53 protein-coding genes (1 of these 53 cut by a window edge) are annotated in these 57,347 nt (G+C 51.8%); 22 read left to right on the top strand and 31 right to left on the bottom strand.

The features are described 5' to 3' along the window. Positions 1–418: 418 nt before the first annotated feature. From ACT53G_RS02040 to ribA, 4 genes are all read right to left on the bottom strand, one after another. A complete protein-coding gene (locus tag ACT53G_RS02040) occupies positions 419–1,690 on the bottom strand; it encodes an O-acetylhomoserine aminocarboxypropyltransferase/cysteine synthase family protein (protein WP_476168560.1) in 1,272 nt (423 codons plus the stop codon). A gap of 94 nt (positions 1,691–1,784) precedes the next feature. Further along, positions 1,785–3,014 (bottom strand): SfnB family sulfur acquisition oxidoreductase, encoded by a 1,230-nt coding sequence (locus ACT53G_RS02045; RefSeq protein WP_476168561.1) that lies wholly within the window; start codon positions 3,012–3,014, stop codon positions 1,785–1,787. Between the two features lie 21 nt (positions 3,015–3,035). Continuing rightward, positions 3,036–3,668, bottom strand: a complete 633-nt coding sequence (locus ACT53G_RS02050; protein WP_476168562.1) for an OmpW/AlkL family protein — start codon at positions 3,666–3,668, stop codon at positions 3,036–3,038. Positions 3,669–3,980: 312 nt separating this feature from the next. Further along, positions 3,981–4,586, bottom strand: a complete 606-nt coding sequence (gene ribA / locus ACT53G_RS02055) for a GTP cyclohydrolase II (RefSeq protein WP_476146100.1) — start codon at positions 4,584–4,586, stop codon at positions 3,981–3,983. 240 nt (positions 4,587–4,826) lie between these two features. Between ribA and ACT53G_RS02060 the strand changes: the two genes are divergently transcribed. From ACT53G_RS02060 to ACT53G_RS02070, 3 genes are read left to right on the top strand one after another with little or no spacing between them, the layout of a single operon-like run. Beyond that, a complete protein-coding gene (locus ACT53G_RS02060; protein WP_476168563.1) occupies positions 4,827–5,102 on the top strand; it encodes a PepSY domain-containing protein in 276 nt (91 codons plus the stop codon). Then, complete coding sequence (locus ACT53G_RS02065) at positions 5,102–5,767, top strand: winged helix-turn-helix domain-containing protein (protein ID WP_476168564.1); 666 nt, start codon at positions 5,102–5,104, stop codon at positions 5,765–5,767. Before ACT53G_RS02060 ends, ACT53G_RS02065 begins: the two co-directional genes overlap by 1 nt. After that, positions 5,764–7,098: an ATP-binding protein gene (locus ACT53G_RS02070; RefSeq protein ID WP_476168565.1), complete on the top strand. Its 1,335-nt coding sequence runs from the start codon at positions 5,764–5,766 to the stop codon at positions 7,096–7,098. The genes ACT53G_RS02065 and ACT53G_RS02070 overlap by 4 nt, the downstream gene beginning before the upstream one ends. A 17-nt stretch (positions 7,099–7,115) precedes the next feature. Here the strand turns inward: ACT53G_RS02070 and ACT53G_RS02075 are convergent, their stop codons facing one another. Further along, a complete protein-coding gene (locus ACT53G_RS02075; RefSeq protein WP_275356836.1) occupies positions 7,116–7,445 on the bottom strand; it encodes a PepSY domain-containing protein in 330 nt (109 codons plus the stop codon). A 220-nt stretch (positions 7,446–7,665) separates the two neighbouring features. On the opposite strand from ACT53G_RS02075, the gene ACT53G_RS02080 reads away from it, so the two are divergent. After that, on the top strand, positions 7,666–7,923 hold the full coding sequence (locus tag ACT53G_RS02080; RefSeq protein WP_194747027.1) for a hypothetical protein: 258 nt from the start codon (positions 7,666–7,668) through the stop codon (positions 7,921–7,923). Between the two features lie 6 nt (positions 7,924–7,929). On the opposite strand, the gene ACT53G_RS02085 is transcribed toward ACT53G_RS02080, so the two are convergent. From ACT53G_RS02085 to ACT53G_RS02095, 3 genes are read right to left on the bottom strand one after another with little or no spacing between them, the layout of a single operon-like run. Continuing rightward, a complete protein-coding gene (locus ACT53G_RS02085) occupies positions 7,930–8,382 on the bottom strand; it encodes a response regulator (RefSeq protein ID WP_194747026.1) in 453 nt (150 codons plus the stop codon). After that, positions 8,379–10,361: a hybrid sensor histidine kinase/response regulator gene (locus tag ACT53G_RS02090; protein ID WP_476168566.1), complete on the bottom strand. Its 1,983-nt coding sequence runs from the start codon at positions 10,359–10,361 to the stop codon at positions 8,379–8,381. Before ACT53G_RS02090 ends, ACT53G_RS02085 begins: the two co-directional genes overlap by 4 nt. Positions 10,362–10,363: 2 nt before the next feature. Next, positions 10,364–11,164: a LuxR C-terminal-related transcriptional regulator gene (locus ACT53G_RS02095; protein WP_379077833.1), complete on the bottom strand. Its 801-nt coding sequence runs from the start codon at positions 11,162–11,164 to the stop codon at positions 10,364–10,366. Positions 11,165–11,318: 154 nt separating this feature from the next. Between ACT53G_RS02095 and ACT53G_RS02100 the strand changes: the two genes are divergently transcribed. The 3 genes from ACT53G_RS02100 (at position 11,319) to ACT53G_RS02110 (ending at position 14,033) form a co-directional block, all read left to right on the top strand. Then, a complete protein-coding gene (locus tag ACT53G_RS02100) occupies positions 11,319–11,600 on the top strand; it encodes a hypothetical protein (protein WP_313984150.1) in 282 nt (93 codons plus the stop codon). A 152-nt stretch (positions 11,601–11,752) separates the two neighbouring features. After that, positions 11,753–13,339 (top strand): SulP family inorganic anion transporter, encoded by a 1,587-nt coding sequence (locus ACT53G_RS02105; protein ID WP_476168567.1) that lies wholly within the window; start codon positions 11,753–11,755, stop codon positions 13,337–13,339. 49 nt (positions 13,340–13,388) lie between these two features. Further along, positions 13,389–14,033 (top strand): carbonic anhydrase, encoded by a 645-nt coding sequence (locus tag ACT53G_RS02110; RefSeq protein ID WP_194747021.1) that lies wholly within the window; start codon positions 13,389–13,391, stop codon positions 14,031–14,033. Between the two features lie 72 nt (positions 14,034–14,105). Here ACT53G_RS02110 and fdx read toward each other — a convergent pair whose 3' ends face one another. From fdx to cysE, 9 genes are all read right to left on the bottom strand, one after another. Further along, a complete protein-coding gene (fdx, locus tag ACT53G_RS02115; protein WP_194747020.1) occupies positions 14,106–14,447 on the bottom strand; it encodes an ISC system 2Fe-2S type ferredoxin in 342 nt (113 codons plus the stop codon). 1 nt (position 14,448) lies between these two features. Then, positions 14,449–16,338, bottom strand: a complete 1,890-nt coding sequence (gene hscA, locus ACT53G_RS02120) for a Fe-S protein assembly chaperone HscA (protein ID WP_476168568.1) — start codon at positions 16,336–16,338, stop codon at positions 14,449–14,451. 6 nt (positions 16,339–16,344) lie between these two features. Further along, on the bottom strand, positions 16,345–16,857 hold the full coding sequence (hscB, locus tag ACT53G_RS02125) for a Fe-S protein assembly co-chaperone HscB (protein WP_476168569.1): 513 nt from the start codon (positions 16,855–16,857) through the stop codon (positions 16,345–16,347). A 43-nt stretch (positions 16,858–16,900) separates the two neighbouring features. Continuing rightward, positions 16,901–17,224, bottom strand: a complete 324-nt coding sequence (iscA, locus tag ACT53G_RS02130; protein WP_194747017.1) for an iron-sulfur cluster assembly protein IscA — start codon at positions 17,222–17,224, stop codon at positions 16,901–16,903. 1 nt (position 17,225) lies between these two features. Further along, complete coding sequence (iscU, locus tag ACT53G_RS02135; protein WP_194747016.1) at positions 17,226–17,609, bottom strand: Fe-S cluster assembly scaffold IscU; 384 nt, start codon at positions 17,607–17,609, stop codon at positions 17,226–17,228. Positions 17,610–17,790: 181 nt separating this feature from the next. Further along, entirely contained in the window at positions 17,791–19,008 is a 1,218-nt protein-coding gene (locus ACT53G_RS02140; protein ID WP_476168570.1) for an IscS subfamily cysteine desulfurase, read from the bottom strand. A gap of 26 nt (positions 19,009–19,034) precedes the next feature. Further along, positions 19,035–20,180: a cysteine desulfurase family protein gene (locus ACT53G_RS02145; RefSeq protein ID WP_476168571.1), complete on the bottom strand. Its 1,146-nt coding sequence runs from the start codon at positions 20,178–20,180 to the stop codon at positions 19,035–19,037. A 27-nt stretch (positions 20,181–20,207) separates the two neighbouring features. Next, the gene (gene iscR, locus ACT53G_RS02150; protein ID WP_194747013.1) at positions 20,208–20,678 is read right to left on the bottom strand and encodes a Fe-S cluster assembly transcriptional regulator IscR; all 471 of its coding nucleotides are present in this window, start codon (positions 20,676–20,678) and stop codon (positions 20,208–20,210) included. Positions 20,679–20,830: 152 nt separating this feature from the next. Then, the gene (gene cysE, locus ACT53G_RS02155; RefSeq protein ID WP_476168572.1) at positions 20,831–21,565 is read right to left on the bottom strand and encodes a serine O-acetyltransferase; all 735 of its coding nucleotides are present in this window, start codon (positions 21,563–21,565) and stop codon (positions 20,831–20,833) included. A 200-nt stretch (positions 21,566–21,765) separates the two neighbouring features. Between cysE and ACT53G_RS02160 the strand changes: the two genes are divergently transcribed. Continuing rightward, entirely contained in the window at positions 21,766–22,074 is a 309-nt protein-coding gene (locus ACT53G_RS02160; protein WP_476155012.1) for a YkgJ family cysteine cluster protein, read from the top strand. Positions 22,075–22,172: 98 nt separating this feature from the next. Here ACT53G_RS02160 and ACT53G_RS02165 read toward each other — a convergent pair whose 3' ends face one another. Next, positions 22,173–22,925, bottom strand: a complete 753-nt coding sequence (locus ACT53G_RS02165; RefSeq protein ID WP_476155010.1) for an RNA methyltransferase — start codon at positions 22,923–22,925, stop codon at positions 22,173–22,175. An 84-nt stretch (positions 22,926–23,009) separates the two neighbouring features. Here ACT53G_RS02165 and ACT53G_RS02170 point away from each other — a divergent pair, with 84 nt between their 5' ends. From ACT53G_RS02170 to ACT53G_RS02190, 5 genes are all read left to right on the top strand, one after another. Further along, entirely contained in the window at positions 23,010–23,819 is an 810-nt protein-coding gene (locus ACT53G_RS02170; protein ID WP_194747009.1) for an inositol monophosphatase family protein, read from the top strand. Positions 23,820–24,066: 247 nt separating this feature from the next. After that, positions 24,067–26,613, top strand: coding sequence for a DNA mismatch repair protein MutS (gene mutS / locus ACT53G_RS02175; RefSeq protein ID WP_476168573.1), 2,547 nt, complete (start codon positions 24,067–24,069; stop codon positions 26,611–26,613). 10 nt (positions 26,614–26,623) lie between these two features. Then, on the top strand, positions 26,624–27,223 hold the full coding sequence (locus ACT53G_RS02180) for a nitroreductase family protein (RefSeq protein WP_476168574.1): 600 nt from the start codon (positions 26,624–26,626) through the stop codon (positions 27,221–27,223). Between the two features lie 94 nt (positions 27,224–27,317). After that, positions 27,318–27,686 (top strand): thioredoxin family protein, encoded by a 369-nt coding sequence (locus ACT53G_RS02185; RefSeq protein WP_476168575.1) that lies wholly within the window; start codon positions 27,318–27,320, stop codon positions 27,684–27,686. Between the two features lie 285 nt (positions 27,687–27,971). After that, positions 27,972–28,346, top strand: coding sequence for a hypothetical protein (locus tag ACT53G_RS02190; protein WP_476168576.1), 375 nt, complete (start codon positions 27,972–27,974; stop codon positions 28,344–28,346). 355 nt (positions 28,347–28,701) lie between these two features. Here the strand turns inward: ACT53G_RS02190 and ACT53G_RS02195 are convergent, their stop codons facing one another. Continuing rightward, positions 28,702–29,727, bottom strand: a complete 1,026-nt coding sequence (locus tag ACT53G_RS02195; protein WP_476168577.1) for an IS110 family RNA-guided transposase — start codon at positions 29,725–29,727, stop codon at positions 28,702–28,704. Between the two features lie 128 nt (positions 29,728–29,855). Between ACT53G_RS02195 and ACT53G_RS02200 the strand changes: the two genes are divergently transcribed. Next, positions 29,856–30,461, top strand: coding sequence for an immunity protein Imm33 domain-containing protein (locus ACT53G_RS02200; RefSeq protein ID WP_476168578.1), 606 nt, complete (start codon positions 29,856–29,858; stop codon positions 30,459–30,461). Positions 30,462–30,694: 233 nt separating this feature from the next. Here the strand turns inward: ACT53G_RS02200 and ACT53G_RS02205 are convergent, their stop codons facing one another. Continuing rightward, positions 30,695–31,159, bottom strand: a complete 465-nt coding sequence (locus ACT53G_RS02205; RefSeq protein WP_275356819.1) for an Lrp/AsnC family transcriptional regulator — start codon at positions 31,157–31,159, stop codon at positions 30,695–30,697. Between the two features lie 162 nt (positions 31,160–31,321). Between ACT53G_RS02205 and leuA the strand changes: the two genes are divergently transcribed. Beyond that, the gene (leuA, locus tag ACT53G_RS02210) at positions 31,322–33,016 is read left to right on the top strand and encodes a 2-isopropylmalate synthase (protein ID WP_476168579.1); all 1,695 of its coding nucleotides are present in this window, start codon (positions 31,322–31,324) and stop codon (positions 33,014–33,016) included. 61 nt (positions 33,017–33,077) lie between these two features. Here leuA and ACT53G_RS02215 read toward each other — a convergent pair whose 3' ends face one another. From ACT53G_RS02215 to purB, 11 genes are all read right to left on the bottom strand, one after another. Further along, the gene (locus ACT53G_RS02215) at positions 33,078–33,425 is read right to left on the bottom strand and encodes a hypothetical protein (RefSeq protein WP_379077909.1); all 348 of its coding nucleotides are present in this window, start codon (positions 33,423–33,425) and stop codon (positions 33,078–33,080) included. Between the two features lie 72 nt (positions 33,426–33,497). Continuing rightward, entirely contained in the window at positions 33,498–34,385 is an 888-nt protein-coding gene (locus ACT53G_RS02220) for a peptidoglycan DD-metalloendopeptidase family protein (RefSeq protein ID WP_476168580.1), read from the bottom strand. Next, positions 34,382–35,056 (bottom strand): protein-L-isoaspartate(D-aspartate) O-methyltransferase, encoded by a 675-nt coding sequence (locus tag ACT53G_RS02225; RefSeq protein ID WP_313984214.1) that lies wholly within the window; start codon positions 35,054–35,056, stop codon positions 34,382–34,384. Before ACT53G_RS02225 ends, ACT53G_RS02220 begins: the two co-directional genes overlap by 4 nt. Positions 35,057–35,076: 20 nt before the next feature. Beyond that, positions 35,077–35,826, bottom strand: coding sequence for a 5'/3'-nucleotidase SurE (gene surE, locus ACT53G_RS02230; RefSeq protein WP_476168581.1), 750 nt, complete (start codon positions 35,824–35,826; stop codon positions 35,077–35,079). 96 nt (positions 35,827–35,922) lie between these two features. Further along, positions 35,923–36,285, bottom strand: a complete 363-nt coding sequence (locus ACT53G_RS02235) for a DUF2069 domain-containing protein (RefSeq protein WP_194746995.1) — start codon at positions 36,283–36,285, stop codon at positions 35,923–35,925. After that, the gene (locus ACT53G_RS02240; RefSeq protein ID WP_228518645.1) at positions 36,282–37,022 is read right to left on the bottom strand and encodes a HugZ family pyridoxamine 5'-phosphate oxidase; all 741 of its coding nucleotides are present in this window, start codon (positions 37,020–37,022) and stop codon (positions 36,282–36,284) included. Before ACT53G_RS02240 ends, ACT53G_RS02235 begins: the two co-directional genes overlap by 4 nt. Positions 37,023–37,047: 25 nt before the next feature. Next, positions 37,048–37,638, bottom strand: a complete 591-nt coding sequence (wrbA, locus tag ACT53G_RS02245) for an NAD(P)H:quinone oxidoreductase (RefSeq protein ID WP_476168582.1) — start codon at positions 37,636–37,638, stop codon at positions 37,048–37,050. Next, a complete protein-coding gene (locus tag ACT53G_RS02250) occupies positions 37,635–38,456 on the bottom strand; it encodes an NYN domain-containing protein (protein ID WP_275356811.1) in 822 nt (273 codons plus the stop codon). Before ACT53G_RS02250 ends, wrbA begins: the two co-directional genes overlap by 4 nt. A gap of 15 nt (positions 38,457–38,471) precedes the next feature. Then, the gene (locus ACT53G_RS02255) at positions 38,472–41,861 is read right to left on the bottom strand and encodes a translocation/assembly module TamB domain-containing protein (RefSeq protein ID WP_476168583.1); all 3,390 of its coding nucleotides are present in this window, start codon (positions 41,859–41,861) and stop codon (positions 38,472–38,474) included. After that, positions 41,861–43,705: an autotransporter assembly complex protein TamA gene (locus ACT53G_RS02260; protein WP_476168584.1), complete on the bottom strand. Its 1,845-nt coding sequence runs from the start codon at positions 43,703–43,705 to the stop codon at positions 41,861–41,863. The genes ACT53G_RS02255 and ACT53G_RS02260 overlap by 1 nt, the downstream gene beginning before the upstream one ends. A gap of 102 nt (positions 43,706–43,807) precedes the next feature. Then, a complete protein-coding gene (gene purB / locus ACT53G_RS02265) occupies positions 43,808–45,181 on the bottom strand; it encodes an adenylosuccinate lyase (RefSeq protein ID WP_275356807.1) in 1,374 nt (457 codons plus the stop codon). Positions 45,182–45,375: 194 nt separating this feature from the next. Here purB and ACT53G_RS02270 point away from each other — a divergent pair, with 194 nt between their 5' ends. From ACT53G_RS02270 to ACT53G_RS02300, 7 genes are all read left to right on the top strand, one after another. Continuing rightward, positions 45,376–46,047 (top strand): transglutaminase-like cysteine peptidase, encoded by a 672-nt coding sequence (locus tag ACT53G_RS02270; RefSeq protein WP_194746990.1) that lies wholly within the window; start codon positions 45,376–45,378, stop codon positions 46,045–46,047. A 118-nt stretch (positions 46,048–46,165) separates the two neighbouring features. Continuing rightward, entirely contained in the window at positions 46,166–48,094 is a 1,929-nt protein-coding gene (locus ACT53G_RS02275) for a bifunctional diguanylate cyclase/phosphodiesterase (RefSeq protein ID WP_194746989.1), read from the top strand. 135 nt (positions 48,095–48,229) lie between these two features. Continuing rightward, the gene (locus ACT53G_RS02280; RefSeq protein WP_476168585.1) at positions 48,230–50,374 is read left to right on the top strand and encodes a type I secretion system permease/ATPase; all 2,145 of its coding nucleotides are present in this window, start codon (positions 48,230–48,232) and stop codon (positions 50,372–50,374) included. 2 nt (positions 50,375–50,376) lie between these two features. After that, the gene (locus ACT53G_RS02285; protein WP_476168586.1) at positions 50,377–51,789 is read left to right on the top strand and encodes an HlyD family type I secretion periplasmic adaptor subunit; all 1,413 of its coding nucleotides are present in this window, start codon (positions 50,377–50,379) and stop codon (positions 51,787–51,789) included. Between the two features lie 5 nt (positions 51,790–51,794). Continuing rightward, positions 51,795–52,469 (top strand): response regulator transcription factor, encoded by a 675-nt coding sequence (locus ACT53G_RS02290; RefSeq protein WP_313984242.1) that lies wholly within the window; start codon positions 51,795–51,797, stop codon positions 52,467–52,469. A 220-nt stretch (positions 52,470–52,689) separates the two neighbouring features. Next, positions 52,690–54,498, top strand: a complete 1,809-nt coding sequence (locus ACT53G_RS02295; protein ID WP_194746985.1) for a TolC family outer membrane protein — start codon at positions 52,690–52,692, stop codon at positions 54,496–54,498. Positions 54,499–54,703: 205 nt separating this feature from the next. Continuing rightward, positions 54,704–57,347 carry part of the coding region annotated (locus tag ACT53G_RS02300) for a retention module-containing protein (protein WP_476168587.1) on the top strand (this coding region is incomplete at its 3' end). The annotated region continues 771 nt past the right edge of the window, so 2,644 of the 3,415 annotated nt are shown.

The raw sequence follows: 57,347 nt of genomic DNA on the forward strand, positions 1-57,347 counted from the left end.
TCATTTCCTCATGGGACAAATTGTGCTGACGCCCAACGTAATACATACACCGAAATCGGTGTATAACTTATTTTTTGTATGTGATTGTTTATATGAGTGTCTAGCATATCTTTGTGTTTTTATTGATGATTTTTATTTAAATATAATGCATGGAACACACCTGCTGGTTGCACTATTTAAAGCTTTTAATTATTAGTAAACTCAATCTGATTATCATCAAGCTTTTACAAAAATGCAATATTAAATCTTAGCTTGTAAAAGCAGTGGCGACTGTTCAGCCACGATTGGATTGCTGTTCATAACCGATCGTTGGAAAGCAGCTATGTGCTGATAATTTAAGAAAAAAGCGCAGCATTGCTGCTGCGCTCGCATAGTTGCCTTTAAAGCCAAAAAACGACATTGCCAGTTTTGATCAGTATTAGACCTTCGCCAACGCCTGCTCCAAATCCGCAATCAAATCATCAATATGCTCAATCCCTACTGATAACCTGACCATATCTTCACTCACTCCAGCGCGTGCCAGTTCCTCAACATTAAGCTGACGGTGGGTGGTAGTGGCAGGGTGGCAAGCCAGGCTTTTGGCATCGCCTATGTTGACCAGACGCGTGAACAGTTGCAGCGAGTCAATAAAGCGGGTGCCGCCTTCGCGACCATCTTGCACGCCAAAAGACAAGATGCCAGAGGCGTGGCCGTTGAGGTATTTTTTCACCAGTGCATGGTCTGGGTGGTCTTCAAGCCCGGCGTATCTGACCCATTTCACTTTGGGGTGTTGTTTCAGGTAATTTGCGACTGCCAGTGCGTTGGTGCTATGTCTTTCAATCCTGAGCGCCAGCGTTTCCAGGCCTTGCAGAATCAGAAAGCTGTTAAATGGGCTGATGGCGGCACCGGTATTGCGCAAAGGCACGACGCGGGCGCGGGCGATGTAGGCAGCCGCGCCTAATGCCTCTACATAGTTGACACCGTGGTAGCTGGGGTCCGGGGTGTTGAGGCTGGGGAAGCGGGCGGCATGTTCTGCCCATGGAAACTTGCCGCTATCGACAATGACGCCACCAATCGAGTTGCCGTGGCCACCGATGTATTTGGTCAGCGAGTGCACCACAATATCCACGCCGTGCTCAAATGGTCGCGACAGAATCGGTGTGGCGACCGTGTTATCGACGATCACCGGCACGCCGTGTTTATGGGCTGCCGCGCTGATGGCTGCGAGGTCCACTACATTGCCTAACGGGTTGCCTATGGTTTCGGCAAACACGAGCTTGGTGCGGCTGTCGATGAGTTTTTCCAGTGACGCCGGATCGCGGTAATCAAAAAAACGGACTTCTATGCCTTGCTTGGGCAAGGTGTGCGCAAAAAAGTTATAGGTGCCGCCATACAGCGTTGAGACGGACACAATATTATCGCCTGCCTCGGCAATGGTTTGAATCGCGTAGGTAATCGCGGCCATGCCAGACGCTAATGCCAGCGCGCCTATGCCGCCTTCCAGTTGTGCCAGGCGCTCTTCTAGCACGGCGGTAGTCGGGTTCATGATGCGCGTATAAATATTGCCTTGTACCTTGAGGTCAAACAGGTCAGCGCCGTGTTGGGTATTGTCAAAGGCGTAAGAGGTGGTTTGGTAAATGGGCACCGCAACCGCCTTGGTGGTGGGGTCCGGGTCATAGCCGCCGTGAATGGAAAGGGTTTCTTGTTTCATCGCTCAACTCCTTTATTAATTATTTGAATTTATTATATTGGTATTAAAGTATAACCCCGGTGCGCGGCCGGGGTTATATCATTTGCTTACATGCTTATAACCACGGGTGACGCGGCGGATTCACTTTGTTGAGGTAGTAGTTGCCAATGGCGTGAAACTTCCAGCGGACCGGATCATGCAGGGTATGCGTGCGTGCATTGCGCCAGTGACGGTCGAGATTGAGTTCTTCGAGCGTAGAACGCGTACCGCTGAGCTCGAACAGTTTGTTGCCGGCTAATAGCGCGATTTCGGTGGTCAATACTTTGGCTTCTGCCACGGCAATTGAGGCTGCCGCTACGGTGGTTTCATTGGCTTCAGCCGCACCTCGCGTCAAGGCTTCGGCGGCGCGGTCTAGCAAGGCTTCTGCTGCATGCAGGCGCAATTCGAGGTCGCCAATTTGCTGGATGGTGTAAGGGTCATCACTGGCATTCTGGATATCCTTGGCATCTATCCATGGCCGCGCAGACTGTTTCACATATTCCAATGTCGCGGCTATCGTACCGACAGCGATGCCTGCATCGACGGCAGCCTGAATAAACTGCGAGCTGGGCCCGGCGATAGTGGGCCGGGCAAAAGCTTGGTAAATCGGCACCACATGTTCTGCAGGCACTTGTACGGCTTCAATCACCACGGTTCCGCTGGCGGTGGTGCGTTGACCAAAGCTGGACCAGTCATTGATCACTGTCAGCCCAGGGGTACCTTGTTTGACTAGCGCCAAGTACGGCAGACCTTCTTCTGTGGCCGCCACAATCGGAATCCAGTGGGCAAGCAAGGCGCCAGTGGCAAAAAACTTGGTGCCATTGACGACAAAACCTTCGCCATGCGGGGTGATGCGGGTGGCAAACTCGACCACCGTGCGGCTGCCTTTTTCTGAGAAGGCATTGCCAAAGCGAGCGCCTTTGAGCACCAGCTCAAAAAAGAACTGTTTCTGGCTCTCGCTGGCATCCAGGATCAGATGCTCGATAATGACAAAATGGTTTTGCGGTAATTGGCCCAGTGAAGGGTCCGCCGCAGAAATAATTTTTATCACTTCGCCCAAGGTGCGATAAGAGACGCCCGCGCCGCCGTAGGCTTTGGGGATGGTGATAGCCCACAGGCCGCTTTGCGAATATGCGTCCAGTTCGGCCACTGGTAAACGGCGCTCTCGGTCGCGCGCAGAGGCTTCCCTGGCAAAGGTCTCTGCTAACTGTTTTGCAACGGCAATCGCCTCTTCGTCACTGCGAATGCGGTGTGCCGCCGGGAGAGTGTCTAATGCTGGTATGGCAAATGTATTGGATTGACTCATGAGGGTTCCTTTCACGGGAGATTAAAAGCGATAGCCGACAGTAAGGCTGTAAACCGTGGGGTTGATCTCCACTTTGCCAACATTGGCGCCATTGATTTCTGTGCGCGTATCAATGCGTGCATAGCGGATATCACCGCCCACAGACCAATGCTCGTCAATGGCAACATCTACCCCCGCTTGCACTGCAGGCCCCCAGGAGCTGCCGAGTGACAGTTTGGCGCCGTTATCGAGTTTTTCATCAAGAAAACGTGTGTAGTTGATGCCGAGCCCAACAAATGGCCGTATGGTCGCTTCTGGCCGGAAGTGATATTGCAGGCTGAGGATGGGCGGCAAATGTTTGGTGGAGCCTGCACGCTCGCCATTGACGTTGATCTGGTGCTTGAAGGCGAGGCCGCCCAAGAGGTCGATCGCCCAGTTCGGTGTCAAGTAATAGCCGATATTAAAAGTCGGGCCGGTTTGGCTATCCACTGTCACCGCAGCGGTATCTTGGATAATCCGGCCATTGTGAGATTGAGGGTCAATCAATGAAATCCCCGCACGTAATTGCCATGGCGACAGGTCTGTGTCCGCGTGCACGGTGGCAGTAATCATTGACAGAAAGAGGCCGATGGCGATCAAAGGGGAATGGGTAAAGAATGGAAATGCATGTTTCAAGATAAAACTCCTTTTGGTTTTCAAGTCGGCTGTCATGCAGGTACTGCACCACTCGTACGTCAAGAAGGTGACCTAGCTTAACGATCCTTTGCAGAAAGTGTGCCAGGGTAATATTTTATTAAAAACAAAGACTTATAATTTTTTTGCGTATGGATGACATGCTTTTTGAAAAGCAGCTTGCTGTCAGCGTGCCCTGACAAAGGCAGGCCGCATGCGGATTGAATAATCGGTTAAGACTGAAACAGGCGTTGCCGAAGGCGGCAAATGCTGGGAAGAAGGGCGGTAGATAGGGGGCAATTAAGCGGGTTGCCTTTAAGCAGGTAAATCTGGCAGTAAATGCCCCAACTTGTTGACCTTGGTTTGCAGGTACTTCAGATTGTCAGGCGTAGGCGGCGTGAGCAATGGCACTTGCTGCGCAACGCTGATGCCTAGCGATTGCAAGGCCGTGCGTTTTTCCAGATTGTTGGAAAGTAGCTGGATCGTGTTGATCTCAAAGTATTGCAGCATCTCTGCGGCCGCTTCGTAGGTGCGGGCATCCACCGGTAGCCCGAGGGCGATATTGGCCTCTACGGTATCCAGGCCTTGGTCTTGCAGCGCATAGGCGCGCATTTTGTTATTGAGACCAATGCCGCGGCCTTCGTGGTTTTTTAAATATAGGATCAGGCCCAAGCCGGTTTGCTGGATCAGGCGTTGCGCGTGGTGCAACTGTTCACCACAATCACAGCGTGTTGAGCCAAACACATCGCCGGTTAAACATTCGGAATGCACCCTGACCAGCGGCGACTGCGCGCCTTGCAGGTTGCCGCAGGCCAGCGCAACATGTTCGAGGCCATTGCGGCTATCGGTAAATACATGGATATCAAACTCGCCAAACTGGGTAGGTAAGCGGGCGGTGGAGCTGTGAGATAAAAATTGCATGATGCGTTGGGCGTTGGAGATGTGTGCCAAATCAATATTGTAGCTGCAACCGGCTTTTTAAAGGGCGGGTTTTGAAATAATCCGTCGTCTGTGGCCATGCAGCCAGGTCATGGCCCAATTTAAGCTTGGTTTAAGATGAATGCTGTTAAACTTTTGGGCATAGTCTTTGTTTGCAGGAGTTGAATACGCATGGTTGGGATGCCCTGTCGCGACAGGAGAGTACTTCTCGCGCTTTTGATCATGTGCGCTACATTAGCCTGCTTGCCGCAGGCCGATTCAGGGGAAAGCCCTGCCAATGCCGGCCGATTGTCTGCCAAAGGTGAAATTCTGAGTCTGGAAAAAATTTCTCAAAAAGCCAGAGCTTACAAACCAGGTGAAATTCTCGAGGTTGAGCTGGAGAAGAAACATGGTCGCTACGTGTATGAGATCGACATACTGGATGCGGGTAGCCAGGTGTGGGAGCTGAAACTGGACGCCAAGACCGGGCAGCTGCTCAAAATGGAGCAGGACGACTGATGCGGTTGCTATTAGTAGAGGATGATGCCTTATTGGGCGCGCAGCTACAGCAGTCTCTTGCGCAGGCGGGCTACGCTTGCGATTGGTTGCAAGCGGGTGTTGAAGCCGCGATACAGGGCAGCCTGGAACCTTATGATCTGGCGATTCTGGATTTGGGTTTGCCGGACCGTCCGGGCCTGGACATTCTGGCCGAGTGGCGGCGCAAGGGGCTGGCGTTGCCGGTGATTGTCCTGACCGCGCGTAGCAGCTGGCAGGAAAAAGTCGAAGCCTTTCATGTGGGCGCCGATGACTATGTGACCAAGCCCTTTCACTTGCAGGAGCTAATTGCCAGATTGGCGGCCGTGCATAAACGCACGGTGGGGGTGGTCAGTGGTGAGTTGGTGGTAGACGATCTGCGTTTGGATGAGCAAACGCAAACGGTGTGGCAAGCGCAGCGCGCGCACGTGTTGACGGGCACCGAGTTCAGGCTGTTACGGTATCTGATGCTGCATCCCGGGCGTATTTTTTCTAAAACCGAGCTCACCGAACACGTGTACGCCTATGATGCAGACAAGGACAGTAATGTGATCGAAGTCTATGTGAACCGCTTGCGGCACAAGATCGGCGCTGAGCGTATCCAGACCCGGCGTGGACAGGGCTATGTGTTGATCGTGCAGGCAGCATGAAGTCTTTACGCACGCAATTGTCGCTAGGGTTGACGCTCAGCCTGGTGGGGCTGCTGACGCTGCAATGGGCGGTGGTGACGTTTACCATAGATCACCTGATTCAGTCGCAGATGACGGCGCGCATGCAGCAGGAAGCAGAAGGGGTGCTCGCCGGTGTTACAGTCAATGCGCGCGGGCAATTGGCGTTGGCACCGCATGTGATGACGGCGGCATACCAGCGTCCTTTTTCCGGGCGTTATTTTATTGTGATGCTGGACCAGTCTAAAACCCAATCCCGCTCGTGGTGGGATGTGAACTTGCCGGTGAGCGCGCTCAAGGTGGGTGAAGAGCGGGTCATGCACGTCACCGGCCCCGAGTCGCAGCCACTGTTGTTATTGGGCCATGGCTACCGCAAGCAGCAGCGAACCATCACGATTTATATCGCCGAGAGTCTTGTCGAGTTGCAGCAAAGTTTACGCATGTTTCATTGGTTGTATGGCGTGTTTTCCTTGCTGGGGTTACTGGCACTGCTCGCCTTGCAGCGCTGGATTGTCGTGAATACGCTCTATCCCTTACAGCAGATCAAGGAAAGCCTGGCAAAAGTGGCCAGCGGCGAGTTGCAGCAGATGAATGCCAGCGGTCCGGCTGAAGTCATGCCGCTCATCAATGAGTTTAACCGTATCCTCAAAAGTGCCAGCCAGAAAACCCGGCGCTCGCGGCTGGCTATCGGCAATCTGGCCCATGGGCTTAAAACTCGTCTCGCCCAGCTGCAATTGTTGTCAGGGGACGCCTCACTAGAGAGTGATGCTCAGTTGCGGCAAAGGGTACAGAGCTGTGCCGATGAAATTTATCAGGATGTGGAGCGCGAATTAAAACGGGCGCGCTTGATGGGCGATGCCTATACCAGCCAAACCACGGACCTGGAACTGGTGCTACCCACGCTGGTGGCGACCCTGCAAAAAATCTATAGCGAAAAGACCGTAGGATTTGCCTGGCAGCACGACGGTCAGCCGCGCGTGATGATAGATCGCGAAGATATGCTGGAACTCCTTGGGAATGTACTCGATAACGCGTTTAAATGGTGCCGCAGCCAGGTTCAGTTAAATATCTCGGTGCAGGCGGAGATACACATCATTGTTGAAGACGATGGGCCCGGTAGCCAGGCTTCAGAACTGGCGGCCTTGCTGCAACGTGGCATGCGTATGGACGAATCCAAGCCGGGCAGCGGATTGGGTCTGGCCATCGTGCAGGATATTGTGCAGCATTATCAGGGCAGCATCGTACTCGACCATTCGCCATGGCTGGGCGGACTGCGGGTGACATTCACGCTCAGGCCCGGCGTGCAGGCCTAAGCGCTTGAGTCGACCCGTTAAAACCAGTCGCGGTTGAGGCTATTCACTTTGCCGGTCTTGGCATCCAGCGTGACTTCCCACTCTTTGCCCTTGGCATCGACGATTTCCACTTCGTAGTCCCAGCCATCTCTAAATTTGCGGCGTTCCAGCTCTATCTCCTTTACCACGCCAGGCTTGGCTGCCAGGGCTTTGGTCTGTGCCTCCTGCTGAGAAATCAGGCCGAACGCTTTTACCATTTGTTCCATTTTCTGCATATCGTCTTCATCGTCGTCGTCAGCCCAAGCTGGCTGCAACAAGCTGCTGGCAATTAGCAGGCTACTCAATACATAAGGCAGTATTTTGTTCATTTTGGGGCTCCTTGTTTCACAATGAACCGTCAAGATACCTGCGCAGCCTTAACTCAAGCTGAAAAGCCCTTTATTCAAGAAGTCTTTTTTAATTCATATTTTTTTAATATTTGCAAGGCTGTTGTAAGGGATTGTGTGCAGAATGACACTTACAGAATCCGTTAAGCCTCATTTGTTAAGCAAGACGGCCCTCGTAACCACTTAAAGACAGGAGTTTCAAATGAATATTTCTAAATCATTGGTTGTTGTGGGTATGGCATTATTCACTGTTGCAGGAACTGCATTAGCGGATCAGAGCATCCCTGTTCAGCAACAAAACTTTGGTAAACGCCCATTAACAGTAAATGCGACTGCTGAAAAATCAGAACAGGCTTGGGAAGGCACCGGCTTGAAGGTAACTGATCCGGCACAAAGCGTTGCACAGCATCAGCGTCAATTATTAAATCTGCGCTTTGCCAGCAAACGCGCTTATCAATAAGGTTGTTTACTGATAGCCCGGCAATTGCAAATCAGGTTGATGTTGCTTGAGCTGGGTGAATAACCAGCGCGTCTCCAGCAGAATCCAGACGCGCAACATGGCCTCCATGGGGTCAAAAGGTTTGGTTAAAAAATCTTTTGCCCCCAGGGCCAGCGCCCGTCTACGGGTAGCGATGGTCGCATCCGCAGTCAGTACCAGCACCGGCAAGTATTCATTATGGCCGACATGGTGCGAGAGCTGGTCGAGCACGGCAAACCCGTCCAGTACCGGCATCATCAAATCCAGCAAGATTAAATCAGGTTGAAAGGCGTTGACCAGATCCATGGTCTTGGTTGGGTCTGTGGTGCTGATCACCTGCTCAAACCCTTCTTTGGTCAGCAGTTCTTCGAGTAAGCGCAAGTTGGCTTCAGCATCATCAATAATCAGAATTTTGGACGCACGCAGTTGTTCTATGTTCATGAGGCAGACTCTGGTAATAATTTAAGCAATAGCTGGTTGAAACTGGCTACATTTAATGGCTTGGTAAAATAATGTGTAATGCCCAGCTGACTCAGGCGCTCCCTGGTTTCCGGCAAGGCATCCGCACTTAACACGACGATGGGCATGGACTGCAAGGACTGCCGTTCAGCCTGTATGTGCTGAATCAGTCTCTCCCCCGAACCGTCTGGCAAATTGAGATCCAGCAATAGCAAATCTGGCTGCATATCCCTTAACCAAACCATGCTTTCCTGCAGGTTGGCAGCCAGATGCAGCTTGAGGTGACGATGCTTGCTCACAATCGCTTCAATCAGGGCCTGGTTACTCGGGTTGTCTTCCACGTACAAAATAGGCCGTTTGCCGGTGGAAGGGGTGGTGACCGGCTGCACAGGCGCGCCTGGCTCCACCGGCGCAGACACATGCATGGGCTGGGGGTGTGCATTGGGCTGTGCCGGCAGGCTGATCCAGAATAGGCTTTTATCTTCAGCGACCCCGATTTGTCCGCCCATGGCGTCCATCAGTTGTTTACTGAGCACTAACCCCAAGCCGGTGCCTTCCGTCACGGTACGTTCGGCGCCAAGGCGGTCAAATGGCGTAAACAGCCGGGAGCGCATGGCCAGCGGAATGCCTTTGCCTGCATCCTCGACCTCCACCCGTACCTGACCATGCTGGGGGTAGGCCCTGAGCTTGACCACACTGTTTTCGGGGCCATATTTCAAGGCATTTGACAGCAGGTTAAGTATCACTTGCAGCAGCCGCTGACGGTCTGCCTGTACGGCCAGGTCTGCTGCAAACTCGGTTTGGATCGAAATATCACGCACCTTTTCCAAGGGCTTGAGGTAGTGGTAAGCCTCTTCTAGCAGTCCATTCACCGAGACGTGTTCCAGCGCCATGTCAATATCGCCACTTTCAATCCGCGAGATGTCCAGCACCTCGTTAATCAGCTTTAACAGATGCTGGCCAGCATTATGAATCAAGGTTGCGCTGTCTTTTTGTCGCCCCTCGGGCAAGTCATTTTCCAGGATCTGGGCAAAGCCTAAAATGGCATTGAGTGGTGTACGCAACTCATGACTGGTGCGCGACAAAAAATTACTTTTTGCGGCACTGGCTTCTTCGGCATCTACTCGTGCCAGATGCGCCTCCTGTGCACTTTTAGTCAGCAATTGTGAGGCATGCTCCAGCTCACTGGTCAGCTCACCGAGCTCGTCGCGGCTAATGCTGGGCAAGGCCAGTGGTTCACCTTTGACCAGATGGGTGGCACTGTCACGGATGGTCCTCACCCTGGCGACGATGGTCTGGCTGAATAGCCAGACACCAATCAGGGAACCCGCTACCCCGGCGATGACCGCCATCAGCGTAATGCGCAAATTGCGTTTGCGCTCAAAAATCACTTCTTTCTTGTCTTGCTCCACGATGGCTGATTCGCGCGCGCTCATCTGATTCAAATGGTTGCGCAATTGATTCAAGGCTTTGCCTTGTGAGGAAAACTTTGTAATCAACGCTTGGTCGGCTTCCTGTGCTCGGTGACTGGCCATCACGGCCAAGTCTTCCAGGTTTTGGGCGACCAGCGGGTGAATGACATCGAGCAGGTGTTGTTGCGAGGCATCGTCCAGGTTGGTTTCGAGTGAGTGCAGCAAATGCGGCATACTTTGCTTGGCACTTTCGTAGCCAGTCAGGAATTGCCGGTTACCCGTCAGTAAAAAGTCTCTTACGCCAGTGGAGGCTTCCAGCAACAAGGTTTGCAGGGTCTGGATATCCTGCTGGATTTGCAAGGCATTCTGCACCCGTCTTTCGAGCAGGGCTGCTTGCTGTTCACTCTCGAAAATCAGCGCCAGTGACGCCAGTAAGACTGTGAGCGGCAAGGCATTGAGCACGATCCCCTTGGTGGTGAGCGATAAATCCTGCCACAGCCGGTTCATGCGGTTGCTGAATTGGTGTAAGCCTGCCACGATCCACTGCATGTTTATAGCCCGTCGCTGCTAAAACCGGCTTCAACTGCCTTGACTGCCGCTTGTGTGCGGTCCCGCAAGTCCAGTTTGCTTAAAATACGTTCTACATGAATCTTGATCGTGCCCGGTGAAATGCCCAGCTTTTGCGCCAGGATGGCATTGCTGGCGCCGGAGGGTAACAAGGCAAAGACCTCGCGTTCGCGCGGGGTCAGTTTTTGCAGGACGCTGTCATCAATGCTAGTGGCAGTGCGGGTGGATTGTTGCAGGGCAAATCCAATCAATCCGCACAGGCTATGCAATAGCTGCAGATTGGCGGGGCTAAGTGGATTGCTGGTCATGAGTGCCAGCAGGCCAACCGCCCGCTGCTGGACGGCAATCGGCAGATGATAGCAATGCAAGGTGGGTGCTGTGCCTGCGGGCGGTTGTAGCGTCCATAAGCTGGCGACATATTGAGTATGCACTTCAAACGTGATTGGTTCCTTGAGCCATAGCGCCAGCGCACCCAGCATGGGGATACGCGCGCCCACCGGATAGGTATTGCCTCTTTGTGCCAGAATTTTGAGCGCCCCGGCATGCTGCTGGCTGATCAGGGCATGCGGCGCACCAAATTGTCCGCTTAACTCATCCAGTACCCATTGCAGCAGGCTCTCTGACCAGCCATGACTAAATAATTGCTGCCCGAGCTTTTCAAACAGGCGCTCATGCGCGATTTGCACCTGATTTTGTTTGAGGGCGTTGCGCAGGGCAAATGCACTTTCCGTAGCAGGCGCATTTGCAGTATGGGGTATGGGTGAGTGAGCACTGTCGTTAGACATATGCCATTTAGTATATACCGAACTCCGTATATTGGTTGATTTTTTATTGTCAGGACCCGTGCACAATCCTCGATCTGGTTATCAGGCAACGCATTGTGGTGCAGGAGATACCCGGCGTCATTGAGATGAATCAGTGACACGAAAAGGATAAACAATGAAAAAATTATGGTTGGCAGTCATCGCTGCATTTGGTTTAATGGGTTCAGTCCATGCGGATGATGTTGATCAGGCGCAAGCGGTGAAGCAACAGCATCATCACAACTTTTTGAGCAAACGGCCTTATGCAAAAGTGCCGGTTGCCAAACAGGATGCCGATGGCAAATGGATTGGCGCAGGCATCGTGACTGACAAGCCCGAGAAGGGCTTTGACAAGCACCAGCAAATGCAACTGCATTTTATCGGCAGGCGTCCTTACACTGCGCCCATGGCTGACTAAGGCGGCACTGAACAAGATCGGGTGGGAACAGGTCAGCGATGGCCGTATTCCCTCCGTTGCACACTGGTGATCGCACATCCCGCATACAGGCGGGGCTAGTATTTGAAAAAATGATGATAAAAACGAATAAATTAAAAGAGGACTGATACACCATGTCAACCGATACTCAACGGTCAGGGCCGTTGTCATTGTTAGCGCATTTGAACCGCGACCTACCGGCTTCGATTGTCGTCTTTTTTGTCGCCTTGCCCCTGTGCCTGGGTATTGCACTGGCTTCTGGCGCTCCTTTGTTTTCCGGCGTGATTGCCGGCATTATCGGTGGCATTGTGGTTGGCCTCGCCAGTGGTTCGCAACTGGGGGTGAGTGGACCCGCGGCCGGCCTGGCGGTGATTGTGCTGGCCGCCATCAGCAACCTGGGTTCTTATGAGGCATTTCTCGCTGCGGTCGTACTGGCCGGGGTGTTCCAGTTTTTGCTGGGCCAGTTTAAAGCCGGCTTCATTGCTTATTTTGTGCCATCTTCGGTGATTAAAGGCATGCTGACCGGCATCGGCCTGTTGATTATCCTCAAGCAGATTCCGCATGCCTTTGGCTATGATGCGGATTTTGAAGGTGACGAAGCCTTTGAGGAGGCAGGGGGTCACAACACATTTAGTGATATTTTGCAGGCCTGGGATTTATTGACGCCAGGCGCCATCCTGATTGCCGCTGTTTCCTTTGCCATCCTGATTTTTTGGGATGTCTATTTGAGTAAAAAGCATCGTGTGTTTCAAGTGCTGCAAGGGCCGATTGTGGTGGTGTTCACCGGTATCGCGCTCAACTGGGCGTTTATGCATGAATGGCTGGACTTCAAACTGGCGGCTGACCAGATTGTGAGCTTGCCCGTTGCCAGCAGTCTCGGCGACTTCGCCAGTTTTTTCACCCACCCGGATTTTAGTCAGATGACTCAGCCTTTGGTGATCAAAACCGCATTGGTGATGGCGATTGTGGCCAGCCTGGAAACCCTGCTGTGTGTGGAGGCGACGGATAAACTAGACCCGCATAAGCGTGTGACACCGACCAACCGTGAGCTCAAGGCGCAGGGGTTAGGCAATGTTCTGTCTGGCATGATTGGCGGTTTACCCATCACACAGGTGATCGTACGTAGCAGTGCAAACATTACCTTTGGTGCACACACAAAAATGTCAGCGATACTGCATGGTTTTTGGTTACTGTTGAGTGCCATCACCATCGCCAGCCTGTTGAATATGATTCCGCTGGCCAGCCTGGCAACCATTCTGATTATGGTCGGCTATAAGCTGGCCAAACCCAGCCTGTTCAAGCAGATGTATGCCTTGGGTTGGGAACAGTTTGTGCCTTTTGTGGTAACGATTGCCGCGATTGTGTTGACTGACTTGCTGACCGGTATCGGCTTGGGCCTGGTGGTGGCTATTTTCTTCACCTTGCACCATAGCTATCGTAATTCGCATTACATCAAGCAAACGCGCTCGAACGAAGAGGGCCGCGAAGTGTATCATCTCGTTTTGGCCGAAGAAGTATCGTTTTTTAATAAAGCGAGCATCCTCGAAGTCCTGGCATCCATCCCGCGCAATAGCAAGGTGGTGATTGATTGCACCAATAGCAAATCAATCGCCTATGATGTGGTGGAGTTTATCCAAGACTACCAACAACAGGCCAAACTGAAAAATATTGAGGTTGAAACCATCCAGTTTAACCCGCCCAAATTTATGCTTGGCCATTAAGATTTTGGCTGATCAATAATAAAAAACTGATTATTAAGGATAGATTGATATGTACAAACATCCCTTGCTCGACCGTGACAAAATGACCCCGCGTGAAGCGTTGGAGATTCTGGTCGAAGGCAACCACCGTTTTACCAGTGATCTGGAGCAGGACAAGGACTTCAAAAGCCTGATTCAAATCACCAAAGATAAGCAACACCCGTTTGCCTCATTCCTTAGTTGCAGTGACTCCCGAGCACCGGTGGAGTTGTTGTTTGATCAGGCGCTGGGCGATGTGTTCAGTGTGCGTCTGGCAGGCAATATTGCCTCGGATAAAGCGATTGGCAGTCTTGAATTCGCCAGTAAATACCTCGGCAGCAAACTGATTGTGGTGATGGGCCATAGTTCTTGCGGCGCAGTCAAAGCGGCTTGTGACGATTTTAAAGACGGGCATATTGGTGAGATTATCAATCTGATCAAACCCTCTATCCGTCACGAAAAAACAGTCTCAGACCCGGCGCAGCGTAATTCCAAGAATGGCGACTTCGTGGAAAAGATTTGTGCACTCAATGTAAAATATCAAATCGATACCATCATCCGCTGCAGTGATATTGTCGATGATATGCTGCAAAGCAAGCAAATCGGTATTGTTGGCGCGGTTTATGATATCTCGAATGGTAAAGTGGACTTCCTTGAAGAGACATTTATTGGCTAGTCCCTGGTCTGGCACAAATAAAAAGCCGATGCATGCATCGGCTTTTTTTGTGGGAGCGCAGGAGTCAGGCGCCTAGTGGTTACCCTCTTTAGCCAGATTGATGCTGTATTTCGGAATCTCAACCGTGACATCCTGATCCTGCAACACGGCCTGGCAGGACAAGCGTGAATGCGGTTGCAGGCCCCAGGCACGGTCTAGCATGTCTTCTTCATCTTCTTCGATCTCGTTCAGGCTGTTAAAGCCTGCACGCACAATGACATGGCAGGTGGTACAGGCACACACGCCGCCACAGGCATTATCAATGTCTATGTCGTGCTTCAACAAGGCGTCGCAAATCGAAGTCCCTGAGGCTGCTTCAATCACGGTGCCTTCCGGGCACAGTTCAGCGTGTGGGAGTATGGTAATTTTAGGCATATCAGAGTTCCAGTGAATCCAGGTTTTTACCGGCCAGCGCTTTTTTGACAGACGCATCCATGCGTCTGGCGGCAAAGGTTTCGGTGGCATGGTTAAGGGTTTCGGTCGCTAGCTTGATGGCTTGGCTATCGTGTTGATTACAAAGGGCACGTAACGCCTGGATAGACGCTTCTATCTGCGCACGCTCCGCCGTATCGAGCAAGGTATCGCCACTCTCTGCGAGGGCGGCTTCAATCGCTTCAATCAGGCGCTGGGCATCGACTATCGCTTCACGCAGCATGCGCGCCTGTTTGTCTGCTTCGGCGGCGCCAAACGAGTCTTTGAGCATACTGGTGATTTGTTCTTCGTTGAGGCCATAAGACGGCTTGACGGTGACATTGGACTCGACGCCACTGGTCTGTTCGCGCGCGGAGACCGAGAGCAGGCCATCGGCATCAATCTGAAAGGTGACGCGGATACGGGCAGCCCCGGCCGCCATGGGCGGAATGCCACGCAGTTCAAAGCGTGCCAGTGAACGGCAGTCGCTGACCAGCTCGCGCTCGCCTTGTACCACATGGATCGCCATCGCCGTTTGGCCGTCTTTGTAGGTGGTGAAATCCTGGGCGCGTGCAATCGGCAAGGTCGAGTTGCGCGGAATGACTTTTTCAACCAGCCCACCCATGGTTTCCAGTCCCAAGGAGAGCGGCGTCACATCCAGCAGCAATAAATCATCGCCACTGCGGTTGCCAGCGAGAATGTTGGCCTGAATGGCAGCCCCCAGGGCCACCACTTTGTCCGGGTCCAGATTGGTTAAGGGTTCTTGCTGAAAAAAGGCTTGTACGGCATGACGGATATGCGGCATGCGCGTCGCGCCGCCAACCAGTACCACGCCCTTGATTTCATCGATGGCCAGCCCGGCATCGCGCATGGCTTTGCGGGTAGGGCTCAGGGTTTTATTGACCAGATGTTCGGTCAGGGCAACAAACTGGCTCACGCTCAGTGTTTCATCCACCAATGCACCATTACTGAGTTTGCAGACAATATTGGCTTCATGGTTATCGGTCAGCCATTCTTTGGCCTGGCGCGCTTTGGTCAGCAACAGGCGCGTGTCTTCTTCGGTTAACGGTTTGAAGTCTGCCGTTTTGCTACGCACCTGATCAAGCACCCAGCAGTAAATCCGGTGGTCAAAATCATCGCCGCCCAGGGCAGAGTCGCCATTGGTTGACAGGACTTCAAACACCCCTTTGCTCAAGCGCAGGATGGAAATATCAAATGTGCCGCCGCCCAGGTCATAAATGACATAGACGCCTTCTGCCGCGTTATCCAGGCCGTAGGCAACGGCGGCGGCCGTCGGTTCATTGAGCAGGCGCAAGACATGCAAGCCTGCCAGTCGGGCCGCGTCTTTGGTCGCCTGGCGTTGCGCATCATCAAAATAGGCCGGCACGGTAATGACTGCACCGGTGAGTTCACCGCCCAGCGCCTTTTCAGCGCGCACTTTCAGTGTCTTTAAAATCTCGGCAGAAATCTCAATCGGGCTTTTGAGCCCGGCACGGGTTTTCAGCTCCAGTATGCCGTGTGAGCTGTCGTTCTCGACAAAATGGTAGGGGATATGTGCGCGGTCGGTGATGTCGTGCAAGGCCCGGCCCATAAACCGTTTGACCGAAACAATGGTATTCACCGGGTCCTGGCTTTGTGCCGCTTGCGCCTCATGGCCGACGACGACAGCCTCTTCGAGGTAACGTACCACAGAAGGTAACAAGGCATGCCCGTGTTCATCGTGCAACACGGTGCTCATCCCGCTACGCACGGTCGCCACCAGCGAGTTGGTGGTGCCCAGGTCTATGCCCACCGCCAGTTTGTGCTGGTGTGGGGCTGGGGAAAAACCTGGTTCTGAAATCTGTAATAGGGCCATGAAATTCTAATCTTCCAACTGGGCGATGATCTGGTGGATATCCTCAGTCACTTTGTCAATAAAACGCATTTTACGCACGGTCATCGCCGCCGCTTGCGGGGCATCAGCCAGCTCGGTTTTCACCTGTTGCTGCAAGTCTTTGGCCGCCAGATGCATTTCTGACAGCAAGCGTTCCAGTGCTGGAATGTCTTTGCCAAACTTGGCGTCTTCCATCGCCTCGCGCCACTCCATTTGTGACATCAGAAAATCCGCGGGCATGGCGGTATTCTGTTCCTCATCGGTAGCAATGCCCTGCAGTTGCAGCAGATAACGGGCACGGGTGGTCGGCTGCTTCAAGGTTTGATAGGCCTCGTTGGCCAAGGTGGCCATCTGCATGGATTGCATGCGTTCAGCAGGGGAGGCGTTCACAAACTTGTCAGGATGCACTTCAGCTTGCAGTTTGCGGTAGTGCGCATCGAGTGTGGCCAGATCAATTTCAAATTGGGCTGGCAGCTGAAACAGCGAGAAATGGTTTTGCATAAAGTCATCAGCCGCAGAAAACGAAGGTTATCTGCGGCAACAATTAAACCGTAAAAGACTCACCACAACCACATTCGTCCTTGACGTTGGGGTTGTTGAACTTAAAGCCTTCATTGAGGCCTTCTTTGGCAAAGTCGAGCTCCGTGCCATCGATGTAGACCAGACTCTTAGGGTCTACAATCACTTTAATGCCATGGCTTTCAAACGTCGTGTCCTCTGGCTGCAGATCATCCACAAACTCCAGCGTGTAAGCCATGCCCGAGCACCCTGTGGTTTTGACACCGAGGCGCAAGCCTATGCCTTTGCCACGGTTCGCCAGAAACTTTTCAACACGTTGGGCCGCGGCTTCTGTCAGGGTAATCGCCATATTACGCGCCTTGCTTGGATTTCAAATCGGCAATCGCGGATTTGATCGCATCTTCGGCCAGCACTGAGCAGTGAATTTTCACTGGCGGTAACGCCAACTCTTCCGCAATCGCAGAGTTCTTGATCTCTTGCGCCTGATCCAGGGTTTTGCCCTTGAGCCATTCTGTCACCAGTGAGCTCGAAGCAATGGCAGAGCCACAGCCATAGGTCTTGAATTTGGCGTCTTCAATCACGCCCGCATCATTGACCTTGATCTGCAATTTCATCACGTCACCACAGGCAGGGGCGCCGACCATGCCGGTGCCGACATTCGGGTCGTTTTTGTCCATAGAACCCACATTACGTGGATTTTCGTAGTGGTCTAATACTTTATCTGAGTAAGCCATATGATTGCTCCTATCAATTAAAACGTCACATAAAGATTATGTTCATGTTTTAATTTAAAAAATAATTCTTTAATGAATAAAAATTGCAGATTTCATTGTCTGGCAAGGCGGAGGCATGCGCCGTTTAGTCTAATCTAACCAAGCATGTCGACAACGCCGCCAGGCGATGAAAGATCAATTTTTAATGCTCTGCCCATTCAACTTTGGACAAATCAATCCCATCCTTGAACATCTCCCATAATGGGGACAGTTCACGCAGTTTTCCAATCTTGCTCTTCAACAAATCTATTGTGTAATCCACATCGGCCTCGGTGGTAAAGCGGCCAATGCTGAAACGGATGGAGCTGTGAGCCAACTCGTCAGAGCGGCCCAAGGCGCGCAAGACATAGCTTGGTTCCAGGCTGGCCGAGGTACAGGCAGAGCCGGAGGAGACGGCGATATCCTTGATTGCCATAATCAGCGATTCACCTTCTACAAAGTTGAAGCTCACATTCAGATTGTGCGGGACGCGGTGATCGAGATCCCCATTGACGTAAGTTTCTTCAATTTGCAGCAAACCGTTTAGTAGACGGTCACGCAACATGCGGATACGTTCGTTCTCGCTGGCCATTTCTTCATTGGCAATGCGGAAAGCTTCCCCCATGCCGACAATCTGGTGGGTGGCCAGCGTCCCGGAACGCATGCCACGCTCGTGACCGCCGCCATGCATCTGCGCTTCAATGCGGATGCGTGGTTTACGGCGGACATACAAGGCACCAATCCCTTTAGGGCCATAGGTTTTGTGCGCAGAAAAGCTCATCAAATCCACAGGCAGTTTTTCCAGGTCTATCGTCACTTTGCCGGTGGCTTGTGCGGCATCCACATGAAAGATCACGTTATTGGCACGGCAGACATTGCCCAGCGCTTCGATATCCTGAATCACGCCGATTTCGTTATTCACCAGCATGATGGACGCCAGCACGGTGTCAGGGCGAATGGCTGCCTTGAATTTTTCCAGTGAAATCAGGCCGTCGGCTTCTGGTTGCAAATACGTGGCTTCATAGCCCTCGCGCTCCAGTTCACGCACGGTGTCCAGCACCGCTTTGTGCTCGGTGGCCGCGGTAATGATGTGTTTGCCTTTGCTGGCAGCATAAAAATGCGCAGCGCCTTTAATCGCCAGGTTGTTGGACTCGGTCGCACCTGAAGTCCAGACGATTTCGCGTGGATCCGCATTCACCAGTTTGGCAACTTCTTCACGTGCATGCTCAACCGCCTGCTCGGCTGTCCAGCCGTAAGGATGGCTACGCGAGGCCGGGTTACCAAAATCCTCGGTCAGGTAAGGGATCATCTTTTGTGCAACACGAGGATCCACAGGGGTGGTCGCAGAATAATCCAGATAGATCGGCTTTCTTTCAGACATATTTCAATGCTCTTTCCATAAAATACTTATGCCGCGATGGCACTTAACCCTTTGAGACGTTGCACTTCTTTCTGCAACGCGGCTAAAAATTCGCTGATTTCTTCGGCGGTATTACTGTCGCTCACACTCACGCGTACCGCACCGCGCGCAAGGTCAGGTTCTATCCCCATGGCCAGCAGGACATGACTGGGCTCAGTACTGTCACTGGAGCAGGCGGAGCCGCTGGCGACAGCAAATCCAGCTTTATCCAGCGCGGTGACCAAGGTCTCACCCTCAATATTGGGGATGGCAAAAAAACTCGTATTGGGCAGGCGTGGTGCATTCTCCGCAAAGATCACCGCACCCAGACGCTGCAATCCGGCTTCAAGCTGAGACCGCAAGGCTTGGGTCGCCTGGCTGCGGCTTTGCAGCGTTTGTATGGCAAGCTGGCAGGCACGGGCAAAGCCTACAATACCGGCGACATTCTCGGTGCCGCTACGCAAGCCTTTTTCTTGCCCCCCGCCGTGTAGCAAGGGCGCAATATCCACCCGTTTGTCCAGAATCAGCGCACCAACGCCAACCGGACCACCAATTTTATGGCTGGAAAACGTCAGCGCATGCACGCCCAAAGACGTAAAATCGACAGGCACCTTACCAAACGCTTGTACGGCATCGGTATGGATCAGCGCGCCACGGGCTTTTGCCAGTGTTGCCAATTCAGCGACCGGCTGTAAGGCACCTGTTTCGTTATTTGCCAACATGCAAGATACCAAGCCTGTGCGTGTGTTCAGCGCTTGTTCGGCTTGCTGCAGGTCCAGCGTGCCTTCGGCCGTGACCGGTAGCGTTGCCACTTTCCAGTCATGCCAAGCCAGCGACTGCGCAGGTCTGGTGACACAGGGATGTTCAATGGCACTGATCAATAATTGCGTGGCACTCAAGTTGGCCGCCATGCCTTTAATGGCAAAATTATTGGCTTCGGTACCACCGGAGGTAAAGACCACTTGCGACGGTTGCACACCCACACATTCTGCAATCTGTGCTCTGGCCAGTTCCATGGCATCACGCGCATTGCGCCCATACACATGACGACTGGTCGGATTGCCACACGCTTGCCCCAGCCACGGCAACATGGCGTCCAGCACTTGCGGTTTCAGTGCGGTGGTGCTGTTGTGGTCAAAGAATACGGTGGTCATGGACTTGGTGTGCCTTGATGCCCGGCCTTAAGCGGCAATGCTGGCTTCTGAGCCACATTTTCGCGGGGCAAAAATCACCTGGCCGGTAGATTTGTTGCGTTGCATGTCTACCATGTCGGCCAGTGTGACGCCTGACAGGTAGTCCAGAATTTTGCTGTTTAAAGAAGCCCATAGCTCATGGGTCATGCAGCGGCCTTCTTCATGGCAATTCTCGTTGCCACCACATTGGGTCGCGTCAATTTGCTCATCTACGGCAGTGATAATGTCAGATACAGAAATCTCATGATGCGCTTTGGCAATACGGTAACCGCCGCCGGGACCGCGCACGCTGGAAACCAGGCCTTGTTTGCGCAGGCGACTGAATAGCTGTTCAAGGTAAGATAATGAAATGCTTTGGCGCTCACTGATGCCGGCCAATGTCACTGGTTTATCCGCTTCATAGAGCGCGATATCCAACATGGCGGTAACGGCAAAACGACCTTTGGTAGTTAATCGCATCTTGAGATGACCTTTAAAAACAGTATTGAATTATAGAATAACCTACTGTTTTAGTCAATTATTATGCTGTAAAAGTTCAGTCTGTTTTTATCCATCTAATCAAGGCCTCAATGCGGGCCCGAGGTCAGGCTGGAAAGGCCTGTTCGCTGCCTTTATTCCGGCTTTTTGGCAAACGCCTCACCGACATTGCTGTCGTTTTCCACATCATTGAGCCTGGCGACTTGCGTCTTCAGCTCGGCAATTTCTGCTTCTTGCTTGTGAGCATGATCAAGCAAGCTGTTGATCGCCTTGATCATCGGGTCATTTTCATCGTTGCCCACCGCATAGGCGTTGAACCCCATTTTCTGTGCGACATCATGGCGTTGCTTGGCTTTTTCCTCCTCGAGGATACGCGCCGGAATCCCAACCGCAGTGGCGTTTTCAGGGACGTCTTTGACCACTACGGCATTGGAGCCGATTTTGGCGTTCTTGCCGACGGTGATGGGCCCCAACACTTTGGCTCCAGCGCCAATGACCACACCAGATTCCAGTGTTGGATGACGTTTGCCCTTGTTCCAGCTGGTGCCGCCCAAGGTGACGCCATGGTAGAGCGTGCAGTCATCGCCAATAATGGCTGTTTCGCCGATCACCACGCCCATGCCATGGTCAATAAACACGCGCCGACCAATGGTGGCGCCGGGATGAATCTCGATGCCGGTCAGCCAGCGGCCAAGATGCGACAACGCGCGTCCCAGCCAATAGAGCCGGTGACTCCATAACCAGTGACTGAAACGATGCAAAATCAGCGCGTGGACGCCAGGGTAGGTGGTCAGAATCTCGAAATGTGTCCGTGCGGCCGGGTCACGGTCAAACACAATCGAAATATCTTCTTTAAGATGTTTGAACATGCGCGCATTATGCCACAAGTCTTGGCTTAGGCTTGCCGGGTTATTGCTTGGGAGGGATGGTTAGCCACAGCGGGCGAAGAGATCGCAGAGGAAACCCATGAAACACACGTTTTTGTCTCTCTTTGCCTGGTGTGGGCGTTGTGGCTAAAAAAGGGAAAGCCGTTAAAATAGCGAGCGTGTTTATTAGAAATTCGTGTTGAATGTCAGATCATTGCCAATCCTGTGGCGCCTGCTGTGCCAGTTTCCGCGTCTCGTTTTACTGGGCTGAGACTGACGCGCATCCACTGGGGACGGTGCCGGCCGCCATGACGAAAAAAGTCAATGAGACCTATGTTTGCATGCAGGGCACCGAGATCAAGCCGGTTCGTTGTGTCGCGTTACAAGGGCAGGTCGGGCAGTCAGTCGGGTGCAGTATTTATGCCTTGCGCTCGAGCACCTGCCGCGAGTTTGAAGCAGGCTCGGTCGTTTGCAATGAGGCGCGGGCGAAGATCGGGTTGGCGGCGATTTGACGGCGCATGGGGGAGAAGTATTCACCGCCGATAAACGCAATCGGCGTTTTGCCTGGTTATCTGTGGCTCTGTTTGTCCCTATGGGGTGAACGCAGTCACTAATACTTGCTGTGTTTTTTTGGATTGACCGTGAGCGTCAAAATCCCGCGCAACAGGTTCACCTCCTCTTTTTCTAGCCGGGTACGGCCATACAGGCGGCGCAAGCGCTCAAACAGTTTTTTCGGTGCACGTGGATTGATATAGCCGATATGCTCCAGGACTTCGCGCATATGCTCATAAAAGCGCTCCAGGTCTTCCTGGGTCGCCAGCTCCACCGGTTTCTCCTGGTAATGCAGTTCACCGGTCGTCACGGCCATGCGGGTTTCATAACACATTACCTGCACGGCTTGCGCCAGGTTGAGTGAGGTGTATTCCGGATTGGCCGGAATCGTCGCCAGTACATGGCAGCGGTCCGCTTCGGCGTTGCTGAGTCCGCTCATTTCGGTGCCAAACACCAGCGCGACCTCGCTATGGCTTGCGACAGCTTTGACTTCCTGTGCTGCTTCACGCACGGTCATCACTTGTTGCGACAACGAGCGCTCTTTGCCGCTGACGCCAATCACAAACTGGCAATCAGCCAGCGCTTCTTCCAGGGTTTGTGTGACCACGGCGTGGTCCAGCACGTCGCCTGCATTCACGGCCAGTGACTTGGCTTCGCCATCGGGAAAGTGCTTGGGACGAACCAAATATAGCCGGTTCAGGCCCATGGTTTTCATGGCGCGCGCGGTCGAACCGATATTGCCAGGATGGCTGGTTTGACACAACACGACGCGGATATTGTTAAAAATGGGGGATTCAGAGTTAGAAGACATGCGTATATTTGGTCGTTGTGTTTGTGACACAGCGCTTAAAAAGCTAAAATAGCATTTTATCAGTGTAATCAAGAATCCCACAGCATGCATCCAACCCTGAATGTCGCCATCCGCGCCGCGCGTGAAGCTGGCAAAATCATTAACCGTGCCGCCATGGATATTGGCGCCCTCAAGATCGAGCAGAAAGACACTAACGATTTCGTCAGTGAAGTGGACCGGGGTGCCGAGCAAGCCATTATTGCCGTGCTCAAGGACGCGTATCCCACCCATGGCTTTTATGGGGAAGAGAGCGGTAAATCCAACAGCGAGTCCGATAGCATCTGGATCATTGACCCGCTGGATGGCACCACTAACTTTTTGCATAACTTTCCGGCATATTGCATCTCGATTGCCTTGCAAGAAAAAGGCGTGCTGACGCAAGCCGTCATTTACGACCCTGTTCGTAACGACCTTTTTACCGCCACCAAGGGCAGTGGCGCCTTCCTGAATAACCGCCGTATCCGCGTCACTCAGCGCGCAAAACTGCAAGAAGCCTTGCTCTCTACCGGCTTCCCATTCAAAGATTTTAGCTATCTGGAAACCTACATCAATATTTTCCGCGACATGGCCAAAAAAACCTCTGGCTTGCGCCGCCCTGGTTCGGCTGCGCTCGACCTGGCTTACGTTGCTGCGGGTTACAGTGATGGTTTCTTTGAGATTAATCTCTCCCCCTGGGATATTGCTGCAGGCGCTTTGTTAGTGCAGGAAGCTGGCGGGATCGTCGGCGACTTTGAGGGCAACGAGAGCTGGTTGCGTACCGGCAATATTGTTGCGGCTAATCCTAAGGTATTTAGCCAAATGTTGCAGGTGATTGCACCGCATTTAACCGAGCGGATTAAAACGCCGACTTTGTAATTTTGTATTGCGTTCAGGCATGTCACAAACCCGGAGTTGAATCCGGGTTTGTTTTTTTCTGGCACAACAACCCGCATCAAGGTTGTTCTCCTCGCTTGAAACAATGGCTTTTTTATAGATCTATTGGTCACGGTTGTATTCGTCATGCCGCTGGCCGGACACATGATCATCCTGCATCCTTTTGTTGTAAGATGCCAAGGCTAAACACACTTATTCACTCAACCCATACTCGCACTGATTTATCCGCATGTCCTTCGAAAACCACACCCCCATGATGCGTCAATACCTGACGCTTAAAGCACAGTATCCCGATATGCTGTTGTTCTACCGCATGGGTGACTTTTATGAACTGTTTTTTGAGGATGCAGAAAAGGCAGCCCGTTTGTTGGGGATTACCTTAACTCGCCGCGGTGCCAGCAATGGCGAGCCGATCAAAATGGCAGGCTTGCCTTACCATGCGGCCGAGCAGTATCTGGCCAAGCTGGCAAAAGTGGGCGAGGCAGTGGCTATTTGCGAGCAGGTGGGCGATCCGGCGACCTCAAAAGGGCCGGTGGCGCGCGAAGTGACGCGCATCCTGACGCCGGGCACACTGACGGATGCGGCCTTGCTGGATGAAACCCGCGATAACACTTTGCTCTGCGTAGCCCGGGGCGAGGGTGTATTGGGGTTAGCACGGCTCAATCTGGCCTCAGGCGAGTTTGTCTTGACTGAAATTGCACCAGGACATTTGCCGCAGGAGCTGGAGCGCATCCATCCGGCGGAGCTGGTGATGGCTGAAGATCATAATGCTGAGGTCTTGCAGCATGCACGTTGCGCCAAAAAACGGCTTGCCCCCTGGCAATTTGATCTGGAAACGGCCAGCCGCAGTTTGACCCAGCAATTCAATACGCATGACCTGGCCGGGTTTGGCTGTGGCGAGATGCCCGCGGCCGTGACGGCAGCGGGGGCATTGCTGGAGTATGTGAAACATACGCAGCGCACGGCCTTGCCGCATATTGTCGGCTTGCGTGTCGAGCAGAGCCATCATTACCTGCAACTGGATGCGGCCACCCGGCGCAATCTGGAAATCGATACCACCATACGCGGGGAGGCTTCTCCCACTTTGTATTCGCTGCTGAACTCGACGCAAACCGCCATGGGTGCGCGTTTGTTGCGGCATTGGTTGCATCATCCTTTGCGCAACCAGCAGACCATCCAGCAGCGGCATCTGGCAGTCGCCGAGTTATTTGAACAGTTTTTGGATAGCGCGTTGCAACAAGCCTTGCATCCGGTGGGCGACATTGAGCGCATGACCGCACGTGTGGCGCTCAAGTCGGCCAGGCCACGCGATTTGTCGGGTCTGCGCGATAGCTTGTTGCAGTTGCCGGCGCTGGTCAGCGTCTTGCCGCGGACACAATCCGGCTTGTTGCAGAGCCTGATCGCCGAATTGCAGGTGCCTGCCGAGGCCTTGCAGATATTGGTGCAGGCGATTCAAGCCGAGCCGTCTGCCGTGCTGCGTGAGGGCGGTGTGATTGCGACGGGGTACGATGCCGAGCTCGATGACTTGCGGGCGATTCAGACCGACCACGGCGATTTTCTGTTGCAATTTGAGGCCGCTGAAAAAGCCCGTACTGGCATTACTAACCTCAAGGTTGAATACAACAGCGTGCATGGTTTTTACATTGAAATCAGCCGCTTACAGGCAGAAAGTGCGCCAGCGGAGTATCGTCGCCGCCAGACCTTGAAAAATGTAGAGCGCTTTATCACGCCCGAGTTAAAAGCGTTTGAGGATAAAGTGTTGAGCGCCAATGAGCGCGCGCTGGCACGTGAAAAAATGCTGTATGAACAGGTGTTAGAGGCTTTACTGCCGCACATCGCCCAGTTGCAGCGCATCGCCACTGCCGTGGCGACCTTAGATGTGCTGGCCTGTTTTGCCGAGCGCGCACGGTCGCTCAATTATGTGCAGCCGCAATTCCGTGCTGACACTGGCATAGATATTCAGGGCGGTCGGCATCCGGTGGTCGAGAGTATCGCGCAGCCCTATGTAGCCAACGATGTCGTGCTCAATCCCTATCGGCAGTTATTGCTGATCACCGGCCCCAACATGGGCGGTAAATCCACCTTTATGCGGCAAACGGCCTTGATTGTGTTGCTGGCCTACTGCGGCAGCTTTGTGCCCGCCCAAACTGCGGTCATCGGTGAGATAGACCGTATCTTTACCCGTATCGGCGCCTCAGACGATCTGGCAGGTGGCCGCTCCACGTTTATGGTGGAAATGACGGAGACGGCAAATATCCTGAATAATGCCACCGCAAACAGCCTGGTATTACTGGATGAAATCGGCCGTGGGACCAGTACCTTTGATGGCTTGAGCCTGGCTTGGGCGGTGGCCAAACAACTGCTCGAAAAAAACAAGTCACTGACTCTGTTTGCCACTCATTATTTTGAGCTGACGCGCATTGTCGATGAAGCCAAGCATGCCGCCAACGTCCATCTGGACGCCGTTGAGCATGGTCAGGGCATCGTCTTTTTGCATAAAGTTGAAGAGGGCGCTGCAACCATGAGTTATGGGATACAGGTGGCGCAACTGGCCGGTATTCCCAAATCGGTGGTGCAATTGGCTAAACGCAAATTGCAACAACTCGAAAACCAGACCATTGCAGCGACACCGCAAAACGATTTGTTCGCCAGTGCCGTGCCCCCCGAGGAACCGCCTGCCCATCCGGTGGTCGCAGAATTGGAACGCATACAGCCTGACGACCTGACACCGAAGCAGGCATTAGAGTTACTTTATCAATTGAAAAAACAACTGTGAGGATTTCACCATGCAAAAGCCAGCCATTACCCAGCAGCCCATACACGAACTGATTGCCAACCGTTGGAGTGGCCGCGCCTATGATGCCAGCCAAGGCGTGAGTCAAGAGCAAGTCATCAGCCTGCTAGAAGCAGCCCGCTGGGCGCCTTCCTGCTTTGGCGATCAGCCTTGGCGCTACGTGATTTGCAACAAGGCGGATAACCTGCAAGCCTGGCAAACAGCATTTGACTGCCTGGTGCCTGGCAACCAGAGCTGGGCTGTGAACGCACCGGTGTTGTTACTGATTTGTGCCGATACCCTGTTTAGTCATAACGACAAACCCAACAAATGGGCACCATACGATACCGGCGCTGCTACTGAAAACCTGTGCCTGCAAGCTACCGCACTTGGCCTGATGGCGCACCAGATGGGCGGTTTTGATGCCGACAAAGCCAGAGCGACCTTCAACGTGCCTGAGCGCTACCAGATTCTGGCCATGGTTACCGTCGGCTACCAGGCTGCAGTTGAGAGCCTCACGGGTGAAACCAAAGAGCGTGAAACCGCGGCGCGTAGCCGTAAACCGCTCAATGAGCTGTTTTTTAATGGTCAATGGGACCAAAGCATTGTTTAAACTTTGCGCGTTTGCAGCAAAAGCGGTTAGCGTGCCTGCCATCCTCTGCTAAAATGCTGGCGATAAAAATATAATTGAACGGATTGGAGATCATATGGCAGTCGTTACGCTGACCAAAGCAAATTTTAAAGAAACCATCGAGAATCATCCATTCGTGATTGTCGATTTCTGGGCGCCATGGTGTGATCCCTGTGTGGCCTTTACACCCACCTTTGAGGCCGCGGCAGCAAAAAATCCTGACATCGTGTTTGGCATGGTCAATACCGAAACCGACCCTGAAATTTCTGATTATTTTGAGGTCAAGCAGATTCCAGGCTTACTCGTCATACGTGAACGCGCAGGCATACACGCACAAGTCGGCGAGATTGGTGCACCAGCGCTGGATGAAATTATCAAATGGGCAAGAGACTTTGATATGACACCGGTGCGGGAATATTACAAAGCCGAAGACGCCAAGCAATAATTGGTGCGTTTGCCGGTGATTAAAAAGCCATGCTAAGCATGGCTTTTTGCTTTTCTGCGACGATTAATTTTTATCACTGCTTGTATGTCGCATCACAGGTTGAAAGTTTGCCCCTATCGACTACAATCACAAAAACAGTAACGCTCTGTCTCTATATTAGTAATTTAATAAGGAGACGCATAAACAGTAAAACCAAGTAAAGAGCAATGGATTCCAGCCATGTATATCAAATATCCAATTCTTAATATAGAGACCCATGGGTCTCTATAATTACTGTTAGGTGTCATGAGAGCTGCATTACTCGTATTCTTGCTATTCCCGGCAATCTGCAATGCCGAGGTCATGGATAAAATGCCTTCACTGTTATCAATTTCAATAACCATGATTGTTGGAGTCACTGCATCGTATTTGTCAGCTCGTTTTAACCCCACGCTGTTGTTTATTGTCTTACCGATGTTAGGGCTGCTAACACTTTCTGGGCTATTCGAAATTAATGACCCATACATGGCAGCAGCTATTGCCCAAGAAGCCAGTAGCACTTACATTTTTGTTAGCTGTTTAAGTCCTTTTCTTATTTTAATTTTTACTGGCTTAGGGTTATTTATAAGGTCTCGCCATGTTAAACAAACACCTAACCCATCATTCAAGCGGGACTCCTAACGGCGCCCCTTACTTCAAACTACAAGGGCTTCCACATTTTAAGCAATAGTTATCTGCAATATTTTTGTGTATTTGATTTTTCAGCGCATAAATATCCTTTTGCTGTAGCCAGTGTTAAGCGAGAAGGTGAAGGACTGCGGTACTACAACCGGTCATATTGGGCATGATTGGCCCGGACCCTGATGAAAGACGCGCGCCGGGGCCTCATTCGTTAGTCGGGAATATACGCTCCCCTAGAATTAAACAGGCACACCCGGCGCGGGTCCAACCCGCTACACATCAACGCTGGCAGTTCAGCTGTGATTCAATGTTCAATCGTTATTCAATCTGTTTTTAAACGTCATTCTGTTTTGCCTTAAACAGCCTTTGAATAGAGTTTAAAGTCATCCCCATATTTAAGCGCAGCCCAAACCAGTCTCAGGTTTTTGGCTGCAATGGCAATCGCCGCTTTCCAGTAACCTCTACGTTCCACCAGGCTGCGCACCCAACAGCTGAACCTGTCCTGTTTATCCCCCACACTCACCATCACCGCCCGTGCGCCCATCACCAGCAAGCTGCGCAGATAGGCATCCCCCGCTTTGGTAATCCGGCCTAGCCGGGGTTTGCCTCCACTGCTGTATTGGCCCGGCACCAACCCCACCCAAGCAGCTAACTGTCGGCCACTCTCAAAGTCATGCCCATTGCCCAGACTCGCTACCAAAGCACTGGCGGTGATGTACCCAATACCTGGAATCTGCATCAAACGCAGGCTGCGATCATCCTGTTTTGCGGCACGCTGAATCAAGGCGTCATAGGCGGTAATCCGTTCATCTAACGCATCCGCATGTGTCAGCAAATCCAGCACACAGCATCTAGCCAGGTCAGGCAAGGTATCAAGATGCAAATCAATCTCCCGGCGCAATCGCTCTAACTTCTGCGGCAGCACAACACCAAACTCGGCAATCAGGCCTCGTAAACGGTTGTAACAGGCGGTACGCTCCTCCACAAATCCCTGACGGGTTCTATGGATGGACAATAGTGCTTGCTGATGAGTATCTTTGACTGGCACAAAGCGCATATTGGGTCTGGTAACGGCCTCACAAATGGCGGCGGCATCTGCAGCATCGTTTTTACCGCGCTTGCCAGACATGCGATAAGGCGCAACAAACTTGGGCGCCATGAGCCGCACGATATGTCCATGCTGACTAAACACTCTTGCCCAGTGGTGTGCGCCTGTACAAGCCTCCACACCAATGAGGCAAGGCGGTAAGTTGGCGACAATGGAGAGCAGTTGATCTCGTGCCACGCGTGGCTTAATTAAAACCGCATGACCTTGGTTGTCAACGCCGTGCAAAGCGAATATATTCTTGGCTAAATCAATACCGAGTGTGACAATATTCATGGACTTCCCCTATCAATGGCGTGATGAAGTGTGGAAACTAAATCATTGCAGTTTTAACTGCTTGCGGCTTCCGCCGCAACCTCGGGACGGGGAAGTCCCTTTCATTCGTTAGGTATCAAAGATTAACGATGATAAAAATAAAAAGACCTTTGTTCTCACTTCATTGTGATGAGTCACTTACAGAGCAGGGTGAATGGGCAGCTGATATTGTTACAAACTTTAAAAACCAACCACCTGGTATTGAAGATGGAGTGACTATTCAACTTGGATGGACACTTTTAAAATTCATAAAAATTGATGGTGAATTAATACTTTGTGAACCTGACTACTTTGGCAATCCATTTAAAGACTTCAAACCCGATATTAGTACATCTCTCTGGGCATTAGCCTCTCAAATAGATTTCGTTACAGGTTTAGATTGCCACCCTTATGGGTTTAGGTTCGATGAGAAAGTTATTTTGAAAAAAGGATGTCTCTCAGAAGATAAACTTTATGCTCATCGTCAAAATCCATCTGAAAATGATTCAGGATGGTACATCGGTCCAGCAAATAAAATAAATAATTCACAACCCCTTGATGCAAGTGAACTTGAAGCTATTTATGCTTTTGAATTACTCAAAACTAAGCCTTACATATTAGATGCTTTAGTTTTGCCTATAAATTGGATTGTTGTTTGGGATGATAATCAAGTTACCCATATATTCAATGAGAACAATGAATGCGTTGGCCCATAAATACCTAACCCATCATCAAGCGGGGCTGGCGAAAACAAGCATCTATAAAAACAGTTTTTATAAGTTCGGCTGTGCCATCATCCTCGCCAGCCCCTTATCTCAAACGTTAGCTATCAAAGGCAGAGTAACATGAGCTTTGTAGAGTCTCATTGGGCGAGCGGGTGACCGCTTTGGGGTCCGATGACTTAAGTACTTAATTCATATTTAACTGGTATAGCTCTCCTTTTTATGACTCACTCCACTGGCACTTTCGCCCGAGCCACCACATTTCTCAAGACAAAACTCGTATGCACCCCGGTGACGCCTGCAATCTTGGTGATTTTATGCAGTAGCAGGTGTTGGTAGTCGTCCATGTCTTTTACCACCACTTTCAGCAAGTAGTCAGACTGCTGGCCGGTGATTAGCAGACATTCCAGCACTTCGGGGATTTGTGTAATGCTGCTTTCAAAATTGGCGAAGCGTTCTGGGGTGTGTTGATCCATCGAAATGCCGATGAGCGCCATCAGGCTCAGGCCTAGCTTTTTAGCGTCTACCAGCGCTTGATAGCCGAGGATTAGCCCAGCGTGCTCGAGCGCTTTGACCCGGCGTAGACAGGGGGCAGGGGAGAGGCCGATACGGTCGGCGAGATCCTGGTTGCTGATATGGCCTTCGGTTTGCAGGATGTTTAAAATGGCTTTGTCAAAACGGTCTAGTTTCATGGATATTTCTATTTAATTTTAAATATTGAAATAATATTACAAAAAATTATTTTATATTGAAATATTATTTTTAATTAGTGCCTTTATTGATTGAATTAGCAATTTAATTTTTTGCAAAATCTTTATCATGTGTTGTGTCAAAAACATCTTTTGGAGCACAACATGCAGACACAATCCGCACATAAATATCAGGCTTTTCCTCCCGTTCATCTGCCGGACCGCCAATGGCCGAATGCAGTGATCACGCAACCGCCGATTTGGATGAGTACTGATCTGCGCGATGGTAATCAGTCGCTGTTTGAGCCGATGGATGCGGATAAAAAGCGCCGGATGTTCAAGATGCTGTGCCAGATGGGCTTTAAAGAGATTGAGGTGGCTTTTCCTTCGGCTTCGCAAACCGATTTCAACTTTGTGCGTAGCTTGATTGAAGAAAAGCAGATTCCCGAGGATGTGACGATTGAGGTACTGACGCAGGCACGCGAGCCTCTGATCCGCCGTACGATGGAGTCCGTCCGTGGCGCGCGTCGGGTGATTGTGCATGTGTATAACGCGATTTCGCCAACGTTCAGGGATGTGGTGTTTAATATGACGAAGGCAGAGGTCAAGGCGATGGCCGTGGACGCGGTGCGTCTGGTAAAAGCACTGGCCGCCGAGATGCCTGAGACCGAAGTCGTGATGCAATATAGCCCTGAGACGTTCACGGCGACCGAGCTTGAATTTTCCAAAGAGGTGTGCGACGCAGTCACCGAGGCCTGGGAGGCAACGCCTGACCGCAAGATCATTATCAACCTGCCTGCGACGGTGGAAGTGGCCACGCCGAATGTGTATGCCGACCAGATTGAGTGGATGCATAGACATCTGGCGCATCGCGACAGCGTGATTCTGAGCCTGCATCCACACAATGACCGCGGCACGGCGGTGGCGGCCACCGAACTGGGCATCATGGCCGGAGCGGATCGCGTGGAAGGCTGCCTGTTTGGGCATGGGGAACGCACGGGCAACGTGGATCTGGTGACGGTGGCGCTGAATATGTATTCGCAAGGTGTGCATCCTGGCCTGGATTTTTCTGAGATTGATGCGATTGGCCGGACGGTGGAGGAGTGTACGCAGATTGAGATTCACCCGCGCCACCCTTATGCGGGCGATCTGGTGTTTACTGCGTTTTCTGGATCGCATCAGGATGCGATTAAAAAGGGATTCGCGGCAAGACAGTCGCAGCCCGCCGATGCGCCCTGGAATATGCCTTACCTGCCGATAGACCCCAAGGATGTGGGTCGCAATTATGATTCGATTATTCGGGTGAATAGCCAGTCAGGCAAAGGTGGCGTGGCTTATCTGCTTGAGAGTCATTATGGGGTGGTGATGCCCAGACGCATGCAGGTCGAATTTTCTGCCGTGGTGCAGCAATATACCGACCAACACGGCAGCGAGGTGGGGCCTGAGACCCTGTGGCAGCTGTTTAATGCTCACTATGTGTCTGCGGTGATGCCTATGCATATGCAGGACTATCAGCTGGAAAGTCATGCCCAGGGCCAGGCGATCCGCATGCATATGGCAGTCAATGGCGTGCCCGCCATCGCCAGTGGGCAGGGCAACGGGCCGGTGGATGCGGCGATTCATGCCCTGCAACATATGGGCATTGAGGTACAGGTGCGCAGTTTTGAAGAGCGTTCGCTAGGGGCCAGCCCGTCTGCTGGTGAGGCGATGGCCTGCGCGTTTGTCGAGGTCGCGTGTCAGGGCAAGGTGTGTTACGGTGTGGGGATGGATACCAATATCGTCACTGCTTCGATCAAGGCCATTTTTAGTGGTATGAACCGTTGCCATGTGCAGGCCGGCAGCCTGCGTAAAACGGCTTGATCTGGTTGGGCCTTAATCTGGTTGGATTTTGATCTGGTTAGACTGGGGCGCTAGCAGGCGTCTACCAATGACCTGTGGTTAGCAGTTGGTAGATAAAATAAGCGCCTAACAGCATCATGACATAAACAGGAAAGTCACTGGCTGAGCGGCGCTGCTGGTTACTGAGATGGCTGATATAGCGGTGAAACACAAACAGGGCCAGCAGGGTGACGACCGCTAGCACCATATTCATCGGACTGGCCATCAGCCATTGCAACCAGTCAGTCGGGCGCGACTCACTGCTGAATAGATGGACTGCGATCCCGACCAGGCCGCAAAGCACCAGTCCTAGCGTTAGCACTGCCTGCAGGATTTTCCATCCGCTGTCTGGCCGGATATCGCGGTTTTTGCTGTAACGGTTGGGGTCCATACCAGCTCCTTTGCTGAGTGCACCTGCATGGTTTAACCTGCCAGCGGACGACGCACGTCGACCGGGCACGGCTTAATGGCTGCTGGCGGTGGCCGGCGTACTCGGTAAATACGTCGCCGGGTCTACCGGTTTGCCTTTTTGCCGGATTTCAAAATGCAGCACAGGCAGTTTGTTATTGGCCGGGGCGGGCAGGGTGGCGAGTTTTTCACCTTGGGTCACAAACACGCCCTCTTTGACCAGCGAGTTGCCCTGGTGCGCATAGACAGAGAGCAGGTTGCTGTTGTGTTTGACGATAATCAGCTTGCCATAGCCACGCACATCCATGCCGCTATAAATCACTTTCCCCGCGCCTGCGGCATTGACCGCCTGACCAGCGCTCCCCGTGATGTTCAAGCCTTTATTGGTTTGTACGTCAAACCCGGCACTCACTTTGCCTGCCAGCGGCCACTGCCATTGAATGTCGCCGTCGGTGATGGCTTCGAGGTCTAAGGGGGCTGCAGACTTTTCGCCCTCTGTGGTGGCCTGCAGCGCTGGTGCGGTATTGGCCGTGCTTGCAGCCTCTGGGGTCGCATTCATGTCTGGTCTGCTGATCGCCGAGGTGACTACTTCAGCATCATCCGCGCCTGCAGGATCGGTGGCTTTATTGTTTGTTGCGCTGGTGCCGCTTTTTGCGGTCAGGTTGAGGACCTGGCCGACATGAATCTCATACGGCGCTTGCAGCTGGTTGAACTCGGCCAGCTTTATGAACGGGATGCCAAATTTGCGGCCGATACTGTAGAGCGTATCGCCTTTTTGTACCAGGTACTGATTTGCCCCCACGCTGACCGGCGCAGCCGGTTTGCTCTCTGGCGCAGGTGACACGCTGGTGACCACCGGTGCGCGCGGCATGGGAGAGTTGAGGGCACAGGCAGCAAGTGTACAGGTGGTTCCGCACGCGGTCAGCAAGGTGCGTAGATTCATGATAAAGCAGTGCCTCCTAGCAATGGGACAAACTTCACGGATTCCAGCGCGGTTTGCTGAATTCCCTGGGCGGTGCGTTCAATTAAATGCAGTACCTGGTCGGTAGTGCCGACCGGGATGACCATGCGACCACCGACGGCTAATTGTTCGACCAGCTCAGGCGGCACATGGCTGGCCGCCGCGGTGACCATAATGGCATCAAACGGGCCATAATCCTTGAGGCCCAGGCTGCCATCGGCGTGGTCCAGTTTGACATTGGTACATTTCAAGGTGCGCAGATGGTTTCTGGCTTTCATCACCAGCGGCCGGATGCGTTCCAGTGAGTAGACTTCGGTGCTCACGCGCGACAACACGGCGGTCTGGTAGCCGCAGCCCGTGCCAATCTCAAGCACTTTGTTCAATGGTTTGCCATTGCGCAGAATTTGCGTCATTTTGGCCACGATATATGGCTGCGAAATGGTCTGACCGTAACCAATCGGCAATGAAACGTCTTCATAGGCGCGGATAGACAGCGCTTCATCGACGAAGATATGGCGAGGAATCTCTGCCATGGCCGCTATGACCACTTCATCCTGGATGCCTTGCTCACGCAGGCGCGTCAACATGCGCTCGCGTGTCCGCGAAGAGGTCATTCCGATACCGGTTTTGTGTGATGTTCTTGGAATCGCCATGTCACTGAATTCTTGATGACTTATTGCTTGCTTTGCAGCCATTGCTGCAGGGTGGCAATTTGAGAGTGTTTGGTTAAATCTACCTGTATGGGTGAAATGGAGACATAGCCTTCGGCCACGGCGTGAAAGTCAGTCCCTTCACCGCCGTCATTCGGCTGGCCCGCGGCACCTACCCAGTAAACGGTTTCGCCTCTGGGGGTTTGCAGTTGAATGACGGGTTCGGCCTTGTGACGTTTGCCCAGTCGCGTGATTTTTTTACCTTTGATTTCTTCAAATGGTACATCTGGCACATTGATGTTTAACAAGGTTGGCTCGGTAAACTCGCTGTGGTTGTATTGCTGGACCAGGTCCACCACGATCTTGGCCGCCGTTTCAAAGTGCAGTGCCTGATGTTGTGACATCGAAATGGCAAAAGAAGGAATGCCCAGCAAATACCCCTCAGTCGCTGCAGCTACGGTGCCAGAGTAAATGGTATCGTCGCCCATATTGGCGCCATCATTGATACCACTGATCACCATGTCCGGCATTTCCTGCATGAGGCCAGTCAGGGCAATATGCACGCAGTCGGTGGGGGTGCCATTGACATAAAAAAAGCCATTGGCGGCTTGTTTGACACTTAAAGGTCTGTCCAGGGTAAGTGAGTTGCTGGCACCACTGCGGTTACGCTCGGGCGCGACCACGGTGATTTCGGCTATTTTGCTTAAATGCGCGGCCAGGACATTGAGGCCGGGCGCAAGATAGCCATCGTCATTAGATAACAGGATTTTCATGCCCGATATTATATAAGGTTTACCGAGCTTGTCAGCGTGGATTCAACAAAGAATTTACAGCAAAAATGGCCAATCCAGGCGGTGAGGCAATGTTGGTCAGGCGGCCTGATAGCGGCTACCGCTAAATTTGGCATAGGTGACGACGCTGGCAAAAAACAATGCGCTGAAGATGACCTCTGCCAGCGCCAGCCAATGGCTGAGCCCCGTTTCTGACCATGTCCGCACCACGCCCTCGGTAAAGTAAAACAGAATCAGCATGCCTGACCATTGGTAGGTATAACGCTTGCCACGCAAAATGCCGAATAACGGGCCCAACAGCGGCAAGACTTTTAAAAACAGCAAGCTGCCACCCGCCCGCAAGGGCGCCCATAAAATCTCCCACCCCAGACACAATACAATCAGCGCAATCAAGCTGACGCTGGCGACCCAGCGACTGACCATCAACCAGCGCGCGATCATGCTTTGCACGCTTGAGACAAGGCTACCAAGGCTTTGCGCGCATCCATGGCGTTCAATACCGGCTGCTCAAAGGCAAACCGCAATAACCCTTGTGTTTCTTCACCCTGATGATATTGCACATCAAACCCTTCAGCATCCAGGCCTATCATTTCTGCATGGTCGGCGGTGATGTCATGAACATGCTTGCAATACTGCAGCAGGCTATCCTTGTGGTCCTCGTTCATATGGGCGACGATGCCCGCTTCTTGCGCGGCGAGCATGCTCTCGCCCAGCCCTTCGTTGAGCGCCGAGCCTTCAAACCAGCCCATGCGGCCAAAGCCGGCAATGTAGCGCACATGCTCCACCTGAATGCGGTAAAAATGAAAGTCATGCATATCAAAGTAGCTGGCTGCCTGTGGCAAATAGCGCAGGTAGCGGGCGCGCAAATCGGCATCCTGCTTGTCGCAAGGCATGGCTTCACCCATCAATGTCAGGCGCGCGTTGGCTTGCAAGTCTTCAGCCCCGGAAAACACCAGTAAAGAGACTTTGGCGTTTTCGAGAATATTTTTTGTATGTTCGGCAATCGTGCTGATCAGAACCACGGGCTCTGCCTGCTGGTTGCAGACAAACGGTGCCACCGAGCCAAAGGGAAAGCCGGGATACTTCATCGAATGCGTCGACAAAATGGCATGACGGGTTGAAAACAAGAATTGACGGGCTTCACGAGCCAATGATTTCGGGATGGGTGCATCAGACATACTTAAAATTCCCTAAAAAAAACGATTATTGCAATTTGAGCGCGGTGTGGGCCAGACGTTTGCCCAAGGCCAGACATAATTTCTTCTCATCGTCAGACAAGGGCTGATCATCCATCGCGCCGCCGATATGACTGGCACCATACGGGGTGCCACCGGTTTTAGTTGTCCCCAATTGCGGCTCGGAATATGGCAAGCCCATCAATAGCATGCCATGGTGCAGCAGCGGGATCATCATGGTCATCAAAGTCATTTCATTGCCGCCGTGCATGGAGCCACTGGAGGTGAACACGGCCGCCGGTTTGCCAATCAGCGCGCCTTTGAGCCAGAGCCCGGAGGTGCCATCGAGAAAATATTTCATTGGGGCAGCCATATTGCCAAACCGTGTTGGGCTGCCTAGTGCCAGTCCGGCACATTCTTCGAGATCTTGCAGTGTGGCATAGGGTGCACCACTGCTTGGGATCTCGGGCTCGGTGGCCTCACAGTTGGCCGAGATTTTGGGCACTGTGCGCAGACGTGCCTGAGCACCGGGCACACTCTCTACACCGCGTGCAATCTGTTGTGCCAGCTCGCGCACGGCACCGCCTTGAGAGTAATAAAGAATCAGAATTTCTGTCATTTTTTTCGTTTGTCTTTAACGTGCTGCTTTTTGTGATCCAGCTCAAACAGCCCGATGGATTGAATCAACTCGCTAAATTTAGCATATCCATAGTTTCTGGAGTCAAACGCAGAATAGTTTTTAATCATATGTTTTTTGACCTCACTGAGGTTGGCAAAGCCGTCATCTTCCGAAAGCGCTTCTATGGCGGATCGCGTCAGGGACACCAGCTTGGCATCCATGGCCAGTTGTTGTGAGGTTTTTTTGACGGTGGGGCTTAGCAACAACGGTTCAGCGATTGCCGTTGCTTGCTTGCTCAGCGTATCTGGTTTGTCCGCAGTGCTCTTGTCCATGACCGCGGCTGATTCATCGGTATCGGCTTTTTTGTCTTGGGAAAGAATCTCGATAAACACAAAGCGGTTACAGGCGGCACGCAATGATTCGGGCGTTTTGGCCTCACCAAAGCCATATACCGATTTGCCTGACTCACGGAAGCGGATCGCCAGCCTGGTAAAGTCACTGTCACTCGACACGATGCAGACGCCATCCAGCGGTGCGGTATACAGTAAATCCATTGCATCAATAATAAGGGCGCTGTCTGTGGCGTTTTTACCCTTGGTGTTGGCATATTGCTGCATGGGCTGGATGGCATGCTTGGGCAGCACTTCTTTCCAGCGGCTTAGTTGGTGTTGCGTCCAGTCACCATAAATGCGGCGGATGCTGGCATCACCAAACTTGGAAATTTCTTCAAACAGCGCATCAATGATGGGGATGACGTTAAACGTGTTGTCCGCATCAATCAGCACCGCTAATCTCGGGTTGGGTTTATCTGTATGCATGCGTCAGTCAGTCGTCTAGTCAAAACTAAAACCATAAAACACATCCAGTGCATTCTCTGAACCTGTCCTGGTTTCAATGGAAATGCGCTTGGTGAGTTGGTAGGTCAGTTTACCAACATTTAACAGGCCGACAATGCTTTTTTCATAGCCGACCACCAGATTGCGGTTAATGCGTTTGCCGACGCTGACGGCATAATTGGTCGGGCCACTGCCGCGGACATCGATGCTGTCCAGCCCCACGGCTTGCGCCAACCGGGTTTGTAACGAGACCGAGTCGCCTTGCGACAGCAGGGCGCCCGCCGCGACAGACAGCAGGGCGAGGTCGCTGCTGCCGACTTGTGACATGGGTTGGCCCAGCACCAGTAGCGCGACTTTGTTTTCATTGCTGGTTTCCGGTGTGGAGACCAGTTTCAGGCGCGGCGTTTGCAGGCTGCCATTAATCTGAATCCCAACCTTGGTAGTGTCCACTTGCCGGGTCGCCAGCACATCGAGACCGATATTGGGCAGTTTGCCACTAAAAATCAGCCGTCCGGTTTCAATATTCAGCGATTGGCCGTAGGCGAGATAGGTGCCGGTAAGGTCCAGTGTGCCGGTGGCGCTGAGTGCATCCAGCAGGCCGTTGAGTTGCAGCTTGCCACTCAAGGCGGCATTCAGGCCCTGCCCCCTGAGCATGAACTGTTCTGATTCCTTAAACGGAAGCACGGTAGGTTTATCGCCAAAATCCAGCGCAAATGATTGAAGCAATAGTTTGGAGGCTGTCTCCGTTCGAGCTTGCGGGGATTCAATCACGACATCCTCATCCAGCGTGGGTTTGTCCGCCTTGGGCAGTTCAAACAAGCCTTTATGAATTTTGAGATTACCACTGATCGTCGTTTGCTGGCTATTCATACTGAGCTTGGTCTGGCCACTTAATTGCACCCAGCGGTCTACCCGTGACAGCGCCTGTAGCTTGTCTAGCTGCAAGGCGGCATTGAGCTGCCAGTCTTCCTGATTAAACTGAAACACGCCACTGCCATTCAGTTCACCACTTTTGCCGGCAAAGTGCAATTGCTGGAGGCGTATCTGGTCTGTGGCAAGCGTGGCATTGAGCGTGCCTTGCTCCAGCCACAGGCCTTGAGACGGCACTTGTAACGATAATGCGCTGCCCTGCATGCTGCCTTGCAGGCTAGGTTGTGCAATGGTGCCATGAGCTGCCGCTTGAATATTGAGTTGCCCGCCCACTTGTGTGTCTGGCAGCAGTTTATTGAGCCAGTTTAATTGCGGCAGATGTGCTTTGAGCATGGCCTGCAACGGCGCGGTTTTCTTGATCACCAGCCCCTCGGCGGTGGGGGTGACTTCTGTCGCCGCAGAAAATTGCAGGTCAATCGCCCGTTGCGCGTCACCGTTGGATTGCAGCGTGGCTTGTAGCTGCATGCCGTCGTTGTTGGCTTGCCAGTCTGCCTGCAATATTTGTATGCCTAGCGCTTGCCAGGCGTTGGCGGTGGTATCGAATATCTGCCAATCACCGTCAGACCGCTCCAGATGCAAGGATCCGTTCAGGTGCTGGTCCATGGCCAGTGACCATTGACCTGATAACCGCAGTGCGTCGGCGGGCAGTGCCTCCGCAGAGCCCTGGCCAAGCCAGCCAAGCAGCGCTTGCACTGGAAAGTGGTCTAGCGCGCCTTGTGTATGCAATGCAACGGCTTGTCCTGGCGCCTGCGTGCGCGCATTGGCCGCCTGGGGCGGGCGATAGTGGAGTGCTGTTATCTGCAATTGCCCGCCGGATTTGGCCTTTAGAATAAAGTCTCTGAGCTGAAAGCCCTGCTCAGGCTGCCAGGCCAGGGCTGCCGGTTTTTCAAGCTGAAACACTTTACCCGCCTGATCTTGCAATTGGGTGAGGGAGGCTTGCCAGCCCGGGTCTTGCAAGCCGCTGTCCTGCCAATGGCCATTGAGCGCCAGCAGCAAGTTTCTTTGTCGTTGCGCATCGCTGTCAGTGACAGTGAGGGTGAGTTGGTGTTGGTCCAGGTTGCCCTTCAGTCTGAGTTCGGCATCAATAGGTGGGCTGTCCATGCCACGCGCATCTTGCTGCGACAGGCCTTGTAACTGAATCTGGTTGTCCAGCGTGGCCTGTGATTGATTGGAAAAGTGCCCGTCGACTTGCAGACCCGCCAGGGATAAACCTTTTGGCAGCTGCAATTTCGCGCCAGACAGATGATACGAGGTCGAAAAACTGCCCTCGCCTTGGGTAATGTCGCCTTGGCCTTGCAGCTTGCCGCTAAAGCCCGGCATCAACTGTGCCAGCGAGGCCAGATTGGCTTGCCAGATCAAGCGAGTTTGTTGCGTTGACCATGGATTGGCCTGGCTGAGTGGCTGGGTTTGGATGCTGAATGTATTCTGGTCCAGCTGCGCTTTTAGGTCCAGCAGGCTTAATACACTGCCACGCAATTGCGCTTGCCCTTTGAGGATGAGCGGCTGTTGTTGCAAACGGCTATTGCCTGCATCCACGGTGATGTTGACCAGCCCTTGTTCGGTTAGGCTGCCATCGGCAACGATATTCAAATCCATGGCTCCGCCTAGCTGGGGATGCAGGTGTTTGGCTTGAAACTGTTGCAAGTGAAACGCGAGATGGCTTTGGCGCTGGTCGTCCAGGCCGATGGAGGCCTGCAACTGCACTGTATCCAGTATTTTCTGGTGCTTATTGATAGGATTTTTATTAATAGCATCTTTGGTCGATGGCTCTGGGCCGGACATTTCAACCGGAATCAGCGCGAATGGCCGTGCCTCCGGTTGGTAATGATGATTAGCCGTCATTTCCAGTCGCGTCAAATTACCAGCCAGCGTCATGCGCAAATGATAGGGCAGGTCACCTTGCGGTTGCTGCAGGTCCAGCCAGCCGCTTAAATTGAATGGCGCTGCATTCTGCATCTTAAAGTGGCTGCTGAGGTTGCCCCAGGGGCTGTGTGCCTGGCTGATATTAAATTGCAGGGCGGTATTGTCTGCATCCAGATCAAACTGGAGATGCGAAACCTGCGTGATGCTCTGGCCTTGAATAATGGTCAATTGTTCAATCTGTCCCAGATGCAGATAGAACGGCAAGGGGATGTGAATATGGGCAGGCAGGGGCGGCTGGGGCTGCGAGGTTGTCGGTGCTAGTGCATTTGCCGGTTTGTAACGCAATGTGACCTGCTTGGCAGAAAACTGTGAGACGGTGAGTTTGCCCTGGGGCGTGACCGTCAGTTGCATATGCGAGTCTATGCCTGTCACGCTCAGTGTCGCATTCCCCAAATCGGTTTCAAACGAGGTCAGGCTGGTGAGCACCAGAATATTGGCGGCCCACACGATTTGCGGCGTGATGATGAGCGACAGGCAAAGCAGCAGCGCTATAAATTGTTTGAATAGTGACGACAGGTAGCGCAGGCGTGACATTAGAAATTCACTCCCAGATTAAAATGCAGGCGGTATTCGCCGGTCTCCTGACCACGGGCAATATCCACCCCGACCGGGCCAATCGGGCTACGCCAGCGGGCCCCGAGGCCATAGCCCAGTGCTGGTTCGTAGTCTTTCCAGCTGTTGGCCGCATTGCCGAAATCGACAAACACGGCGGCGCCCCAAGAGGTGGTGAGCCATTGTACGATTTCACTGCTGCCCGTGAGCAGCACGCGGCCGCCTACAATGGCGTCTGCCTCTTTCACGCCTAAAGACTGGAAAGCATAGCCGCGCACCGACTGGTCGCCACCGGCGCGGAACAAATAAGTCGCTGGCACCCTGCCAGAGCCAGTAATACTGCCCACTTCAATGCGGCCCAGCCACTGGGTAGACTCCGTCAACGGGTAAAACGCCTGTAACCTGGCCTGCGATTGCAAAAAACGACCATCTGACAGTTTGTCTAATGGGGCCAGCTGGAATTGTGTATTGAAAATCCAGCCTTTAGTGGGTGCCAGCGCATTGTTGAGTCTGCGCATATTAAAGCCATAGGCGACGGTTGCTGCTTTATTAAACTGAGAATTTTCGCCGTCTACGGTCAAAAACTCATACAACAGGTTGGCGCCGACAAATTGTTCTATGCTTGTCGGCTGCCCCCAATAGCGGCGCACCCCATTTTGGATGGCGGTGGTGACCTGGCCTTCTACGGCGGTACGGATCAGGTTGTTTTGAATGCTGTCGCGATAGCCCTGCTCATCCGTCAGAAAGGTAATGTTGGAGGTCACAGCCTGTAAGCGTTGTTCAAGCCTTACGCTACTGTCCCACAATAGTCCGCGGTCAAACAGGTTGCGGTTGGTGTAATTGAATACTACTCTGGCCCCGGTATTGGTACTGGCGCCGGTGCCGATACGCATGGAATATTGCTCGAGTTCGGTGACCGTCACCGTGATGTCGGCAGACCGGTCCGGGTTGAGTTGATCGGTTTTGGCAATGACGTCGACCGCTCTAAATTTGCCCGTGCTCATAAAACTGTTCTGTAAAGTGAGCAGATCCTCCTGGCGGTAGGGCGCCCCGGTTTTGAGTGTAATCAGCGGTCTGATCAGGGATTCCGGGTAATGTTGCAAGCCCTGGATGAGCACGTGCCCCACCTTGACTGCCGGGCCAGAGTCTACCGCGACTTCGATCATGACAGCCTGGGTTGCCGGATCGACCAGGGCTTGCGAGCGCGTCAGTTTTGCGTTGGGAAATTGATCCCTTAACAAAGCGGCAAGGATATCGCGCTTGGCGCTGGTCCAAGCTGCTTGTGTAAAAATGCTGTTCACCGGTAAGGGCCAGCTTTTTTGCGCGGCCTCGAGTGTAGCCTGGTAGACAGGCTGTTGCACTTCCCCAGAGATGCTGACGTTGACCTGCTTGACGGTGGCTGGTGGCGGCAACATGAGGTGGAATTCGGCTTGTGTCGCGTCTGGTCGGCGTAGGGTGGTTTGGGTCTTAAAGTAGCCTTCAGTGGCGAGCAAGTCGCTGATTTCCTGTGGGGTTTTCTGGATCAGCCGCTGCCACTCGCTCGCATTCATGCGCGGGTTGGACATCGCCTCATGAATGCTCAAGTGTTTTTGCAGCAACTCACGCAGCTTGGACTGCTGCGCCGGTAACGGATTGCCGCTGATAAAAAAACGCGTGCGGTAGCGATTGTCGGTTTGCACCTCAAACCATAAGGGTTCTTCGGCAATCGCTGGCAAAGCCGATAACAGCGGGAGAAGAAAAAAAACGTATTTGATCAAGCCGCGCAAGCGGTTTTTCAGCAGGCACAGAGGGGTAATGAAGCAGAGCTGTATGAAACGGTGAAGCAAGGAAACCTGCCCAGGTCGCCAGAGCGGCTGCGGGGCAGATGTCCTGAATGAAAATGGTTGAATGAAGTACGCTAAGAGTTCCCTGGTCAAATCAACGGCGATTTAAATATGTTTAACCAGTTGACTGGCCTTGCCGGTATAAGTTGCAGGGGTCATTGCCAGCAACGCCTGCTTGGCTTCGGCCGGGATAGGTAGTGTCTCGATAAAAGCATGCAGCGATTGTTTGTTAATGCCGCCTTTACCGCGTGTCAGCTCTTTGAGTTGCTCATAAGGATTTTCAATGCCATAACGGCGCATTACGGTTTGAATCGGCTCGGCCAGTACTTCCCAGCTATTGTCCAGGTCTTCCAGCAGGCGCTGCGGATTGATTTCCAGCTTATTCAGGCCGCGCAGGCAAGAGTCATACCCCAGTAGCGTGTAACCAAAGGCCACGCCCATATTACGCAACACGGTAGAGTCGGTCAGGTCACGCTGCCAGCGTGAGATAGGCAGTTTCTCGGCCAGGTGACGCAAAATCGCGTTAGCAAGGCCCAGGTTGCCTTCAGAGTTTTCAAAATCAATCGGGTTGACCTTGTGTGGCATGGTCGAGGAGCCAATTTCGCCCGCTTTAACTTTTTGCTTGAAATAGCCGACCGAGATATAGCCCCAGATGTCGCGGTTCAAGTCAATCAGGATGGTATTGATCCGTGCCAGCGTGTCGTAAATCTCAGCCATGTAATCATGCGGCTCGATCTGGATGGTCAGCGGGTTGTACGTCAGGCCCAGAGACTCGACAAAGCGTTTGGCAAAGCTTTCCCAGTCAAAATCAGGGTAGGCAGACAAATGTGCATTGAAGTTACCCACGGCACCGTTGATCTTGCCCAAAATTTCGTTCGCTTGCAGTTGTTTCAACTGGCGTTGCAGGCGATAAACCACGTTCGCCAGCTCTTTGCCCATGGTGGTAGGGCTGGCCGTTTGACCATGCGTACGGGACAACATCGGTTGCTCAGCCAGCGCTTGCGCCAACTCAGTCAGGCGGGCAATGACTGCCTGCAGGTTAGGCTGCATGACGGCTTCACGCGCAGATTTCAGCATCAGGGCGTGAGACAGGTTGTTGATGTCTTCTGAGGTACAGGCAAAATGGATAAATTCACTGGCTTTCTTGATTTCAGGATTGCCGTCAAACTTCTCTTTGAGCCAGTATTCCAGCGCTTTCACATCGTGATTGGTACGTACTTCGATGGCTTTGACCTGCATGGCATCCGCTTCGCTGAATGCGGCAATCGCAGCATCCAGTTCGTCTATGGTCGTCGGGCTGAATGGCGCGATTTCAGCCAGTTCAGGGGCGGCACTTAGCGCTTTTAACCAGGCGACCTCTACCATCGCGCGATATTTGATCAGGGCATACTCGCTGAAATAAGGCCGCAAAGGGTCAAGTTTTGATTGATAGCGGCCATCTAGCGGCGAGAGTGCGTTGAGCGTGGTGAGTGACGTCATGGTTAAACAATTTAATAGATGCGAAAAACCAGCATTTTACCCAATCCGTCCATACTTGTCTTTGTTGTCTCTGTCATGTTTGAGTGATTGGGTGTATGAGACCGCGCAGAAGTTGTCGATGAAAACCATTTTGTTTGTTAAATTGTGTCTCTTTTCATCGTGACATAATCGTTGCCTGTAAAACCTTAACTGACATGAAATTGACGCCATCCACCTTTGCCAGAGTATTGACAGGCCTATGCCTGGCAATCAGCCTGCTATGGTCGCAGATCCAGGCGGATGATTATGTGCTGGCGATGCTGGAGAAAGTCCGCCAGCGTTACGGCGAAGAGGCTTATCAGAATGTCATGCGTCTGAATGAGCTGTTTGCGCAGATTGCCGGCTCCGGCGAAATGACCAAGGTCGGCATGGTCAATGATTTTACCAATCAGCACGTGCTGTTTGTGGACGACTATACGCTGTGGGGCATGGAGGATTACTGGGCCAGCCCGCTCGAAACCTTGGGCAAGGGGGCGGGGGACTGCGAGGACTTCAGTATTGTCAAATATATTTTGCTCAAGAAACTGGGTATTTCACAGGATAAATTACGTCTCACGTATGTTCGGGCACGCATGCCTAGCGGCTCAATCCGCCCGCACATGGTGCTGGCTTACTATGCCACGCCTAACAGCGACCCACTGATTCTGGATAACCTCAATTTTGAATTGCTACCGGCTTCGCGCCGGGGCGACCTGGCGCCTGTCTTCAGTTTTAACGACAAGGGTTTGTTTGTGGCGAATAACCCGACGGTACGTGCGGGCTCGCCAACCAACATCTCAAAATGGCGAGATGTGTTGACGCGGATGCGACAGGACGGATTGGAATGATGGAAAAATGGTTAGAGCTATGGTTATTATGGGGTGAGGATGCTAGGCTTGCACATAGAGTCTGCACAAGGACCGGGCAGCTGCCAATCTCCCCCCAGGAAAGTAAGAGGGCTTTCTGATGTCATTAATCAAACAAATACGCATTGCAATTTCGGCCATCATTTTGATGGTGGCCGCCGGATGTCTGTTTCTGGGGGTCTATAATGACCACCGTTATATGGCGGAGCAGCTACAGAAAAAAAATAACGATAATGCCAACGGGCTGGCCATTACACTTTCCAATATTCAAAAAGACAATGTCACGGTTGAGCTGATCGTCAGCGCCCAGTTTGACATGGGGCACTATCGCCGCATTGCGATTGTGTCGCCTGACAACAAGACCATGATAGAACGCGTGAATCGTGCGCCCCATTCAGAGGCCCCAAGCTGGTTCCAGTCTTTATTGTCAATTGAGATCCAACCCGGCGTTGCCAATATTCAGTCCGGTTGGCAGCAATATGGCACCCTGATCATGGAAAGCGAGCCGTCGCTGGCTTATGACCAGCTGTGGGAAACGTCTCGTCATGCCTTGCTGTGGACACTGCTGGTTGCCTTGTTGAGCTATGCGATTTCTGGCGTATGGCTCAAGAAAATCTTGCGGCCACTGGATGAAGTCATTGGGCAGGCAGAAGCCTTGGGTGAGCGTAAATACATTACGATTGCCGAGCCGGAGACGGAAGAGTTCAAGAAGCTGGTGCGCACCATGAACACCTTGTCCGAGCGCGTCAAGTCTATGGTGACGGCAGAGTCCGAGCGCTTGAATACTTTTAACCAGCAAATCAACTATGACGAAGTGACCGGTCTCATGAACCAGTCACATTTCACCAACACGGCATCGGTGGCACTCAAGAATGACAGTTTTGTCGAGGGTATGCTGATTCTGGTACAAATGCGTAACCTGTCCGACATCGACCGGCAAATGGGCTACAGTGTGACCAACCAGCTGATCAAAAAAATCGGCGATGCGCTGTTGCAGCAGATGGCACATTATCCTGATGTGGTTTGCGGCCGACTGGCAGGGGGCGTTTTCGGGATTTTCAGTCGCCAGCCTGTCGATGATTTCGCCGTGGCGACCGAGCTCAAACTGGTGCTGGAAAAACTCAATGCCGCGCAGCAGATGCTGCAATTCCAGTTTGTCGTGACGCATACCAAAACCAAAAAAGGCGACGACTTTGCCGATATCTACCGCGTCATGCAATTTATTCTTGACCTGGCTGAGGATCAGGCCGCCTTGCCGATGCGCGTCATGAATGCCAATAGCATCGTCACCTCAAGAAAAAATTATCTGAACCAGTGGAAGCAGCAGTTCCTGCAGGCAATTGAGCAAAAGCAAATCAAGCTCGCCTGCTATCCGGTGATGCAGCGGCATCAACAATTGTTCCACTACGAATGCCCCTTGCGCTTGCATATTGATGAAGGCGATCAATGGCTGGCAGCGGGGGCCTTTATTGATTGGGCCAGCCAGCTCGATATGATCAAAACGCTGGATGGTCTTGCGTTGGAGTATGCCGTCGATATGCTGGCCAAGAGCAACGCCAATTTAAGTGTGAATGTCTCGGCAGCGGCAATGCGTAGTGATGATTACCGTGACAAGCTGCAGGCCTTGATCCTGTCCGTGAATCAACCTGCCAGGTTGAGTTTTGAGGTAGCAGAAGAAGCGGCGTTTAGTGACTTTATTAAGTTCAGGGAGTTTGTGCATCTGGTCAAGTCGCTGGGTTGCATGGTCGGGATGGAACATGTCGCCACCCGCTTGGCGCAGTTAGGTGACTTACACGAACTGGGACTGGACTATATCAAGTTTGACGCATCTCTAATCCGCGATATTCATTTGCGGCCACAACAGCAATCACTGATGCGCGGCCTCTGCATGATGGTGCGCACCATGGGCATCGTGCCGATTGCCGAGGGGGTGCAGGATCAGCAGGAGCTGGATAGCTTGAATGCGGTGGGAATAGAGGCGGTGACCGGCCCCTACGTACAGGAAAGCCTCTCGTTTGGCGAGCTCTGATACGGTCAATTTTTGTAATTCAACGGGGTTATGCCATATACTCCCCGTTTTGATATCAATTAAAACACCATACAATCAATCTTGCTAATCAGTCGCTGATATCACTCGGACAAGGATAATAATAAGTCATCTGCCATGGAAACGACGCCATACTTCAATAAAACCGAGAAAGACGCTCTGCTGGAGTGCCTCCTTTATATTTGCCGCCATAACCGGTTGGCCACTACACGCGACGCCCTGATTTCAGGCTTGCCGTTGCAGAATGGCAAATTAAGTCCCGAATTATTCAAACGTTCTGCGGAGCGTTTGCAACTGGATGTGACGGTCAAGCAAGCGGCCATTCCAACATTGCTGCAACCGCAGGTGGATGTCACGTTGCTGTTGAACAACGACCGGGCCTGCCAGTTGATTCAGGTAGATCAGTCGCAGCATTTTGCCCAGGTTATTTTCCCTGAGCTGTCTTCTGAGCCGGTCACCATCAGTCTGGCGGATTTGGCTGCGCAATATACCGGCTATGCCTTGATTACCCGGCAAAACTTCATTTTTGATGCACGTACGCCTGAGGTGGGCCGTATCAAAGTCCGGCACTGGTTCTGGGGCACGCTTGCCGAAAACCGCGCGATTTACCGCGATGTGATGATTGCCGCATTGCTGATTAATCTATTTGCGCTGGCCATGCCGTTGTTCACCATGAACGTCTATGACCGCGTGGTACCCAACAAGGCAGTTGAGACCTTGTGGGTGCTCGGCTTAGGTGTGGCGCTGATAGTGCTGGGGGATTTGCTGTTACGTTCAATGCGTACCTATTTTCTGGATTGGGCCAGCGCGCGTATTGATGTGAAACTCAGTGCACAGATCATGGAAAAGGTCCTGGGCACGCGGTATGAAGCCAGACCGAATTCCGTTGGCTCGTTTGCTTCCAATCTGCGTTCGTTTGAAAGTGTGCGCGACTTTATTACTTCAGCCACCGTGGTGACGTTGATCGACCTGCCGTTCGGGATTATTTTTCTGGTGGTGATTGCCTGGATCAGTCCGTTGATGGTGCTACCTGCTGTGATTGGCGGTGCCATTGTGCTGATCTACTCGTTGAGCGTGCAAACCAAACTGCATGACCTGTCTGAAACCATGTACCGTGCCAGCGCACAGCGCAATGCCACACTGATTGAAAGTCTGGTGGGGCTGGAGACGGTGAAATCCATGGGCGTGGAAGGGCAAATGCAAGGCAAGTGGGAGAAGAGTGCGCTGTTTCTGTCAGAAGTTGGCAGCAAGATCAAACTGCTCTCGTCATCGATTACCAACGGCACTTACGCTTTACAGCAGATCATTAGTGTCGCCATCATTATTCTGGGCGTTTACCTGATCTCGAATGGTGATTTGACCATGGGCGGTTTGATTGCTTGCTCGCAGTTGACCAGCCGTGCCCTGGCGCCGATTTCACAAATTGCCAATCTGTTTACCCAGTACCACACTGCGGCGACTTCGCTGAAATCGCTGGATGACATTATGGGCAAGCCGGTTGAGCGTAGTAAAGGCATGAATTTCCTCTCGCGACCTGCTTTCAAGGGCGAAATCGAGTTTAAAAATGTCTCCTTTAAATATCCTGGTTCGGATGAGTTTGCCTTGCAGCGGGTGTCTTTCAGGATTCAAGCGGGTGAGCATGTTGGGCTGATCGGACGGATGGGCTCTGGCAAGACGACAATCAACAAGCTGATTCTGGGCTTGTACCAGCCAACCGAGGGCGCGATTCTGATTGATGGCATCGACGCGCGTCAAATCGATCCGGCCGAGTTACGTCGCAGCATTGGCTATGTGCAGCAGGATAATCACCTGTTTTTTGGATCGTTGCGTGACAACATTACGTTGCGAGACCCGCATGCCGATGATCAATCGGTCTTGCAAGCGGCTCAGGTGGGGGGGATTGCCGAGTTTGTCAATGCGCACCCCAAAGGCTTTGATCTTGAAATCGGCGAGCGTGGCGATACGCTGTCTGGTGGTCAGCGCCAGGGGGTGGGGATTGCACGTGCGTTTGTGACTCATCCGCAAATTGTGTTGCTCGATGAGCCGACCAGTGCCATGGATCACTCAGGCGAAGAAAGCGTTAAGCGCAGAATTGGCGAAGCCATTGCCGGAAAAACGCTGGTCGTGATTAGTCACCGCAACGCGATGCTGGAGCTGGCGGATCGGTTGATCGTCATTGACTCTGGCCAAGTGGTTGCAGATGGCAGTAAAGAAGACGTGACTGCAGCATTGCGTGCGGGCAAAGTGGGTAAGGCAAGATAATCATGGCAAAAAAAATATACGATCAAATTGGTCAGATTACCAAACCAGACAGTATTTGGGTGCGCCTGGGTAAGCCTGTACACGCGCTGGTGGATAGAATTGTCAAAACCGAGACAGCGGAATCGCGCACCTGGGTGGAGCAGGCGCATGATGTGATGGTCGAAGACACCATGCTGCATGCCAAGCTGATCATGTATTCTATCCTCGGCATCTTGGTAGTTTTGCTGGTTTGGGCCGGCATTGCCAAGGTTGATGAGGTAACCCGTGGCGAGGGGCGTGTGATTCCGTCACGTCAGGTGCAGGTTGTGCAATCGCTGGATGGTGGGATTGTGACTGACATCATGGTACAGCTGGGGGATACGGTTAAACGCGGTCAACCCTTGATCAAGATTGATGAAACGCGGGCGATCTCCTCCCTCAAGGAAAACCAGAGTCAGTACCTTTCCTTGACGGCCAAAGAGGCGCGACTGAAGGCATTGGCAAATGGCGGTAGCTTTAACCCGCCCAGTGAGGTGCAAGAAAAAGCGCCTGATACCTATTTGCAAGAGCTGCAGTTATTTAACGCTGCCAGAGATGAGTTGAATTCGCAAATCAATATTGCACGTGACCAACTATCGCAACGCGAACGTGAACTATCGGAAGTGCAGTTTAAGAAAGAAGTGGCGATCAAGACTTATGAGTCTACCAGTAAAGAGCTCGCTGCCAATCGCCCTTTACTCAGTAGTGGAGCGGTTTCAGAGATTGAGATTTTGCGCTTGGAGCGTGATGCAAACCGTGCCAAAGGGGATATTGATCAGGCATCGGCACAGATGTCACGATTGACCGCCGCGATTTCAGAAGCGCGCCGCAAGGTTTCTGAAGCACAACAATCCTTCATGAGCAAAGTCCGCACAGATTTGAATGAGACGACTGCCAAAATCAACAGTCTGACACAATCCAGTGTAGCGCTTTCAGACAAAGTGAAACAGTCGACACTGACTTCGCCGGTGAACGGCAAAATCAGCAAGCTTTACTATAATACGGTAGGCGGCGTCATTCAGCCTGGTAAAGAGGTGATGGAGATTGTGCCAGGCGATGATGCACTGGTGATTGAAACCAAAGTACAAACCAAGGATATCGCCTTTATCCGGCCGCAACAGCCGGCAGTGGTCAAACTCACGGCCTACGATTACACTATATATGGTAGTTTGGATGGTGTTGTAGAAGATATTGCTGCAGATTCCACGATAGACGATAAAGGTAATGCATATTATGTCGTTAAAGTGAGGACAACCAAGAATAATCTTGGCGACCATCTGCCGATTATTCCGGGGATGGTGGCACAGGTAGATATCCTCACAGGTAAAAAAACGGTGCTGTCTTATTTATTAAAACCAGTGTTAAAAGCTAAATCGTACGCATTGACCGAGCGCTAAAAACTATGAAGCATATATTTATCACGACCCTCAAAAACGCAATCGAGTCCTGGCAAAAGGCCTTTCCTCAATCAACCCTCATTTCTGATGTGATTTCTGCAGATATTGCAGGGGCACCCATCATTTGGGTGCATGCGCAACTAGAGCAGGGCAGCCTTTGGCGTCAATCTGTGCAACACATTCTTCGCGTGTTGCCTGCCGCCAAAGTCATCGTCCTCTCCAATAACCCCGAGCAAGTTGAAGCCATGCAGGCACTGGAGTCAGGGGCGGTTGGCTATTTGCATGCGTATGCACATCCAAATGTGCTAAAAGAGGTTTCTAGTGTGGTTTCGCAAGGCGGGGTCTGGCTGGGACGTGATGTACTCAAGCATCTGATCAGCCTCACAACCGGTGGCAAAGCCACGTCAGCTGTGCCAGAGGATATTCTGGAGAATTTGACCAAGCGTGAGCGAGAGGTGGCGTTAGAGGCCGCTAAAGGAAGTAGTAATAAAGAGATTGCCCGCTTACTGGCCATCTCCGAGCGTACGGTTAAGGCACATCTTACTTCTGTCTTTGATACGCTTAAGGTGCGCGACCGGTTGCATTTGGCTTTGGTTCTGCAGGGGCAGTCCACGCCGGGACATTTTGCCGGTAATGTGGGCATTAAAAATCCCAGCTTAAATAAATCTCAACTAAATTAACGTGTAATAAATAAGTTAACTCATATATTTATCGTGTAAATATATGAATATATGAAGGTTTTTTTGAGTTTTTATATTGCATCAATTCCATTTTTTTGACTAATTACACTAAATTTATCAAAAAGTTTGTGGTTTATTGCGGTGACCACTCTTGTGCAGGCTTAGTTCCGTGGTTATACTGATTTTGGATGAATCTTTATAACTTGTTAAGAGTCTGCAAATGAAACTAAAAAAAATTGCCTCAGCGCTCCTCGTGGGCGTGTTCTCTTATTCTTCGTTGGCCTGGGCGGCGAGTCCTGAAAGTCTCGAAAAAATTATCGAGAAAGCAGTATCAGAGAACCCAGAAGTTCAAGCGAGCTTTCATGCATTTAAGTCAGCGGAACTGGATGAGTCTGCGGCCAAAGGCAAATATCTGCCGAACGTGACTGTAGATCAGGTGTTCAGAAATCAGGAGCGCCTGACCCCTAATGTAAGCAATACCTATTCTCCTAACCAGCAATCCACCCTGACTCTGCGCCAAATGATTTTTGATGGCCTGGCGACGCCATCAGAAGTCGGTCGTCTGGACCATGTGGCTAAGTCACGCTTCTACGAGTTGCAAGGGCAGATGCAGGCAGTAGCGTTAGATACCGCCACGGCTTACTACGATTTGATCCGTTACCGCCGCTTGGTCTCTTATGCTCAGGATAACTTTGTCGTGCACAAGCAAGTCTTCGATAAGATCAAGTCTCGTGTAGATGCCGGTGTAGGTAAGAAGGTTGACCTTGAGCAAGCAACAGGGCGTCTTGCTTTGGCCGAGGCTAATCTGGTGACGGAAACAAATAATTTGTATGATGTTTCTGCGCGCTTTCAGCGTCTGGTAGGTGAGTTGCCGCCGGAGAATCTGAATGAAGTGATGATGACGGGCGATGGTCTTGCTCCTTCAGCTGATCAGGTGTTAGATGCTGCTTACAAGCAAAACCCGAACGTTCTGGCTGCGATCGAAAATATTATTGCGGTTGAAAAATCTGTTTCCGGTCGTAAAGCTGCCTTTATGCCGCGTGTTGATTTGCAAGGCCGTAAAATTATTGACGTCAACGATAAAAGTAGACTCAGTACTTTAGCTGCCGATACGCTGGAAGTAACTGCGAGCTGGAATATTTTCAACGGCTTTACGGATAAATCCAATCTGGATTCTGCGGTTGAAACCCTGAACCGCTCGCACGACTTGCGAGATAAAGCGTGTATTGATACCCGCCAACTGGTTGCAATTTCTTACAACAGCATTAAGCAACTGACTGAGCAAGTGGCTTACCGCAAACAGCATCAGGATTCGATTGAAAATGCGCGCTTGGCTTATCGCAAGCAATACGAAATCGGCCAGCGTACCTTGCTTGACTTGCTGGATACTGAAAACGAATACTTCCAGTCACGTCGTAACTTCACTATTGCGGAAATGGATTTGAATACGGCCTATGCAAAAACGTATGCAGGTCAAGGCTTGTTGCTGAGCAAACTCGGCGTTACACGCACAGATGTGGGTGATTATCCTCGTGAAGAGTACATGGATCGCGAGAATGTGTGTAAAGCAGTAGTGCCTGAGCAAATCGTGCCCGATAAAGCAGCATTGCTGGCAAATGCCAAGCCATGGGAAGGTAGTGGTGAAGCCTTTAAGCCTAAAGCACAAGAAAAGGCGACCATGAAATTTACGCCACGCATTCTGTTCCAGGCTAATAGCGCGATTATCTTGCCAGAGTCCTATGCCGACCTGGATATTGTGAATGATATTGTCAAAGAGTGGGGCAACGACAAGGTTGAGATTGCCGGCCACACGGACAAGCGTAGTACTTCTAAAGAAAAGTACAATTTGCTGTTGTCTGAAAAACGTGCAAAAGCCGTGGCCGACTATCTGATCAAAAAAGGCACTGATGCTAAGCGTCTGGTTGTTAAGGGCTATGGTTTCTCACAGCCGATTGCTGAAAACGATCCAGTGGAAGGTAACGATGCCAACCGTCGTGTAGAAATTATTCGTTTCCAGGCTGTTGAGTAACTATTCCAAGACGATTAAGTTGTTTAAATGAAAGCGGAGTCATTTGACTCCGCTTTTTTTATATCTCTACGCGTTATGACTTTTAAATTACTTAAGCGTTTTATATCCCGAGTTTCATACTGTACTTTAGTACAATAGATTTTCATTGTTTACTCGCGTTTAATACGAGACTATCAAAATTGTCTCAACTTAAAGTGAGGAAAAAATGGCTACTGTGATCGGTACAGTTACAAACGTTCAAGGTATGGCAATTGTTGTGGATGCAAATGGCAGTCGCCATATGTTGAAACAGGGCGAAACGCTGCATGCAGGAGATAAAGTAATTACTGCCTCTGGCTCGGCGGTTACTGTGAAACTTGCAAATGGTGAAACTGTTAATTTTGCAGAAGCGCAAACCGTCAAAATTACGGATAACCTTGCGCAAGTTGATGTATCCGATGTCACAGAAAATGCTGTTAACCAAGCCGTATTTGATGCCGTTTTAACTGCCTTGAATGAAGGCCGCGATGTTACTGAGGTGCTTGATAACCCGGCTGCTGGTGAAGCAGGTAGTGATGGTAATGCCTCATTCGTTAACCTGGATCGCATCCAAACGCAAGATGGTTCTGGTGCAAACTATACAGGGGGCAATGCTGCTGGCGGTGGGGCCGGAGATGGTGGCCGAGGGTTTAGTCCTAACTTTGTTTATTTAACGCCATCTGGTGCCGCTCCTTCGGTGACTCTTGAAGATGATGTTGATAACAACAACTTCATTAACCAAAGCGAATTAAATGGTAAGCAATTTGTAACTGTCTTGATCGGATTGCCTGTTGGTGTTGAGCCTGGTGATGTTTTAAATGTCACCGATAACAATGGTACACGTGCAATTGCTATTTCTGCATTGGATATTTCTCGAGGAGGGATTACACTAGAAGTAAGTCCGTTGCCTCCTCAAGGCTCAACAATAACCGTAACAGCATCGATTACAAATCAGTCTGGTCAGACCTCGCCGTCAGCGAGTGACTCTGCTGTACTCGATACGACTCCCCCATCAGCACCTAATGAGTACCAAGTTATTGACGATGTCGCTCCTGTGGTAGGGCAAATCTCCAATGGGGGCGTAACGAATGATAACGTTCCCGAGTTTAAAGGCGAGAATCAAACGCCTGGTGATATTGTTACTGTCACAATTAAGGGCTCGGATGGTACGACAGTTACAATTACCGCTAGTGTGAAGGCTGATGGGACCTGGAGTGGCCTTCCTTCTGTCCCATTGAAGGATCAAACTTATACAGCCACGATCACTGCGACAGACCCGGCAGGTAATGTAAGTGTGCCAACTGCCCCTTTTGTATTTACTGTTGATACGGTAAACCCAGACGCTACAGCTATTAGCGGTCAACTGCCGGAAACTCTCATTGACGATACAGGGTTTAGTCAAACAGATAACCTTACCAAGAACCGCGCTCCAACCTTAACGGGTACGACAGAAAAGCTGACAGACACTGTGATTGTTACCATCAATGGTGGAACATACAAGGCTGTTGTTACTACCGATGCTTCGGGTAAGGTTGTGTGGAGCGTGACGTTAAAAGACGCGAATTTACCTGATGGTACCTATACACCACAAATCAAAGTGACTGATTTGGCAGGTAATGTCACCATTAAAGCCAGTGAAACATTTACTGTTGATGGAACACCGCCAGTTGCGCCAGGCGCTTTTGTAGCATACGACGACTTTGCGCCTGTGGTTGGAAATATTATTGATAAATCTACCACGAATGACAATATTCCTGATTTTTCTGGTTCTGGCGCAACCCCAGGTGATTTGATCAAAGTATATGATGGTGTAAATGTTATTGCGACTGCTATAGTCAAACAAGACGGTACGTGGGCGGCGACACCATCTAAAGCGCTTAATGACGGGCAGCATGTAATTACAACTACAGCTACCGACCCGGCAGGTAACGAAAGTGATAAATCTTCAACACTTACATTCACAGTTGACACACAAGCGCCGAACAAGCCGACGATAGACAGTGTCTTTGATGATGTAGGTGCGGTGACGGGTAATGTATCGAATGGTGGCTTTACCGATGATGCTAAGCCTACGATCAGTGGTAAAGGTGAGCCTGGCTCCACTATTACTGTATATGACGGCAAGAATGCGATTGGTACAACCGTTGTAAAAGCGGATGGTACATGGAGTCTTGAGCCCTCTAGCCCATTGCTGAACGGTACAAGAGAGTTGACGGCTGTTTCTACGGATGCTGCTGGTAACAACAGTGTGCCTAGTGACAAGTACGTGATCAATGTCGACACGAATGCGCCACAAGACCCATCAATTGTTCGGATTGACGACGACTTTGGTGCAAAACAAGGACCGATTCAGAAGAACAGCACAACAGACGATACGACGCCGACTGTGGTAGGTACAGCGGGAGCTAATCTGAAAATCAATGTTTATGACAATGGTGTACTGATTGGCACAACGACTTCTGATGCGAAGGGAGACTGGGTATTTACACCGACTAAGCCATTGAGCGAAGGCAATCACAATATTACTGCGACCGCAGTAAGTGCAGCTGGGGTTGAAAGTGGCAAGACAGGTGGTTTCCCATTTGTAGTAGACACCACGCCACCTGCGGTGAACGTGAACCAAATCACCGATGACGTTGCCCCGAAAGTTGGAGCGATCAACACTGGGGATACGACAGACGACAACACCCCAACGGTAAGTGGTACAGGCGAGCCTGGAGCTACGATCACTGTGTACGATAACAATCAGCCGATTGGTACGACCACAGTGCAGCCAGACGGTACTTGGAGCTTCACACCGACGACCCCATTGGTAGATGGATCGCACAGTA

Source organism: Methylophilus sp. DMC18 (assembly GCF_056314005.1).

What these genes read in the sequence shown, in the direction of transcription:
- ACT53G_RS02225 (WP_313984214.1), bottom strand. Translation starts at nt 35,056, where the DNA reads ATGGCGATTCCAAGAACATCACACAAAACCGGTATCGGAATGACCTCT.
- ACT53G_RS02075 (WP_275356836.1), bottom strand. Translation starts at nt 7,445, where the DNA reads ATGAACAAAATACTGCCTTATGTATTGAGTAGCCTGCTAATTGCCAGC.
- mutS (WP_476168573.1), top strand. Translation starts at nt 24,067, where the DNA reads ATGTCCTTCGAAAACCACACCCCCATGATGCGTCAATACCTGACGCTT.
- ACT53G_RS02095 (WP_379077833.1), bottom strand. Translation starts at nt 11,164, where the DNA reads ATGTCTAACGACAGTGCTCACTCACCCATACCCCATACTGCAAATGCG.
- ACT53G_RS02205 (WP_275356819.1), bottom strand. Translation starts at nt 31,159, where the DNA reads ATGAAACTAGACCGTTTTGACAAAGCCATTTTAAACATCCTGCAAACC.
- ACT53G_RS02280 (WP_476168585.1), top strand. Translation starts at nt 48,230, where the DNA reads ATGGAAACGACGCCATACTTCAATAAAACCGAGAAAGACGCTCTGCTG.
- ACT53G_RS02235 (WP_194746995.1), bottom strand. Translation starts at nt 36,285, where the DNA reads ATGATCGCGCGCTGGTTGATGGTCAGTCGCTGGGTCGCCAGCGTCAGC.
- ACT53G_RS02065 (WP_476168564.1), top strand. Translation starts at nt 5,102, where the DNA reads ATGCGGTTGCTATTAGTAGAGGATGATGCCTTATTGGGCGCGCAGCTA.
- purB (WP_275356807.1), bottom strand. Translation starts at nt 45,181, where the DNA reads ATGACGTCACTCACCACGCTCAACGCACTCTCGCCGCTAGATGGCCGC.
- ACT53G_RS02270 (WP_194746990.1), top strand. Translation starts at nt 45,376, where the DNA reads ATGAAATTGACGCCATCCACCTTTGCCAGAGTATTGACAGGCCTATGC.
- iscR (WP_194747013.1), bottom strand. Translation starts at nt 20,678, where the DNA reads ATGCGATTAACTACCAAAGGTCGTTTTGCCGTTACCGCCATGTTGGAT.
- iscU (WP_194747016.1), bottom strand. Translation starts at nt 17,609, where the DNA reads ATGGCTTACTCAGATAAAGTATTAGACCACTACGAAAATCCACGTAAT.
- iscA (WP_194747017.1), bottom strand. Translation starts at nt 17,224, where the DNA reads ATGGCGATTACCCTGACAGAAGCCGCGGCCCAACGTGTTGAAAAGTTT.
- leuA (WP_476168579.1), top strand. Translation starts at nt 31,322, where the DNA reads ATGCAGACACAATCCGCACATAAATATCAGGCTTTTCCTCCCGTTCAT.
- ACT53G_RS02295 (WP_194746985.1), top strand. Translation starts at nt 52,690, where the DNA reads ATGAAACTAAAAAAAATTGCCTCAGCGCTCCTCGTGGGCGTGTTCTCT.
- ACT53G_RS02045 (WP_476168561.1), bottom strand. Translation starts at nt 3,014, where the DNA reads ATGAGTCAATCCAATACATTTGCCATACCAGCATTAGACACTCTCCCG.
- ACT53G_RS02170 (WP_194747009.1), top strand. Translation starts at nt 23,010, where the DNA reads ATGCATCCAACCCTGAATGTCGCCATCCGCGCCGCGCGTGAAGCTGGC.
- ACT53G_RS02140 (WP_476168570.1), bottom strand. Translation starts at nt 19,008, where the DNA reads ATGTCTGAAAGAAAGCCGATCTATCTGGATTATTCTGCGACCACCCCT.
- ACT53G_RS02220 (WP_476168580.1), bottom strand. Translation starts at nt 34,385, where the DNA reads ATGAATCTACGCACCTTGCTGACCGCGTGCGGAACCACCTGTACACTT.
- ACT53G_RS02285 (WP_476168586.1), top strand. Translation starts at nt 50,377, where the DNA reads ATGGCAAAAAAAATATACGATCAAATTGGTCAGATTACCAAACCAGAC.
- surE (WP_476168581.1), bottom strand. Translation starts at nt 35,826, where the DNA reads ATGAAAATCCTGTTATCTAATGACGATGGCTATCTTGCGCCCGGCCTC.
- ribA (WP_476146100.1), bottom strand. Translation starts at nt 4,586, where the DNA reads ATGCAATTTTTATCTCACAGCTCCACCGCCCGCTTACCTACCCAGTTT.
- ACT53G_RS02215 (WP_379077909.1), bottom strand. Translation starts at nt 33,425, where the DNA reads ATGGACCCCAACCGTTACAGCAAAAACCGCGATATCCGGCCAGACAGC.
- ACT53G_RS02190 (WP_476168576.1), top strand. Translation starts at nt 27,972, where the DNA reads ATGAGAGCTGCATTACTCGTATTCTTGCTATTCCCGGCAATCTGCAAT.
- ACT53G_RS02200 (WP_476168578.1), top strand. Translation starts at nt 29,856, where the DNA reads ATGATAAAAATAAAAAGACCTTTGTTCTCACTTCATTGTGATGAGTCA.
- wrbA (WP_476168582.1), bottom strand. Translation starts at nt 37,638, where the DNA reads ATGACAGAAATTCTGATTCTTTATTACTCTCAAGGCGGTGCCGTGCGC.
- ACT53G_RS02070 (WP_476168565.1), top strand. Translation starts at nt 5,764, where the DNA reads ATGAAGTCTTTACGCACGCAATTGTCGCTAGGGTTGACGCTCAGCCTG.
- ACT53G_RS02290 (WP_313984242.1), top strand. Translation starts at nt 51,795, where the DNA reads ATGAAGCATATATTTATCACGACCCTCAAAAACGCAATCGAGTCCTGG.
- ACT53G_RS02100 (WP_313984150.1), top strand. Translation starts at nt 11,319, where the DNA reads ATGAAAAAATTATGGTTGGCAGTCATCGCTGCATTTGGTTTAATGGGT.
- ACT53G_RS02240 (WP_228518645.1), bottom strand. Translation starts at nt 37,022, where the DNA reads ATGTCTGATGCACCCATCCCGAAATCATTGGCTCGTGAAGCCCGTCAA.
- ACT53G_RS02275 (WP_194746989.1), top strand. Translation starts at nt 46,166, where the DNA reads ATGTCATTAATCAAACAAATACGCATTGCAATTTCGGCCATCATTTTG.
- ACT53G_RS02185 (WP_476168575.1), top strand. Translation starts at nt 27,318, where the DNA reads ATGGCAGTCGTTACGCTGACCAAAGCAAATTTTAAAGAAACCATCGAG.
- ACT53G_RS02040 (WP_476168560.1), bottom strand. Translation starts at nt 1,690, where the DNA reads ATGAAACAAGAAACCCTTTCCATTCACGGCGGCTATGACCCGGACCCC.
- ACT53G_RS02255 (WP_476168583.1), bottom strand. Translation starts at nt 41,861, where the DNA reads ATGTCACGCCTGCGCTACCTGTCGTCACTATTCAAACAATTTATAGCG.
- ACT53G_RS02145 (WP_476168571.1), bottom strand. Translation starts at nt 20,180, where the DNA reads ATGACCACCGTATTCTTTGACCACAACAGCACCACCGCACTGAAACCG.
- ACT53G_RS02165 (WP_476155010.1), bottom strand. Translation starts at nt 22,925, where the DNA reads ATGTCTTCTAACTCTGAATCCCCCATTTTTAACAATATCCGCGTCGTG.
- ACT53G_RS02250 (WP_275356811.1), bottom strand. Translation starts at nt 38,456, where the DNA reads ATGCATACAGATAAACCCAACCCGAGATTAGCGGTGCTGATTGATGCG.
- ACT53G_RS02160 (WP_476155012.1), top strand. Translation starts at nt 21,766, where the DNA reads ATGTCAGATCATTGCCAATCCTGTGGCGCCTGCTGTGCCAGTTTCCGC.
- ACT53G_RS02085 (WP_194747026.1), bottom strand. Translation starts at nt 8,382, where the DNA reads ATGAACATAGAACAACTGCGTGCGTCCAAAATTCTGATTATTGATGAT.
- cysE (WP_476168572.1), bottom strand. Translation starts at nt 21,565, where the DNA reads ATGTTCAAACATCTTAAAGAAGATATTTCGATTGTGTTTGACCGTGAC.
- ACT53G_RS02195 (WP_476168577.1), bottom strand. Translation starts at nt 29,727, where the DNA reads ATGAATATTGTCACACTCGGTATTGATTTAGCCAAGAATATATTCGCT.
- hscB (WP_476168569.1), bottom strand. Translation starts at nt 16,857, where the DNA reads ATGCAAAACCATTTCTCGCTGTTTCAGCTGCCAGCCCAATTTGAAATT.
- ACT53G_RS02110 (WP_194747021.1), top strand. Translation starts at nt 13,389, where the DNA reads ATGTACAAACATCCCTTGCTCGACCGTGACAAAATGACCCCGCGTGAA.
- hscA (WP_476168568.1), bottom strand. Translation starts at nt 16,338, where the DNA reads ATGGCCCTATTACAGATTTCAGAACCAGGTTTTTCCCCAGCCCCACAC.
- ACT53G_RS02105 (WP_476168567.1), top strand. Translation starts at nt 11,753, where the DNA reads ATGTCAACCGATACTCAACGGTCAGGGCCGTTGTCATTGTTAGCGCAT.
- ACT53G_RS02080 (WP_194747027.1), top strand. Translation starts at nt 7,666, where the DNA reads ATGAATATTTCTAAATCATTGGTTGTTGTGGGTATGGCATTATTCACT.
- ACT53G_RS02090 (WP_476168566.1), bottom strand. Translation starts at nt 10,361, where the DNA reads ATGCAGTGGATCGTGGCAGGCTTACACCAATTCAGCAACCGCATGAAC.
- ACT53G_RS02180 (WP_476168574.1), top strand. Translation starts at nt 26,624, where the DNA reads ATGCAAAAGCCAGCCATTACCCAGCAGCCCATACACGAACTGATTGCC.
- ACT53G_RS02060 (WP_476168563.1), top strand. Translation starts at nt 4,827, where the DNA reads ATGTGCGCTACATTAGCCTGCTTGCCGCAGGCCGATTCAGGGGAAAGC.
- fdx (WP_194747020.1), bottom strand. Translation starts at nt 14,447, where the DNA reads ATGCCTAAAATTACCATACTCCCACACGCTGAACTGTGCCCGGAAGGC.